Here is a 57,671-nt window from a genome sequence, read left to right as displayed (position 1 = left end):
CATAGCGGCCACCGGGTGTGCAGATATCCACATCAGCCAGCTTGCCAAGGGCGCTGCCGGGTTTTCCGGTCAGGGTGATAACCTTCATGCCCAGGGCCTTGGCGGCTTCGGCTGCTTTAATGACGTTGGGACTTTTTCCGCTGGTGCTGATGCCCAAAAGAACATCACCGGGGCGGCCCTGCGCTTCGATGAAACGCGAAAACACATAATCGAAGCCAAAATCGTTGCCGGCGCAGGTGATATGCGCGCCATCACCCATAGCCATCGCACCCAAGGCCGGGCGATCCTGACGAAAACGTCCGGACAGTTCCTCGGCGAAATGCATGGCATCACACATCGAGCCGCCATTTCCACAGGAATACGCATGACCCCGGGCTTTGAAGGCAGCGATCAGAATCGTGGCGGCATCGGCGATCCGACGCTGAGCGTCTTCATTTTTCAGAAGGTCTTCAAGTGCCGTGCGGGCTTCTTCCAAGCTGGCACGAATATGTTCAAGCATCGGCTATGCTTCCTTTACAGATTCATCTTAGACATGTTGCCCAATACCCCGGAGTTTGCCACAAGAGCGATCCACGAAGCAAAGCAAATTGCATGCCCTGACGAAGGATGAAATACTGAGGGGCAAGGTCGTTCGCTTCCCTGAGTTGTGAGGACAAAACATTGAGTGCATTACTCCGTCCCCTCCATTTGGCTGTCATAGATCCAGCTGTGCGCGTTCCCGAGCTGGATAACTTCAACCGCATGGTCCTTGCGGCCCCGGAACTCAGCCTCAGCTTTCATTTGCCGGCACTCTTTGGCATGACTTCGCTCTCTCTGGTTCCGCAAAAGCCGGACGCGATAGTCATTTTTGGCAGCGGTGCTTCCGTGTACGAAGGTCTGCCCTGGCAGGATTCCCTCAATGCCTGGCTTCTGGAGCGCATTCGCGAGGGTCTGCCGATTTTAGGAATTTGCTATGGCCATCAACTTTTGGCGCATCTTCTGGGGGGAACCGTCGAGTTCATCCAGCCCGATCACTACAAGTTCAAAGGCCTGCGCACGGTGCAGTTCAGCAAGCGTGGATTTTGGGGTGAAGCCGGAACCGCGGGACGCTTCATTGTTTCGCATGCAGAAGCCGTCACCGCACTGCCTCAGGATACCGAAATAGTCGCCAGCAGTGATGTGTGCAAGGTGGAAGCTTTCGCGCACAAGCATCTGCCGATCTGGGGTATTCAGGCCCATCCCGAAGCCGGTCCCGACTTTGTACAAAATCAAAATATAGATGTTTCCCAGGAAGAACGCCCTTATGCGTTCGGCCAGGAATTTATCCGGAAGTTCATTCAGCATCTGCAGCAGCATCGCATTCAATGAAAGAAAAAACCCCTGCCTTTGCAGGGGGTCAATCCCCACCCAATGTTTCCTTCCCGTCAAGAACCGGGCAAAAAACTCCTTGACCGTAAAATTCTTTTCCAATCATTTCATGGCCTTAATTCGGAACAGGGCATTTTTTACTAAACTGTTCAGGTTGCCTGTCGAAAGGATGGGTACAGGAATTCACACGATGTGATTCCTTATCCATGACAGGAGGTCAGAATATGGGTTTACGGATTAGGACCAATATCGCTTCGATCAACGCCCAGCGTCGTCTGGAAACCTCAACCAACAAGTTGACGGATTCCGCTTCGAAGCTGGCTTCGGGGAAAAGGATCAACAAGGCAGCTGATGATGCAGCGGGCCTGGCCATCTCCTCCAACTTGACAGCCGACATCCGTTCGATGAATCAGGCTCGCCGCAACGCACTGGACGGTGTCTCTCTCGTTCAGACCGCAGAAGGCAGCTTGGAAGAAACCACGAACATGCTCACCCGTCTGCGCGAACTTGCTGTTCAAGCGGCGAGTGACACGGTTGGTCAAACCGAGCGCGCATTCATCAACAAAGAATTCGTGGCTCTGAAAGATGAAATCGACCGTATCGCCAACGCTACGGAATTCAACGGCACACGTTTGATCACCGGTCAGGCCGATATCCCCGGTGAGATCGCCAACGCCGAAGGTACTTTCCCCCTGGAAATCCAGGTTGGTAAAGACTACCACGCTTCCAGCGAAGTCGACGGTATTGATAACCGCAACCAGGTCAACATCATCAAGATCGACCTTCAGAACATCAACGCTTTCACAGAAGGCGATGGTTCACTGGATATCGGTCGCGCTGATCAGGGTACCAACACGCTGACCAAGCAGGATGCTCAGATGAGTATCTCGAAACTGGACGACGCCATCGTGAAAGTGAGTGACTATCGCTCCTATCTCGGCTCAATCCAGAACCGCCTGGGCAGCACGATCGACAACCTTGCCGTGTCGGTTGAGAACTTGTCCGCCGCGAACAGCCGGATTCAGGATACAGACTTTGCTGCTGAGACTGCGACCTACACGTCGAACAAGATTCTTCAGCAGGGTGGTGCCTCGATTCTTGCTCAAGCTAACCAGCAGCCTCAAGTTGCTCTCAGTCTGATGCAGTCTCTCTAAGCCATGAAGCGATAGCTTAGGGAAATTGAAAGATTAAGAGTCCCGGTTCTGGCTCCGTCATAAAAGCGGGAGGTTTTTCCTCCCGCCCGACGTGGACCAGACAAGTTGGTAGGATTGACCAAATGCAGGCTGTGCGCCATGATAGTTTTTTTACTGTTTGAGGCCACACATGCATCGTCCAAGAACGATTGAAATCATAGGCGTCCCTTCTGACCTCGGAGCCAATATCCGAGGAGCCAACATGGGACCAGCTTCTCTTCGCATCGCCAACCTTAAGGTCAAGGTTGAGCAACAGGGTTACGGGGTTGTGGATCTGGGTGACCTTCATGTGCCGATTCGTGAGTCTTTGCCCCTTAAAATCCAGCAAGAGAAGTTTCTGACGCCGATCAAGGAAATCTGTGAGAATCTGGCAACGATGACCGAAGCCATTCTCGATCGCCAGCACATCCCACTTGTGATTGGTGGGGATCATTCGGTCGCCATAGGCACCGTAAGCGGAATTCTGCGGCACTTCGGCAAGAAAGATCAGCATGTCGGCATGGTTTGGATCGATGCCCACGCTGATGTCAACACGCCTTCCACCTCCCCTTCGGGTAATATTCACGGCATGCCACTCGCCGTTCTGATCGGCAAGGGTCACCCGGAATTGACATCCATCAGCTCCAGCAAGATACGCCCCCAGAATTGCGTCCTGATTGGTATCAGGAACATTGATGACGAGGAAAAAAGAATCCTTCGGGAAAGCGGCATTCGCTATTTCACCATGCGCGACATTGATGAAAAAGGGATGTTCGCCGTGATGCGCGAAGCCATCAAATACGCATCCGATGGAACCGCGGGCATTCATGTGTCCTTTGATATCGATGGCATTGATCCCCGGTATACACCTGGCGTCAGTACACCGGTAAGCGGTGGTTTGACTCTTCGTGAAGCGCATCTCGCGATGGAAATGCTTTCGGAAACGCAAAAAATCGTGTCGCTGGAATTCGTGGAGCTGAATCCTTTCATGGATGTCGGCGCGCAATCGGCGAATGTCACGGTGGATCTTCTCCTCTCCGCCCTTGGTAAATCCATCGTTTGAAACCCTCTACGTAATCTGCCCTCCATGGCCTGACGGATTGGAGGAGGAGCAGAAAGAACCTATGATCGCCTGCGAAGATATTTTTATTCTTTGCAGGAAGGGTTCTTATGAAGAAGACTTTGAAACACATCTGTTCTCTCCTCCTCGTCGTTCTCAGCACGAGCGCATCCTCCGCTGTCCTTTACATCGGGAAGGATCGTCCCGCATCCGTGAAATTTCCGGCCAACTATGTTGCCAATCGCAGCTATCCCCTGGTCCTCTTCCTTCATGGCTATGGCAGCAGCGGCGATGAAACCGTCATGTATCTGGAAGCGGATCTGCAGCAGGCGGCATCATCCTTTATCTCCATCGTTCCTGAAGGCACGCGGGATGCCGAAGGGCGGCAGCATTGGAATACGGTCCTGCCGCAGCAAAAGGGAAGCGTTGATGATTCCGCTTATTTGCAGGGTCTGGTTTCCGAAGTCAAAGGTCGCTGGAACATCGATAGCAAGCGCGTCTACGTCGTCGGAATCTCCAACGGCGGATTCATGGCCTATCGCCTCGCGTGTGATACGGATGGAGTCTTCGCAGGTATCGTTTCGATAGCCGGCAGCATGTTTGCAAACACCTCCCTGTGCCAGACCAAAACACCGATCTCGGTCCTGCAGATTCATGGTACAAAAGACGAGATCGTGCCTTTCGTCAGCCAGACCTCTGGCAATCTCGGGGCTTTTGAATCGGCGCAAACCTGGGCGCAAAGAAACGGCTGTCAGACTCCCGAAGAAAAACTGCTGGCCCGCGACCTCATGCTGCAGCCCTTCATTCCCGGGATTGTTCTGGCCAATGGTGCCTACACGGCCCCATCAGGACCCTTCATTATCAATGATGAAGGTCAGCGTGAGACCGATGAAATTCTTTGGAGCTCATGCGCAGCCGGGACCAGAGTTGGACTGTGGCGTGTGAACGGGGCCTCGCATGTCCCCGATTACTCGGGCAAGAATCTTCTGGGCCAGGCTCTGGAGTTTCTGCAAGGCTCGCGCTGATGGCTCTGTAATCATTTGTAATCATTAAATAATATTTCCTGTTGCCGTCCCCGCCCGACCCCTGATATGCAAGTCTGCCTACGCTTAGGATTTTATAAGCCATTTTTGCGGGGATAGCGCATGTTTGAACTTCATCAGCAAGACGGAAAAGCCCGCCTGGGCACCCTGCATTTGGCCCATGGCGTCGTGCAGACGCCGATATTCATGCCGGTCGGGACCGTGGGCTCCGTCAAGACCATGGTTCCCGAAGACCTTCATAAAATGAAGGCCGAGATCATTCTCGGCAATACCTATCACCTTTATCTGCGCCCCGGCATGGAAGTGATCCGTGAATTCGGTGGCCTGCATCGCTTTGTCCGTTGGGATAAACCGATCCTGACCGATAGCGGCGGTTTTCAGATTTTCAGTTTGAACAATCAGCGCCGCATCGATGAAACAGGCGCGCATTTCCAAAGCCATATAGATGGCCGGAAAATTTCTCTGACGCCAGAACTCGCTGTGGAAATCCAGGAGACGCTCGGCGCGGATATTCACATGGTCCTGGATGAATGCACACCGTTTCCTGCGACGCATGAACAGGCCCGCGAATCCATGCAGCGCTCGATGCGCTGGGCCAAGCGCTCGCGTGACGCGCGCAATCGTCCTGAACTTTGGCAGTTTGGTATCGTTCAGGGCAGCATGTACGAAGACCTGCGGAAAGAATCCATCGAGAAGCTGACCGATATCGGTTTTGAAGGCTATTCGATCGGCGGACTTTCCGTCGGTGAACCCAAACCTGATATGCGTCGTATCGCGGAATTCTGCTGCGAGTATCTGCCGACCGATAAACCCCGCTATATGATGGGTGTCGGTACGCCTTTGGATATCATAGAATCCGTCGCCGTGGGCGTGGATATGTTCGACTGCGTGATGCCGACCCGTAACGGACGGAATGGAACGCTGTTCACATCCTATGGCCGCGTGAACATCAAAAATTCCAAGTTCCGTCTGTCACAGGATCCTTTGGACCCTGAATGCAGCTGCTACACCTGTCAGACTTTTTCACTGTCCTATCTGCGGCACCTGTTCATGTCCCAGGAATACACGGCCATGCGTCTTCTGAGTCTTCACAACCTGACCTATTACCTGAAACTGATTCACGATATCCGCGCGGCCATCCGTGAAGGTCGTTTCCAGGAGCTTCTGGCTCATCACCGCGGTCTTTGGGAAACCTGAATCCCGGTTCCGCCCCGCACTTCAAATGACGCAGCATCCAGGCGCCGCCCCTCGCGATTTTGAATCTCGAGGCGGTGCGTGCCGTTGGCCAGTTCACTCAAACGCACACGATCCTGGCTCTGTTTTTCTCCATCCAGGACCCAGTAGGCTCCGGGAGGAAGCCGGGCACTGGCTTCGAAAAATAGCGCCTGCTGCGTCTCGGGAATATCAGGATCGAAGGCGATCAGCGTTCCATCCAAGGGATGCTGTATTTTAAGGCTCCAGCGCCGATCCGCGAGTTTTTGCTGGTCGGGGGCGGTTCCTTCCAGAAACCAATCCTCGCGTAATTTTCCGTTCGCATCCCAAAACTTCGCAAGCACAAGGCCTGCAGGCGCAGCAGGTTCGACGCTCGCCTCCTCGGCATGCAGGGCATTCATCACATCCCGCCACACCGGAGCCGCACCGCTGATGCCGGTGACATTCCACATGGGGCTGCCGTCCGCGTTGCCGACCCAGACCACCACGGTATAGCGCGAGGAATAACCCGCGCACCAGTTGTCGCGCATATCCTTGCTTGTTCCGGTTTTCACGGCCGTCCAAAAGGGAGTGGCGAGAGGATTCTCAAGACCAAAGGTCAAAGACCTTGCACTGCGATCAGAGAGAATATGACTGATCACAAACGCCGCCCCGGGCCGGAGCCATGAATTCTGTGAAGCTGTGGGTTCGTCCAGAAACAGTTTTAAAGGCCGATAAACGCCCCCATGAGCGAGGCTCACATAGGCGCCGGCGAGTTCCCAGGGGGAAATATCCGCGGCGCCCAGAGCCAGCGAATGGCCGTAATTTTCGGTATCCGCCAGTTTATCAAAACCCAGGCCGCGAAGTTTTGCCACAAAGGCCGGAACACCGAGCATATCAATCACCCGCACCGCGGGTATGTTAAGGGAACTGGCCAGGGCTTCGCGCACTGTGACTGTGCCGTGATACTGCTCATCATAATTCCGCGGCACATAAAGGCCACTGCTGGTCGGTAAACTGATCGGAGTGTCTTCCAATAGGCTCGCAGCGGTGATCAGCTTTTGATTCAGGGCCTCGGCATAAAGGAGAGGCTTCAGACTCGAACCGGCCTGCCTCGCCCCGCGCGCCATATCCACAAACAAATTGCGGGTGGTCACTTCCGAACTGCCCACATAGGCCAGGACTTCCGCTGTGGCATTGTCCACGACGAGAACGGCACCATCGTGAACATTCTGGGCTTGAATGGCTGCCAGATGTGTATGCAAAGCCTGGGTGGCCACTTCCTGAATCCTGCGATCCAAAGTGGAACGCACATCCTGCGAAGAGGCTGCGACCAGCGCCGCCAGATGGGGAGCAAGGCGCACGGAGGAGCGAAGTTCAGGCGCCCGGTTCAAACTTTTTCGTGCCAGCCTTTCGATGCCAGCACAATCGGTTTGAACAGCCACGATCGAGCGCAGACGACAGGCGCGGCGTGCTATGACAGGCCAAGGCGCGTTCGGCAAACCCAGCGAGGCTGTCAGAAGCAGGGCTTCCTCGGCGTTGAGTCCGTGGGCGGCTTTCTGCATCAGGGCCTGGGATGCGGCTTCCAGTCCCTGCAATTCACCGCGAAAGCTGACGAGGTTCACATACGCCTCCAGAATCTCCTCTTTGCTCCAGCTCTGTTCGATCAGTCTCGCCATCCGCATCTGCTGCAATTTTTGCCAGGGCCTGCGGAACTTCCCTTGAGCTTTCAGCTTCGGATTCAAATGCGCGGCAAGCTGCATGGTTAAGCTGCTGCCGCCTCGCCTTTGCCCGAGCATGGCCAGGAAACCACGCGCATCAATGCCTCCGTGCTGGTAAAAACGCTGGTCCTCGATGCGAATGAGCGTGCGCATGAACACCGGAGCCACGGCATCCAAAGGCAGCCAATCCAGGCGACGCCTTTGTTTATCCACACGCGTGGTGAGCAGCAGCTTTCCATGCCGATCCAAAATTTTCTGATCCGACATCTGCCAGGAATTTTTCACAGGGGTAAAGCCCGGCACGGAACCGGGCGCGAATATATAAATCAGGGGCAAAAGCCCCAGAATCAAAGACCCGATCAGCAGACTTTTAATCCACCTGGACAGGGGCATTCGGCAACTCCGCATACTGATCCGGGGCATACATGGCTTCCAAGCGCGTCGTGGTCAACTGAAACAGTCCAGGGTTATTCACCTGCATCACATAGGACAGGGTATGTCGACCGACGGGCATGAATTCAAAATACGCAAAATACCCTTCGTGACGACGCTCCACATAACTCGGCGCCAGGAAATTCCCAGCCTTCTGTCCGGAATCATCCCTAAGGCTGGCGTTCAGAATACGCGCACCCGCTGGAATCGGATCAGCCAGCACCACCCAGGTTTGATCACTGCCGGCTTCCATCGTAAAGGAAACCTTGATCATATCCCCGCGCGACCACTTGCCTTTGACCTTTTGTTCCACGGGCTGCATGGTCTTTTCCAGTTGATAACCGGCCTGGAAGGGCTGGCTCAAAGGAACTGCGGCGCGGGAAATTACGGTCGTCCACACTTCGCCTTGGCCTTCGCGGCTCAAAGTCAAAGTCTCACGCTTTTGAGGCCATGCAAGATGCAAGGGGGCTTTTTCTTTCAAGCCGACCGTTTGCGTTTTATCCTGCCAATTCACGGTTGCCTTGGTATCCGAACCAGCCGGAGGATGCTGCTTCAGATAGTTCCGCATAGCCAAAGTACCCCAGGCATTGGCTGTCGTGGTGGACCAGGCGCCCTGCTTTTGCCGTCTCAAAAGACCTTCCAGCATACGCGCATGTTCGCTGCTCCAAACCTTCTGATCGAGTCCGAGCAGCAGCAGTCGGGCCGCGTTGGAATCGGGACTGCTCAGAAGGCTGCTGATCTGATTGTATTCCTCGCCTGCCAATCCATACTGGGTTCCACTCAAACGGAGGCGAGCCTGGAGCTGCTGTATGGATTTATCTTTCAGTTCGTTCATCACGGCATCACCGCTCGCCCGCGAAAGAGCCTGCACCAGATCAATCAGGGTCGCATGCGGCAGGAGTTCCGGTTTGACATCGAGGTTCTTCACAAGGCTTACGGGCTCGGCATCATAGCGGCTCAAAGCTTCGAGCGCCATGATCTTCCGATAGGCCAGCTGATCGCCCGGCATGCGGTATTCATGATCGGTGATCTCGCCATCCACGGCCCGCTTCAGGGCATAGCGCAAGGCCTCTTCCTTGGCCTTAGGCAGGGCAAATCCAGCTTCATGGCTCAGGCTCAAAACATAGGCCGTCAGGGTCATGGATCCATGCCGCATCAGGGGGAAATATTTCAAAAGTCCATCCTGATCCATATAGGAATCCAGAGTTTTCACGATCTGCTCCCAGCCCTTGCGATTATCGAGGCCGACGACACTGGACACACGCTGTTCCAGACAGCTGTAAGGATACTCCTGAAAGAAAATACGAGTGCCCTGCAGCATATCAAGGCCGGGTCCGGCTGAAAAACTCAGATCCAATCCCCCACGAGAAGGATCGGCTTTTTCCGGCAAAGCCACAGGCAGGGTCTGGGGTTCATTCAAAACCATAAGCGAAGCCTGAAGCACCCGCAGTGGAATCGCGGGCTTCACCTGCTGTGTAAAGCGGAGGCTGTCCGCTCCACCCTGCGCTGCCACGGCATCGAAGGTATATTTCAATTCACTCACGCCCCGCGGCACTTCCATATCCCATACGGCAAGCTGCGATTCATCCGCTTTTAGATTGACCGTTTTGTCCGGCAATGCCGTCTCGCCCATACGGGCTTTCAAAGTCACCTGCTGCGGAGTCTGACTGCGATTCCTAACGGTCACCAGCGCCTGCCATTTATCACCTTCCCGCACAAAAGGCGGAAGACCCGCAATCAAACTGATATCCTGCTGCGTTTGGATTGCAGTGCTGCCTGTTCCAAACATATCCGTGCCGGCCTGAGCCACGGCCACAATACGGAAGCTGGAAAGATTGTCTTTGAGCGGAATGTCGAGCGTCGCGACTCCATCCTGCAACGCTAACTCTCCCTTCCACAGTATCAAAGCATCCAGCACTTCGCGGGTGGGATTGCTGCCCCCGCCACCGCCGTGCGGCAGAGCCTTGAGCCCAAAGTGCCTTTTCCCGATGACCTGCATCGCACACGTCGCATGCTCGATTCCATAGGCGCGTTCCAACATCATTGCGGAAAGAAGATCCCAGCTTTGATTTCCCATCAGCTCAAGCAGGGCTTCATCGACAACGGCCACCGTAACGATGGAGCCTGCCGGCAAAGGCTGACCGTTCGGTGCTTTGACTTCAATGCGGGCCTGGGCTTTTTCCCGAATTTTATAGACAGGTTTATCGGTCGCCACTTTCACATCCAAAGTATGCTGACGCCAGCCGACTTTAAGTTCGGTAATACCGAGCTTATGCGCGGGCTTGCCCAGATCTATCTTCAAAAATGGTTCCGTCCCCTTCACCCGCCCACGCACAGCCCAGGCTGATACGAAAACGTTCGGTGCATAGGAACGCGGGATGGGAATATCGAGGAAAGGTTGCTTGGAATCGAGCTTAATCACCCTGCTCTCCAAAATCGCCCCGTCCCGTTCGGTGGCGACGAGGACAGTCGCCTGCGCGAAAGGCATTTTCACCTGAATCCGGGCTTTTTCCCCGGCTTCGTAATGCCTTTTCTCGGGAATGAGGTCCATGCGATCATGATCCTCGCTCATATACCAAAGGCGTTCACCCGCGACCCAGATCGAACGGTTGGCATACGCGACGCGGCCCTCGCGATCCTTGGCCTCGGCCTGAAGGAGGATGTTGCCGCTGCTTGTCAGGGGCTTTTCACAAGTCCAAAGCCCCTTGTCATCACTTTTCGTTTCACAGAAAACGCCGATCTCTTTGATCTCGGTCTTATGTTCATAAACATAAGTCCCACCGACTCCGCGCCGTCTGTGACTCAGAATCTCCTCCTTGAAAGCGCGAACCGTGAGTTCCTGCTGTGGGACCACCTGCCCTTTGGGATCGAGCGTCACCCCCGCGAGTTTCAGAGTCTCCCCTTTCTGCAGCCACCAGGGACCTTTCATACCGATCACGACAGCGGACGGCCAAATCCTATGTTCCGTGGCCACGGTGCGCGCCTCGCCGTTCGCATCGGGAAATTCCATTTCCGTCAGCACGCGCGTTGGCCGATCAATCGCAGGAGCTTTCCAAGCGAGCGTTCCTGTTCCAGCCTTATCCAGCGCCACATCCTTGGTTTCCACCTTGCTATCAGGCTGCGCATCCGGTTTATCGGGAGTCAGATCCACAGGTCCGGCCTGAAAATCAAATTCATCATAGCCGGAAAAATGCGGCTGATAGGCTCCCTGAAAGGAACGACGCAGACGCACCGGCAGATTCGAGGCCGGTCCCCCACTCAAATAACTCACATCAAAGTCATAGATAATTTCCTTGGGTGCGATCAGGCTGCTATCCTTGGCCTGCAGTCGTCCGCGCATGGTGGCAAGGCGGAATTCATCGACCCGGAAACGTCCGCTCTCCTGATCCCCGATCATGATGGAATACCAGCCCAAAGGCGCATCCGCAGGAATTTTCCAGGAGTTCTCGGCCCGGCCCTGCCCATCATTCCAAACAAGGGGCACGATGTAATTCCGGTCACTGCCGATATGCTGAAGGCGCACGGTATTTTTCAGATCACCCGCGCGTGGAAAGGCCAGCCCGTCTTTCACGCGACGCCGCGCGACATGCAGCATGGAAACTGTTTCCCCGGTGCGTAACAGCGTGCGATCCAAAATGGAATGAAGCTGCAGATCCGAGGACGCGCTGTCCCAGGGCAACTGAAATCGCCAGCTCTCAATTCCATTGTTCCAATGCGTCAGGGTAAAGCTGAAATCATTGTCCTTGCTTGCGCTGACAAAGTAATCACTTGATTCGCCTTCATAATCATAGGAGCCATAGCAGCTGCCGCGGCTGGGGGGCAAAGCGGATGGATGCAGGTAAAGTCCGGATGCATCCGTTTTTCCGCTGACGAGGACCTTGCCTTGACAATCCGCAATGGCGACATCCGCTCCTGGGACCGGCTCGCCCTTGTCAAAGTTTGTGACCCACACCAAGGCCCCCTGCCGGCCTTTTTTCACATGAACAGCGAGATTGGTCACGAGCACCGCAGCCCGCGCGAACATGGGTTTTTTCTTATCCAAAAGCGCCGCCCCTAAACGCTCGCTTCCGACTTCCATCACATAAAAACCAGGGCCGCTTAACGGCACGCCGATCACTTCGAAAGCATCCGGGCCATTCGGCTTTTTCAAAGGAACGTTTTTGAAATCAGAGGCCGGCATGCCAGCGAAGATCGAAACATCGCGCTGATCACGGCGATCGGCGCTTTGTATGGTCTTATACCAACGCAAGGCCGTGTCCGGTCGTGAGGCCGCTTTATAAAGACGTCCGTTCAGCTGCCCTTCGACTTTACGCATATTCAAAGGCCAGATCGGATACGCAGCCTCAAGCACACCGAAATCACCTGGAAACTTCAGCAGCGGTCCATAGTCTCCGACCTTCACGGTCAAAGGAAATTCCTTGCCGTTGGCCAATGGCCGCCCACGCTCGTCTTTCAGATCGGCTGGAATTTCTATGCGATAGCTGCTATTCGCAGAGTGGGGCCCGGGAATGGTGTAATAGGATCCTTCCCGCTTGATATCGACTTCCTGATTTTTCGCATCCAGCACACGAATGCGCGCCTGATCCTTTTCCGCAACCCGATCATTGAAGGAAATGGAAAAATCACCATAGGGTGCGCAGGGACCACCGGACTTTTCCTTTTCGCAGTAGAAGCTGGCACGGAAAGGCGGCCTTGTCTTGAAACGCAGCGTATGCGCATACTGTGTCGCAACCCCGCTCGGGCTCGCGATGCCCTTGTCCAGGACCAGGGTTATATCGGTATCACCCGGCAAACGTTCCTTGGGTTTGATAAGGATATAAAACTTGGGATCAAGTTTCAGTTCCTCGCCCAGGTAAGGCCACTGCTCAGCGATATATTTTTCCGCCTCGGGAACCATTTCAAAACCAATGGCATCCGCTCTTTGCGGCACCTGATAGTAAATCTTTCCGTTCAAACTCTGCGCTTGGATCGGCGAATCAAAAACGAGCAGCATCGGGTCTTCTTCATTGACATAGCTGCTCTCGGCCGATGGAATACTGCGGATCAAAGCTGGCCCGCCGGTATCAAAAGCAAAGCTGGTTTGACCGCTGAGCGCCTCGCCTTTTAGATTTTTAAGCTGGGTGAGGGTAAACGTGCAGCGAATGCCACCCGGCAGCTCACTGACGAAGTCATGCACAAAAGTCCGCGCGTCCAGCCAACGTCCTTCACCGCGAGCCGGGCAGTCGACCTTGAAAGGGGAGGGTGCCCGACCGTTGCCAAAGTCCACCATATCAGTGTCAAAACGGGCTTGAACCTGGGACGCTTTTTTGATCGAGCCCTGTGGCGTGAAGCTCACAAGGCTTGCGGCTGTTGCCATTCCGGAAACGATCCACCCAAGGACGAAAAAAGGCAGCGCATGGCGCATAAAAAAGAAACTCCTCTTCCAAACGGTGGCCGATCCATGACCATCCGTGAATGAGAAGTTACTCAGGAGTTTGAGCGGCGTAAAGAGACTTTATACGGGTGGACTCAAGCGATGTTCCTCGCGAGCGGGTGCTTGCGATTCAGATAGGCGTGCAGTCTTTTATAAACCCGCTCCCAGGTGTCATGATGCACTCCGCTGGTCAGGCCGGACAGGCCCTGCTTGATGCCCAGGCTGACAAAGCAACGGTCAGCAGGCCCAGGACTGGGCGTTTTAAGCGTGGTAAATCCCATGCGATGAAAAATATTCTCGGTCTGCTGTGTACATTCGAACACAAGGAAACTGAAATCCGCCTGAATCGAGGCTCGCAGGCATTGCTGAATGATCGGCACCAGAATGGACGGCAGCGGATATTCGGGATGATGTTTGAAATCAAGGATCTCGACCACCGACTTGCGATAGAACTGATGATTATAGACGCCTGACCCATAAAAGGCCGAGCTCTGCCGCACATCGGGGACGAAATTGAGCTTCATCGTCGCAATCAAGGTATTCTGCCGATAAAACGACAGCACCCGCGCGCTCTTCAGATCCTGCTCCGCAAGGTAGGGCCCCGGCGCGAAGAAGCTGCTCTTCAGCATCGCAACCTGGGGATCATCCTTGTCACGCGCAGCAAACTGGACCCGCAGCAAAAAATCCAGATAGGGAATCGGAAACCCGGCCTTCATGATCTCCTGCACATGCAGCTGCGGTTTTTGAATCATGGCCATCTTCGCGATCTTTGCCAGAGTCTTTTCCGACTTCTGCGCGAAGTTCAGCATCAGAACATCCGACGCCCACCAGTCGCGATCGGGCACGGAGCGATCGACGATCAGGTCCTCCACGAACGAGGTGGAACCGGGGATGTTGAATCGCGCTTCCACGGGTTGACCAGGCAAAAGAAAGTGTCGATTTTCCAAAGGGGCGACGAGGATGAATTCAGGATGCACCGCACGGATGCTGAAGTAATCATGCTCATCAAAGAACATGGGATTTTCAATTTCAAGGAAACCGCAGGTATCCATGCCAAGGTTGATGGATGCTTCCACCTTCTTCACAAGATCCTCGGCATCGCTCACCGATTCACCGGCCGCAGCCGACACACCGACCCGCAGATACTGCGAGCCCTGTGAGCTGAAAACGCTCTTATTCCGAATTTCCACGGAGGTCGTAAAATAACGGCGGGCATCATAATAGAGTTTCAGCTGCACGACGCGGCCGATCGGCAGCTCGGCATCGACCTGAGGTTCGCACACAAAAGCGAGGCCTGATTCCGAAAGGCTGATCACCTCGCCACCCACCGTTCGCGAACCGCCCAGGATCAAAAACGCACGAACATTCTCACCCAGATAAAGTTCCCGCCTTTGCGCGCGTTTCTTCAGCAGCTGACGGTTCTGATTGGCCATGGCTTTCCTCGTACTTGGGGCGCTTTTGCGCTACGATTCAGCTTCGGCCAAGGCTTGGAATTCCTTAAGATATTTCGAATTTGTCCCAAGGATTCCAGAGGGTTAAAGAGCATCAATCCCGGCTTAAACGTAAGCCGCTTCACCACCCTGAGCAATGATAATCTTGCCTTCCTCTTCCAGCTTCCGCGCCACCTGAACGATTTCATACTGCACCGATTCCACGTCGGAAAGCTTCACAGCGGCCATCGCCTCCATATCCTCTTTCAGCATCTTCGCGGCACGCTCGGACATATTGCGGAATACCAGCTCGGACACGGCTTCGGACGCTGTTTTCAGGGCCGTCATCCACTGCTCGGGCTTCACATTCTTGATGATTTCCTGGATGCCGCGATCATCAATCTTGGCAAGGTCATCAAAGACGAACATGAGCTGACGAATCTGCTCGGCAAGATCCGGATCACGTTCTTCCAGGTTGTCGAGGATCTGCTCTTCCGTGGCCTTATCAATAAGGTTGAGCATCTCGGCGATGGGCTCCACGCCACCGATCTTCTGGCTCGAAATCGAACCCATGGCCTGAATTTCGTTGCGCAGAACATCATCAATCTCGTCGATGATCTCGGGAGCCACGGCATCCAGGTTCGAGATGCGCAGGATGATTTCCGTGTGCAAGGCTTCCGGCAAAAGCTTCAGGACCTCGCCGCACTTCTGCGGATCAAGGTGGGCCAGGATCAGAGCGATCGTCTGCGGATGCTCGTTCCGAATGAAGTTGGTCAGGGTCCTCGGATCAATCAGCTCCAGGGCATCCAGGTTCGCCGATGAACCGAGCGCCAACTGCTCAATGAGTTCATCCGCCTCGCCGCCTTTGAAGGCGCTGCCGATGACCTTCATCGTGAAGTCGTTGCCGCCATAGAAGAACTTTTTGTTCTGCTGCAGGATTCCGTAGAATTCCATCATCACTTCGTCGATGATTTCCTGCTCCAGGCGCCCGAGGCGACTCATGGCGCTACCGATGCGTTTGATCTCAAACTCGGTCATGCTCTTGAAGATTTCGGCGGAAATCTCTTCACCGAAAGAGAGAAGAAGAATCGCTGCTTTTTGCGCGCCACTGTACTTATTGGTTGCCACCGGGAACTCCTGCCATGTAAACCTTGACAGTTCTATTGTATGCCACAAAGGCGTCAAAAGGCAGAGTCTGTCAAGGCTTTGACACAGGACCTCTGCTCTTTTATGCTCACCTACAGCTTTGCCGCCAGACCCTGGGCCGCAACGCCGGAGCTTTTGTCATTCCCCTGGGGACGGAGAATAATATGGAACCATTACGCGCCAGTATTCTCACCATCGGCACCGAAGTCAGCACCGGGCAGATCGTGAACAGCAATGCCGCCTGGATCGCCGATCAGCTCGTCAATCTGAAGATGAACCCCGTCTGGCATTTGGCAGTCCCCGATGATGAACGGGAAATGACCGACGCCTTGAATTTGGCAGCCGCCCGCACGCGGCTGCTTTTTATCACCGGCGGACTGGGTCCGACGACCGATGATATCACCCGGCAGGTGGTCAGCCGCTGGTGGGGGGATACTCTGGAATTCCAATCCGGCAGCTGGGAAAAAATTATCCAGCGCTTTCAGATGCTCGGCATTACACCGCCCGAATCCAATAAGCAGCAGTGCTATTTTCCCAGCCAGTCGCGTGTCCTTGATAATCCCGCGGGCACAGCCGACGCTTTTTATCTGCAAAGAAAGGACCTCCAGGTCTGGATCCTTCCCGGTCCGCCCGAGGAAATCAAAGCCATCTGGAAGAGCAGCATTGAAAGACAGCTCCTGGAGCTCGGTCGCGACAGCGATGCTTTCCGTCTGTTCCGCTGGCATCTGATCGGCAAAAGCGAATCGGCCGTGGGCGAAATCGTCGAGGCCGCCATCGCAGGATCGACGATGGTATCAGGGTACAGGCCGCACGCGCCTTATATCGAAGTGAAAATCTGGTGCCGGGAAAGCGAACTCGTTAAGAATCAGCCCTGGCTCGATAAACTGAATGCAGCCCTGAGCCCCTGGCTCATCGGCCGTGATGATGAAGACAGCATAGATCGTCTCCTGGCGCGCTTTCATGCGTTCTCGCACATCATTGTGAAGGACTCCGGTTCCTCGGGAGCCTTCGCCGATCGTCTGGGCCAGGCCTGGAGGAAAATCGGGAACAGCAGCATTCGTCTGGAAAGCCACGAACAATTTCCCTGTGCTCAGCCTGAACCGGAAAACGCGCCGCTGCGTCCAGGACCGGGTGAGTTGATCCTTGAAATCCTGCCCGTTCAGGACGATGGAACCTGGACCATCATCTGGCGCTCGGAACAGGTCAACCGTCAGAAAACCCTGAAATTACCGTTCCGCCGCGATAAAAAACGTTTTGATCGGGAGCGGCGCTTCGTCAGTGAAATGAGCATTGCCGCCTGGAGCCAATCCGAGGACCAGGAGCTGCTCGCGTGAGTGTACTCCTTGCTCCTCTCGGCTGTCTTTATGGTGGCGTCATGCGGCTGCGGCGCTTTCTTTATCAAAAGAACGTGCTGCGCTCGCATCAGCTGCCCGGCTTTGTGATTTCCGTGGGGAATCTTGAGGCCGGTGGCACGGGGAAAAGTCCGGTGGTCATGGCCGTGGCCACACATCTTCTCAAGACAGGAGCGCGACCGGCGATTCTTACCCGTGGTTACCGCAGCGGTCTTGATGCCGAAGAATCGGCTGTGCTTCAGGGTGCGGACATTCTTATGCCGCCCGCATCCGGAAAAGCCTTTCACGCCGATGAAGCCACCATGCAGGCCAGACGACTCGGCCAGGTCCCGGTGATTATCGGAGCCCGGCGTTGGGCTGCGGCCCAGCGTTATTTGGCCAAACACCCTGCGCCCACGCATTGGATTTTGGATGATGGCTTTCAGCATCTCAAGCTCAAGCGTCAGCTCGATATCGTGCTCCTCGATGCGGAAAAGCCCTTGCACAACGGCCGCTGTCTGCCGGCCGGACGCCTGCGTGAATTCCCGCGGACTTTGAAGTTTGCCCAGCTGATATTTCTGACCCGCGCCCGGGCGCAGAAAGCGCCTTTCATTCTTCACAACATGACAGCACCTGTTATTCCGATCGCCTTTGGCAACGGGACACCTCGGCAAATGCTTGGTCCTGAAAGCCCCTGGACATCGCACAGCGCGGTAATCCTTGCACTCGGCATCGCCCATCCTGATCGCGTTATGGAACACTGCCGCCAGCAGCGCTATCCGATTATCGAGCAGCTGACTGTGGGTGATCATGAACGATTCCCGCAGGAAAAGCTGGAAAGCCTCATCAAAAAAGCCGGAGCCATCCTGACAACAGAGAAGGATTTTTGGCGTCAGTCCGAGCTTTTGAACACGCTCAAAATCCCCGTGTATGTCCTGCCACTCGACCTCGCATTTCCGGAGTCCTTCTCTTTATCGGACTTTCTTCCTTAATTTACCGTTTCTTTACAAATTTTCATAAATGATTTCCGCAAATTAAACTCATTGCAGCAACTCTTTGCTTTTCTGCAGAATTTGCCTTATACAGGGGTCGCAGATCATTGAGAGAAGAAGCCATAAGGAAGATCCATGAAGAACATTCTTGTCATCGAGGACGATCCGGATATTCGAGAACTTCTGAATTACAATCTGTCCCGCGAAGGCTTTGATGTCACCACCTGCTCCGATGGTCAGGATGGACTCGAAAAGGCTCTTAGCAAGAAAACCGACATTATCGTTCTTGATCTCATGCTGCCTCATCTGAACGGCATCGAGGTTTGCAAAAAAATTCGTGAAATCCCTGAAAAGCGCAGCGTGCCCATCATCATGCTGACGGCCAAAGGCGAGGAAACGGATATCGTCTTCGGCCTTGGCGTCGGTGCCGATGATTACATGATCAAGCCCTTCGGCGTGAAGGAACTGATCGCCCGCATCTATACCCGGCTTCGGACCCAGAAATCTCCGGACGCCGAGCGCAGTCCCGGCGAAGTCGTGCGTCAGGGCGAAGTCGAGGTGGACAAGGCCCGCTTTCAGGTCAAGGTCGCAGGTCATCATGTGCCCATGACCCTCGCGGAATTCCGTCTTTTCGAAGCGCTCGTCGCCCGTCCGGGAATCGTCCTGTCGCGCGATCGTCTGCTGGATGCCGTGACAGGTGGCGAAGGCGTTCTCATCGATCGCAACATCGATGTGCACGTACGCGCGATCCGGAAAAAGCTCGGCGAATCCCGTGACCTGATTCAGACCGTGCGTGGCCTTGGATATAAATTCCGGGAATTGCAATGATCCGCTCCAAGTTTTTTTGGAAGAACTTTTTGTCCTTCTGTCTGATCATCGGCTTCACCACGTTCGTGGTGAGCTATCTCCTCGTTCTTAAAACCCAGTCTTTCATCGAAGAGAACGCGATCGAAGGGCTCCAGGAGAAACTGGTGCTCTTCGAATCCTATTTTGCCGATGGCACCACCTGGCGTGAACCGGAGAGCATAAAACTTCTGGTGAACATGGCCCAGGAAACCAAGACCCGGCTCACTGTTTTGGATGAAGCGGGCGAAATCCTGCTGGAATCGGAAGTCAGCGAAGTGAAGGCCAACGAGATTCATCGGAATCGTCCGGAAGTGAAGGAAGCCGCGCGGAACGAAGTGGGCCTTGCGAAGCGCTACAGCGTAACGAAAGCTTCGCAGACTCTTTACACAGCGAAAAAAGTTCATACCCCCAAGGGCACGCTTTTCATTCGCCTGGGAGTTCCCATCAGGAACCTCGAAGATCGCGTCGCTGATATCTTTTCAGCCATCGGCATCGGCGCCTCCATGGGCATGGTGCTCTCACTCCTCGTGGCTCTTGTGATCGTGCGTCGGATCACGGATCCCGTTTCCGAAATGACCAAGGTCGCGGGCGCCATCAGTCTTGGCAACTATGCGGCCCGGATTCGGCGCCTGCCCAATAATGAACTCGGCACCCTGGGCGAAGCGATCAATCGCCTGGCCGCCGCGGTCCAGGCCAACATCAGCCGGCGGGAAAAAATGGAGCAGATCCGCCGCGAATTTTCGTCCAATATTTCCCACGAACTCAAAACACCTCTGACCTCGATCAAGGGTTATGTCGATACGCTTTTGGAAGGCGCGCTGGAGGACAAAGCCAACAACATGCGCTTTCTTCGCATCATCAATAACAATGCCGAACGCATGATCAGCCTTGTGAGCGATCTATTGAGCCTTGCGACCATCGAGGCCAATGAAGGCGCGGTGGAACTCGAAAACGTCGACTGGCGCCCTATCGTCCAGGAAGCGATCGCCCGGCAGCAGATCAAGGTCAACAGCAAGGAAATCGTTCTGGAAACGCTGATTGACGACCAGGACCTGATCGTCAAAGGCAGTCGCAAGCCGATGTCGCATATCCTTGAGAACCTTCTGCAAAACGCCATCAACTACACGCCTTCGAAAGGGCATATTCAGATCGTTCTCCGTCGCGAGAAAGGCTTCATAGATCTATCTGTAAGGGATAACGGGGTCGGCATAGCCCGACAGGACCAGCCTCGGATCTTTGAACGGTTTTATCGTGTCGATACGGCGCGATCACGGAATGAAGGCGGAACAGGCTTGGGCCTCGCTATCGTCAAACATCTCGTGATTCAGATCCAAGGCATGATAACTGTCGATAGTGACATTGGACGCGGCTCCACGTTCACTGTCCGTTTGCCAGCAATTTAGCGGGTTTCCACGTGAATTCCACGGAAGCCTGCTCACAGCTGTAGGCTTTCCTCCCCCAGCGTCTGGCTGTCAGTGCTTTCACCATTTTTCTCTTTATGATTTCACTCTTTGTAGGTATAAAACCGCCAACCGCTAAACATCATCTGTCATGCTGCCACAGCTACAGATAAGGGGGGAATTAAACTGACCGGATTGCCTGAGATGACAATCAAGACAGTTTTTCTGTGCCTTTATCTTAATTTTACAAATCTCTTGTATGTAGTCGCTGCACGTTAAAGATTTTCACCAATCTGGGAGTAAAGCATGAAAGCACGCAACCTCATGTTAAGTTTGGCTGTTTTCGCCATGGGTTGTCACGGATTTGCCGCGGATAAAGGCGACAAGAACCTGAAAGGCGAAGTCAAGCTGGACGGTTCGAGCACGGTGTTTCCCATTGCGGAGGCTGCTGCAGAAGAATTCCAAAAACTCTATCCCAACGTTCGCGTGACTGTGGGTCTTTCCGGAACAGGCGGCGGCTTTAAAAAATTCAGCACGGGCGAAATTGATATCGCCAATGCCTCCCGCAAAATGAAGCCTGAAGAAGCCAAGAAAGCTCAGGACAACAAGGTCGAGTACATGGAACTGCCGCTCGCATCGGACGGTATTTCCGTGGTTGTGAACCCAGCCAACAAATGGGCCACCCAGCTGACTCTGGCTCAATTGAAAGAAATCTGGCAGCCCGGCAGCAAGGTGCAAACCTGGAAGGATATCAATCCCGCCTGGCCAGCCGAGAAGATCAAGCTCTACGGCCCTGGCGCCGATTCGGGGACCTTCGATTTCTTCACTGAGCACGTCATGGGTACCGCACGTCTCTCGCGCAATGATTATGTGGCGAGCGAAGACGACAACGTTCTCGTCACCGGCGTAACCAAAGACAAGTATGCCATGGCCTATTTCGGCTTTGCTTACTACGAAGAAAACCAGAAGGCGATGAATGTCCTGGCTCTGGCCAAAGACAAAACCGCTGTCGTGCCCAGCCCCAAGACCATCGAAGACGGCAGCTATCCCCTGTCCCGTCCTCTTGTGGTCTATGTGAATAACAAGGCCGCTCAGCAGCGCCCTGAAGTGAAGGCCTTCGTCAGCTTCCTTCTGAAAAACGCGGCGACCCTTTCCAAGGAAGTGGGTTATGTGCCTTTGAAAGAAGCTGTCTATACCGACACTTTGAAGAAGTTCGAAGCCGCGACTGGCGGTCCCGCAAAGCAGACCCACTAATTCCATCGCGAGGAGAGCAGCGTGACGAGTCGCCCATGGGCCAAGGTTAGTAACTTTCAGAAATTTCGTGAAAAACTCGTCGTCAAAGCGCTGCTCGTCTGCGCATCGATATCGATTCTGACGACTCTTGGCATCATTTTCATTCTGATGGAAGAGTCGGTCCAGTTCTTCAGTCACATTTCCCTGTTTGAATTCTTCGGCTCGACCGAGTGGGCCCCACTCTTCGAGCCGCGGAGTTTCGGGGTTTTGCCCCTGATCAGCGGCACCATGCTGATCGCTTTCGGGGCCTTGATTTTTGCGCTGCCCATCGGCCTTGGCATTGCGATCTACACCTCGCAGTATGCTCAGGGTTGGTGGCAGAAGATTCTGAAGCCGGTGCTGGAAATCCTCGCCGGCATCCCCTCTGTGGTCTACGGTTATTTCGCGATCACTCAGATCACTCCGCTGCTGCAGGCCCTTTTCGACGACGTCGAAGTCTTCAACGCGGCCAGCGCCTCGATCGTGATTGCCATCATGGTCCTTCCGACCATTGCCTCGATTTGTGATGACTCCCTTCGCGCTGTCCCAAAGACGGTTAAAGACGGAGCCTACGCTCTGGGCGCACGTAAATCCGAAGTGATCATCAGCATCGTTGTTCCCTCAGCCTTGAGCGGTATCCTTGCCTCCTTTATTCTGGCCTTCTCCCGCGCCATTGGCGAAACCATGGCCGTAACGCTGGCTGCCGGCGGTACACCTAATATGACCTTGAACCCCTTTGAAGGCGTGCAGGCCATGACGGCCTATATCGCGCAGGTGAGTCTTGGCGATGTGGCCCATGGTTCCCTTGAATATCAGTCCATCTTTGCTGTCGGTCTTGTCCTCTTTTTGATGACACTGGCCATGAATCTTTTGTCGCAATTCATTGTCAAACGCTACGCAAGGAAGTATGAATGACCGAGATGCCAAGCGCTATGGGCGGCGTCAAAAATAAAGTTATTCCTGGACAGGAAGGCCTCATGCCCGATCGGGAGAATCGCAGCGTCTTTAAGGTTAATACCGAACGACGACGCCTGAAGGAACGTATTTTCACAACAACGATCCTTGTGGCCACCATCATGGCTTTGCTCGTCCTGGTTTATCTGATTGCCAGTGTGACGAGAGATGGAGCCGGGAGTTTGAGCTGGGATTTTCTTACCAGCTTTCCTTCGCGTTTTGCGTCCAAAGCCGGGATAAAATCCGCGATCGCCGGCAGCATGTGGCTTGGCGCTCTCACCCTCTTCTTCTCGGTTCTCTTTGGAGTCGGTGCTGCGGTTTATCTGCAGGAGCTGGCCAACAAGAATCGCATGAGCCAGGTCATTGAACTTTCCATTGCAACACTGGCCGGCGTTCCGTCGATTATCTACGGCATGCTGGGTCTGGGCGTCTTTGTTCGCTTCATGGCCCTCGGTCGCTCGGTATTGGCCGGCGCCTTGACCATGAGCCTTTTGGTGATGCCGGTCATTATCATCGCTTCGCGCGAGGCTTTGAAAAGCGTGCCGGATTCCATTCGCATGGCGGCCTTTGCCCTGGGTGCGACCCGCTGGCAAACCGTTCGTGATCATGTTCTTCCTGCGGCCGTTCCGGGAATCGCGACCGGCGTGATTCTGGCGATGGCGCGGGCCATGGGTGAAGCCGCTCCTTTGATTCTTCTGGGAGCTTTGACATATGTGGCTTTCGTTCCCTCAGGACTGTTTGATGGTTTCACTGCGCTGCCCATTCAGATCTACAACTGGACCTCGCGTCCGCAGCAGGCGTTCCATGAACTGGCCGCTGCTGGCATCATCGTTCTTTTGATCTTCCTGCTGATTTGCAACTCAGCAGCCATCTTCATTCGTTCCAAGTGGGGAGCCAAGAAATGAGCTTCGGCAGTCCGATTCTGGAAACCAGGAATTTGAACGTTTATTACGGCCAGAAAAAGGTCGTTCGCAACGTCAGCGTCAAAGTTCCAAAAAGAACAGTCACGGCCTTGATCGGTCCGTCGGGTTGCGGCAAGAGCACGCTGCTCCGGACGTTCAACCGCATGAATGACTTTATTGATATCTTCCGTCATGAAGGCGAAGTCCTTTTCGAGGGCACGGACATCTATAAATCCCAGATGGAAGTCACCGAATTCCGTCGTCGTGTGGGCATGGTCTTTCAAAAGCCCAACCCCTTCACCAGCTCGATCGCCAAAAACATCACCTGGGGTCCGCAAATCAACGGCTACCAGGGGAATCTGGATGAACTCGTCGAATCCTGTCTGCGCAAGGCGGCGCTTTGGGATGAAGTCAAAGACAAGCTGAATGACAGTGGCCTCGCCCTTTCCGGCGGCCAGCAGCAGCGCCTTTGCATCGCCCGCGCCATCGCCATGGATCCCGAAGTCATCCTGATGGACGAACCCTGCTCCGCCCTCGACCCCGCGTCCACGCTCGCGATCGAGGACCTGATCCACGAACTCAAAAAGAATTACACCATCGTCATCGTAACCCATAACATGCAGCAGGCCGCCCGCGTCTCCGAATACACGGCCTTCATGTACAACGGTGACCTCATCGAATTTGACGGGACCTCGAAGATCTTCTCGAACCCCGAAGAAAAGCTGACTCGCGATTACATCGTCGGCCGTTTTGGCTGATAAAGCGCCGGGACCCGTTCCCGGCCAGTTGCCGACCCAACCAACTTGTTTTCTTTCCCATACCCAGACTCAAACTCTGAGGACACGGACCCCTTCAACTTTTCTTTATCTTATGGTGGACCGCGGCAGCCGATGCTACATTAGCACTTTATTTGGCTTTGGAAGTCTTCGCCGCCATGGGCTGTGAAGGTCTTCGGGCGCCTCACCCACCGCAAGCCGAATTGACTCCCCCTAAAGCATTGAGAGTGGACCATGAGCACACAATTGGACGGTTGGCATCGCAGCCATAATCTCGGTGAATTAACAGCGCAGCACCATGGACAAACAGTGACCCTGATGGGCTGGGTGCAGACCCGCCGCGATCACGGTAATCTTATCTTCATCGATTTGCGCGATCGCTTCGGCATCACCCAGGTTGTGCTTGATCCCGCCCGTACCAGCAAAATATTGGACGTCGGCGAAAAGCTGCGCAATGAATTCGTGCTCGCCGTCAAAGGCGTGGTGAACAAGCGCCCCGAAGGCATGATCAATCAAAAAGTCGCCACCGGTGCGATCGAAGTTCTGGTCGACGAAGCCAAGCTTCTGAACCCGAGCGAACCTCTGCCCTTCCAGATCCAGGACCTGACGGAAGCCAGTGAAACGCTGCGCCTCAAGCACCGCTATCTGGATTTGCGCCGTCCGACTCTGAAGCACAACATCCTGACCCGCATTCAATTCGTGCGTGAAATGCGCCGCGCGCTCGAGGATGAAAACTTCCTCGATATCGAAACCCCATACCTCTACAAATCCACGCCGGAGGGCGCACGCGAGTTCCTTGTACCGTCGCGCGTTCATGCCGGAAAATTTTATGCCTTGCCGCAAAGTCCTCAGCTCTTCAAGCAGGTGCTGATGATCTCGGGCTTCGACCGCTACTACCAGGTCGTCAAATGCTTCCGCGATGAAGACTTGCGTGCGGACCGTCAGCCTGAGTTCTCCCAGGTCGACCTTGAGATGTCCTTCGTCGATCGTGAGCAGGTCCTGAATACGATGGAACGCGTCATCAGCCGCGCCTGGGAAAAAGCGTCCGGCGTGAAAGTGCCGACTCCCCTGCCGCGCATGGCCTATGACGACGCCATGGAATTCTATGGTAACGACAAACCCGACACGCGTTTTGAATTGAAACTCCAAAACCTGACCCCTCTGGTTCAGAAAACGGAATTCAAAGTCTTCATCAATGCGGTCAGCACGGGCGGCATCGTCAACGCCTTGCATCTCAAAGGCCAGGCGGAAACATTCAGCCGTAAAGACCTCGATGAACTCCAGGAACTCGTCAAACAATACGGCTCGGGTGGATTGGCCTGGGCCAAGGTGAAGGACGGCAAGGGTCAGGAAAGCTGGCAGTCGCCGATCGCCAAATTCCTGGGTGATGATGTCGTCGACAGCATCAATAAGCAGCTCGGCGCAACCGCACAGGACTTGATTCTGATCGCAGCCGGTGACTACCGGACGACCAAGGCCGCGCTCTCGGCTTTGCGCCTTGAGCTGGGCAAGCGTTTGAAACTGTATAACCCGAAGCAGTTCAACTTCCTGTGGGTGCTCGACTTCCCATCCTTCGAACGCGATCCTGAGAGCGGTCGACTGATCGCCTGTCACCATCCCTTTACCTCGCCGCGCGACGAAGACCTCCATCTTCTGGAAACCGCGCCCGAGAAGGTGAAGGCCAAAGCCTATGACCTTGTGCTGAACGGCAACGAAGTCGCAGGTGGCTCCATCCGGATTCACAATCAAGAGCTGCAGGCGAAGATTTTCGCTCTGCTGGGCTTGACGCCGGAAGAAGCTCAGGCCAAATTCGGCTTCCTCCTGGAAGCTCTGCGGTACGGCGCTCCACCCCATGGTGGTATGGCTTTCGGCCTGGATCGACTGGTCATGCTCTTGACCGGCTCGGATTCCATTCGCGACGTCATTCCGTTCCCAAAAACCAACAAAGCCACGGACCTGATGACCGAAGCACCAAGCGAAGTCACAGCCGATGAATTGCGCAATCTGCACATTCGCGTGCAAAAGCTAACTTTGGAGTAAAGCGATGAGCGACGCTCGTCTTGAACTTTGGAATCATTATCCTATGGGCCCTCAACTGCGCTCCTACCTGGGCGTCAGTGATGAGGAATACACGGGCGATCGCTCACCACGGCCAGATGAAAGAACCATGGCGGCTTTTCAGGATTTTCTCATGCAGGTCGTGCGCGAGAAACCTGTCGCCAATCAGGACCTCTTTGTCGATCTTATGGAAGAGCTGACCTCCATGGGTTTGCCCCAGGTCGTTGTTGCCTTGACCGAACACGCGCCCGGGTTCGCGATCGACACCGATTTCCGCGCGTGCCTCGCCCTGGGTTCTTCGCTCATGATGATCGGTGAACTCGATGAAGGCGCGGTCGTGATGAACCAGGCCAAGGCCCTTGTGCCTCAGGAACTGGCTCCCTACGTGAACCTGGCGAGCATCGCCTTTTCGCAAGAACGCGACAGTGAAGCTCTCGAATTGATCGATAGCGGCCTGGGTATTGATCCCAACAATTTCCGGCTTTGGGAATTGGCCGCATCGATCTATCTTCATGAGGATAGAGCAAGCGCTGGTGAGCGGCTTCGCTCGAAAGCGATGGAGACGAACTCCTTTGCTGGTCTGTCTTTGGCGGCCGAGATCATCGATCCCACGGATCGTCTGCTCAAGGCGGAGCTTTTGGAAGAGGCTTTCAACGCCGGCGCTCGCGATGACGATTTCTTAATTGAGTACACCGCAGCGCTTGGGTTAGCACAGCAATTCGAAAAGATCCCGCAACTGGTCTACCGCATTGAGCACATCGAGAAGAAGAAAGTTCACTGGAAGCTCTATGCGCATGCGGCCCAGGCGTTTCTGGCCATGAACAAGGAAGCTGAGGCGGCAACGCTGATCAGCAAGGCGTCTCGATCGCCCGACATACCGGCGAATGTTCTGCAGGACCTGCAGAGCGTTTACGACGAACACATGCAAGCGCACCACTGACAAGGGGATGGCGTGATGACTCTCAAGAATGTTGAAACCAAGGACGCCCCAGCGGCGATAGGACCATATTCACAGGCCGTCATACACGGCGGGCTTGTGTACTGCTCGGGACAGATTCCGCTCAATCCAAGCACGGGTGAAATCCTGGACGGATCCATCGAAGAGCAAACCCACCAGGTGATGAAAAATCTCCAGGCGGTTCTGCAGGCGGCGGGAAGTGGTTGGTCGGGAGTTATCCGCACGACAATTTATTTGCAGAATTTGGAAAATTTCGCCAAAGTAAACGAGGTATACGCAAGTTACCTAAGCAAGCCCTATCCGGCACGAGCAACAGTCCAGGTCGCCAAACTCCCCCGCGGAGTCGGTGTCGAGATTGATGCGATTGCCTGTCAGATATAGCGATTGCCTTGGAAAATCCTGTTCGCGGGCTTTGGTTTTACCTTAAGCGCAGTTTTGGATTTTATTTCCAAAAAAATGCGTCACATGGGAGGTAAAACCCAGGTTGCTATGCTATGCTGTTAGTGAATCCATCAATTCAGATCTTATGGTACTGGGAGTCCAATGGACCGCAGGGCAACACTGCTGAAACGAGCAGCCGTAGGTATGAGCGCGTTGAGTCTTTTTGTCTTGCTGGGAGTGAATTCCATCAAGGCAGCCCTCAAGCCGCCCGTGCTCACGACTTATGTTGAAATCGACGGGGTGGATTACGGCCCCTTTGATAATATTGAAGGTATTGATAAGTTTGCGCAGGACGGCTTTCCTTTGGCCGCCAAAGCCAGCTTTGAAACTGTTCGTCTGAGCCGGGAATTCGTCACCAGCCCCTCGCTCTACCTTTGGGCGAAAAATCAGACCAGTCGAAAATTTGGTCCAAAGGATATTCACCTGATCACCGAGAATGAAGAAGGTTACGTGGTATCCCGCAAGGTTTTGCAGCTGTGTCAGCCTCTGTCATGGTCTGTGGAATCCTCGAATCCTTCTCTCGGCGGGTTCAATGAAGCTGTGGATCTGGCTGTACAGAAAGTTTCCACATTCTAATTGCGACCTTGAAATCAGATATGGAGTCGTATGAGCCGTCGCTCTCGATCACGGATGCGCTTTACCGCTGGACTCGGTGGCCTCTTCGCCCTTCTCTGGGGCTGCCAGTACCTTTTGGATCCGCAACCCAATGCCAATGGAAATGCTTCGCCTGAGCAGAAGACCAACTTCAGCTCAAGCGTGAAGATCTATTTGAAATCCTCGACGAATGCCAACGTCTATATCGGTGAATACGACCGTGAAAGTTGCGAGAATGGTTTCCCGCAGCAGTGGTCCATTTTCATGACGTCGGTCCTCGGTCAGCACCGCTTTGATATCGACTACACGAAGCTTGTGAACAAGAAGGGCAATGAGCTTGATATCAAGGTTCATCCGCAGCGCTATACCCTGAAATACGATCATCTGCCGAATGAACTCGCTTCGGCGCTCCTCTGTGAGCATCACGAGGAATCCTCGATCACCTTCGGTCGGGAATCCCCGGGCGCGCGCGAAATCCTGCAGCCTCTGAAGCTTCTGGCCCCGGACTGCAACTTCGAATGGACCGAGGAAAAAGGCCTCGTTTGCCAACTCCCACGGCCTTCGGATGCGGAAATTTTCGCTTCGCTCGAAACAATCAAACGCAACATGACGACGAAGTGGAATCATCAGCCTTATCTTCTGATCCGTCGTCTGACTTTGACCACGCAGCTGCTCGAGGCTTTCGAACGCCCGGAAAAACGCACGGAACTCGACAAGGTTTGCCGGATCATGCGTTTCTCCCTGCCCAATGAACTGCCTCTCAGCTTCCGTTCCAAACTCTGGCAGGACAAAGTCTGCCAGGGCAAGAATCGGGATCGCGATGCGGCTCTGGTCGCCATTCAGGAAGCCGCTCAGGAAATCCAGGCTCTCTCGCACCGTATCGAAGATGCGAGCCTCGTGGGTCTCTTCACCCTCAGCATTCCTCGCGATCAAAGCATGGCCAAGGGTTACCTCGTCACGCTGCAGCCGATCGAAACTCCTTACATCTCCTCTGCCGACCAGCCCAACTCGTCCTTGCCTTGCGTCTGGCATCCGCTCTTCTCGGAACAGACGGAAAGCCAGCTGATCGCGATGGAACTGGAAATGGTGCAGAGCAAGGGCAGCTCAACCTGCGCCGCGTCTCCCGGACTTGTGAATGCCTACCGGGATGCAAACATTTACGTGCGCTCCAGCGTGGCCAGCGAGATGGAATTTCAAATCTCCAATGGCCAGTCCAAGAAACTCCGTCTGCCAACTGGTGACTACCAATACAGCGTGATCCAGTATAACGGTCCTTTCCCCGAGGAACTCGTTTCCCCCGAGGAAGTGGCTCCCGTCTCTTCGGGTCAAATCAGCTGGAAAAGCGCCCGCCCCCATTTGATCATAAAGAGTTGGTAATCCCCCCGGAAGAGGGTTTATAGTCGGCGCAAAACCGACTTTACCCCCCAGGAGGACCAACCCTTGAAAATTACCATCCTCAACGGCAGTTCCCGCAAGCAATCCCAAAGTGGAAAGATCGCGCGTTTTATTGATGCGAACCTGCGAGCCAAGGCGGGAGTGTCGACCTATTATCTGAGCCTGGAAAATAATCCCTTGCCGCTGTGGGATGAAAGCATCTGGGAGGATGCCCCCACTTGGAAAATCTGGAATCCCATCAAAGCCGAACTGCAGAGCAGCGATGCCTTTGTCTTCGTCGTTCCCGAATGGAGCGGCATGGTTCCCCCGGCCGTGAAAAACTTCTTTTTGCTCTGCTCGCATCAGGAGCTCGGTCACAAACCGGCCCTGATCGTCGCGGTCAGCAGCTCGCGCGGCGGCGCCTATCCCGTGAATGAACTCCGCATTTCATCCTATAAAAACACGCGCCTGCTTTATCTGCCGGAGCATTTCATCATTCGTGATGTCGAGAAGATGTTCAATGGCGAAACGCCCGCGAGCGAGGATGATAAATATCTGCGCCTGCGCCTCGATTATTGCCTGAATCTCCTTCAGGCTTACGGCAAGTGCATGAAGGAGATTCGATCGAGCGGAGTCATTGATCACAAAACTTTTCCGAACGGCATGTGAACAGGCTCACGCGATCCTGAGAGCCCGGCAAAGGTCATGGATGGCCAAAGGCTTCGGCAGGAAGGAATCAAAGCCTGCAGATAGAGCGGTTTTGAGCACGTTGCGGTGGTTGTTCGCGGAAAAGGCGATGGCATAGAAATCATACTTCGCCACGCTGCGCAGGCGCTTCATCAGCTCAAAACCGTTGGAATCCGGCAGCCCAAGATCGGCGATCACGACATCGGGCCGGAAGCTGCAGAAGGATTCATAGGCTTCCTGCGCATTGCCGTGCGACCTGACCTCGATGCCGGTATTTTTCAATATCGACTGCAGGAGTTCCTGGGTCATCTTATCATCTTCAACCAAAAGCAGGCGACGCGGCGGCAGACGTCCGTCGATCGCCACCAGCTGCGGCTTGGGCAGTTCCTCTTCGACTTCCACCTCGTCCGGCACCGGCGCTGGGGCAGGAGCCGCGGCCTCGACCATCACGTCCTCTTCCTGTGCGGCCGGCAGCTGAATGGCAAAGGTCAGATGATGCTGGGCGGCTTTTTCAAAAATGGACAGCTGACCGCCCATGCTCTCGAGAAGGCGGCAGGCCGTATAAAGACCGACATCAAAGTTCACCGCCAAAGCCAGAGCTTCCTTCGACATCAAATTCCCATCCACCAATCCAGCAAGGACCCCCTGGCGGTTGGTGTAATTGGAATGACGGAACTGCAGATGAACTTTTTGCGGCTGTGCGTAAACCCGAATCAGGATCTGGGATTCAGGGTCACCAAAAAGAATCAGATGCCGCAGAAGATGCTCCATGGATTCCTGCAGCGCGAAAGGCCAGCTCTGCACCGCGACCTGGGACGCGATATTGCCGAGTGTCACCGTTACAGAACGGGCTGCAGCCACCTCGGAAATATTCGGTAGCAGCTGATTGAAAAGATTTTCCAGAACGACTCTTTCGGCCGGCCCCTGCATGCCCTGACCCGGCATCTGAATCGCATCCTGAAGGCTTTGCAGCACCTGCATCTGCTTGTCCGCCGAGCTTTGCAGAATGCGCACGATGCCTTCCGTCTCGGCGTTCTCCTGCTGGCTGAGGAGCTTGGATGAAAGCACGACCGGCGTAAGGTGCGCGTGCAGCTCCTGAATCGAACGCAGCACCAATCTTTGACTCGAATCCACGCGCGCTTTCAGCATCTGATGCTGCCGCTCTTCGGCGAAAAGTTTTTCCTGCAGATTCTTGCGCTGATTTTCGAGCTGGGTGTTCTCGTTTTTGATCCTTATCTTTTCCCGCAGCGAGAGCTGCGCGAAGCCTGTCGTCAGAGCCGCAAGGCCCATGAGTTGCCAGACCCGGTTGTAAAGGTCCTGGGCATCGCGGAATTCCACGAAGTTCATGATGTAAGCGCCATAGATTGCGGTCACCACACCGCGCATGCCCGCCCAACTCGCCAAAAGGAGCCCGACGATCCACAGCCAGGGTGAAGAAAATGGAATTGGCTGGTGAGCCAGCTTAAGGCCCCAAAAAACCAGGACCATGCCGCCGAGAGCAGCGCCTTTCCAGGAAAAGACTGCGCGCACAGGGCCATCCGCGACTTTTTCCTGATCAGCATGAAACGGCACGAGCAGAAGGGGAATCAGACACATGATATAAAACGGGATCGTGGCCAAGAGATCCGTGGCGTGCAATACCACAGCTGGCAGTCCGTTCCACAAGAGATGAGATACATCCGAAGTCACGAGCGGATATTCGAGCAGAAGGATCTGATTCAAACCCACGCGCAAAACGCTCAGGAGCAGGGTCAGGCCCAGGGCCTTCATAATGCTGCGGGTATTGAGCTTCCAATCGCGACCATGCCAGCGGCTGAAGAGCAGGAAGAGTCCCCCCAGCACTGTGGCCTGGATCAAAGCGCTGCTGATGGATGTTGGAAACCACACCAGGAACGAAACAATAGGCAACCCAAGCCAACGAAGGACGGATGTGGAACGGGTGGTCAGGAACAGCCAGGCCAGGAAGAAGGTAAAGGATCCCTTCCAAAGGGGCATGGTCGGTCCACTTTGCTGCTGTCCGAATTCCAAAAGCAACCATACGAGCACAAGAATCATGGACTCGGCGTGCTTGCGCTCCTCGGCCACTTCCTGGCTAACCGCATGATCGGCTGACGTTTTCACAGTCTTTCACTCCCCTGCTTGATGAAGTTGTCCAGGAGAATGATGTGTTCCCGAGCTGGCGGGCTGCAGACTCGGCCGCGCCTCGCGGCTGCGACGGACGTTTGCATCCTATCTCTCTGTCCAATCCTCAAAGAAAACACTGTTTTAATTGACCATACGACGCAATTCGCGCAATCGGTTTTCCGAATTCGAGCGACATAGATTCGTGGCCACATTGAGGATATGGCTATAGCCTTTCGATTTTTGCAGAACCGCTTTCACACACGTCGGGGCATCCGCACACTCCTGGCTTCGATCTTTCGCGCTTACGATCACAATCGGCATGTGATGCAAGAGCGCATCCGTGCAGCGTGCAATTTCGATGCCTGTGGTGTAGCCCAGATCATAGTCGAGTATGGCGACATCGTAATTCGAGAAGAGTCCGATGAAGCCCATCTCGTCGAGGCTCACATAAGACTCCAGCTGAACTTTTTCCATCATGGCCCAACGCTTCATGACGGCGATGAAAACGGGATCATCGTCGATCAGGAGGATCTTGGGATTATGTTGGGTTCCATCAGCAAGAGGTGCATGCGTTTTTGGTTCGTGAACCATTCCTTGGCTTTTGTTATTTGTTACCATACGCTCTTCCTTTCCTGGAAATCTGCTGATAACTCTTTACGCAAGGGCCGCTGCCTTGGATGGAGCTTGGTCGCTTAGATCTTCGTTTCATTTGTTTGATCGTTGAAGATCCACCGGAGAAGCGGCTGAGTCACTCAGGTTCACAGGAACCGTCTCAGCCAGGGTTTGATCATCATGAACAAAGCAATGCTGCCGCGATGATTTATCACTTCCGGTGCTGAAGCAATGTTGATTGCCAAATCTTACTTAAAAATAAGGGTTTTAGAGGAAAAAACCAAACTGAGGATAAAGATTTTCGCAGAATTCTTTTTAATTGTCCTTAAAATTCTTTTCAACTGCTGAAGTATCATTCAGCGAAAAATATCGGGAATCACTGCGTGAAAAATCGGGATGCGCCCGACGCACGCGTGATCCTGCGAAGGCTCTTGCTATGCACCGGCAAGCCATGGCGGACAAGGCTTCGGGGCTTACCGCAGCAGCGATGCACGGAAAATCGAACTGGACACCTGCCGATTAATCGAAAAGGGTGTTCTGCGAAGTCTCGCATTGTCATATTGACATACAAAAGATTTTTCGCCGAAATTTCGTAAAAATGGGGCTCCGAAACCCGGTCAAAACCCGCTAAGACGCCGGCCTCAGCCTATTTCTATTTTGACGAGCTTATGGAAAATAGGCTATACGGGAAGCTTGCTTAGGGCTCCGCTTTCCCCATCCTCTTGCTGTCGAGGTGATCCAAATATGCTTGATGTTCTCAGCGAAGGCTTTAAAGAAGCCAAACTGAAGCTTAAAGGCAAAGCCGTTCTGAACGAATCGAATGTGAAAGAAGCGATCGACGCGATTCGGAAGAGTTTGCTCGAAGCCGACGTTGAATATTCGGTGACCAAAAACTTCCTGCAACGCGTCCAGGAAAAAGCCTTGGGCCAGGAAGTAGCGCTGCGTGCGGGCAAAGGCGACAGCCGCATGGCCGTCTCACCAGCCGATCACTTCGTGATGATCTGTAAAGAGGAGCTGGAGCAGCTCATGGGCCCGGTGAACGCCGAGCTGACGATGGCTGTGAACCGCCCGACTATCATCATGATGGTGGGTCTGCAGGGTTCTGGTAAAACGACCAGCACGGGCAAGCTCGCCAAGTATCTTGTGACCAAACAGAAAAAGAAACCGCTTCTGGTCGCGGCCGACATCTATCGTCCCGCCGCCGTCCAGCAGCTTAAAGTCCTGGGTGAACGCATCGGCGTCCCCGTGTTCCATAAGGAAGGTGCCGATCCCGTCACCATCTGTAAGGAAGCGATGCAGAAAGCCTTCGACCTTGGCTGCGATGTCGTCCTTTTCGATACCGCCGGTCGTTTGACGATTGACTCCGCTTTGATGCAGGAGCTGGCGGATATTCAGAGCGCCACGAAGCCTGACAACGTCCTGCTCGTCTGCGATGCGATGATGGGCCAGGACGCTGTGACGACCGCCAAGTCCTTTGATGAACGCCTGAGTTTGAGCGGCGTGATCATGACCAAGCTTGATGGCGATGCCCGCGGTGGTGCGGCGCTCAGCATCAAGGAAGTGACTGGCAAGCCCATTAAATTCCTGGGTATGGGCGAAGATCTGGACCGGCTCGAAGAGTTCCGTCCCGAAGGCCTCGCGAGCCGCATCCTGGGCCTCGGTGATATCGTCGGCCTGATGCAGGATTTCCAGAAAGTGGCGGAAGACGACCAGGAAGCGCAGGCCATGAAGCTGCTCCAGGGTCAGTTCAGCTATATCGACTTTTATAAGCAGATCGAGATGATCCAAAAGATGGGATCGCTCAAGGATCTGATCGCCAAGATGCCGATGCAGGACATGATACCCAAGGGCGCGAACATCGACGATCGCGAGCTGACCAAGGTCAAGGCGATGATCGATTCGATGACCAAGCGCGAACGCATTGGTCAGGACAACCTCGACCGTCCGCGCATGTCCCGTATCGCCAAAGGTTCCGGCCGTCCTGTGAAGGAAGTCGAGGAGCTGCACAAGCGCTTCACCGCCATGCGGAAGATGATGGGCATGCTCGGCAAGAACATGGGCGGCCTGCTGGGAAAGATCCCCGGTATGGGCACGCTCAACCAGATGAACAGCATGCGCAAGGCCGCTTCGCAGATGGGCCAGATGCCCGGCGGCCTGGGTGGGCTTGGGGATATGGGCGGCATGTTCGGCGACGCCGGCAGCAAGCCCAAACCTGCATTTGATCGCGATAAACAAAAGAAGATGCGGAAGGCCGCGAAAGACGCGCGCAAGAAAAACCGCAAATAAGCTGGATATGAAGGACAGGTTATGAGCAAGAAAAAGGTTTTTGTAGAAACCTGGGGCTGTCAGATGAATGTCGCGGATAGCGAGACCATGCTGAGCATGCTGCAGTCGCAAAACTATGAGACGACGGATCAGGTCGAGCAAGCCGACCTTGTTTTGCTCAATACCTGTCATATTCGGGAAAAAGCCACGCACAAAGTTTTGAGCCGCCTGGGCGCTTTGCGTCAGGTCGCGGAACATAACCCTCAGATGAAGATCGCTGTGGCGGGTTGCGTGGCGCAGGCCGAAGGCGAAAAGCTCTTGGAGAAAGCCACCAATATCGACATTCTCCTGGGCCCGGGGAAGATCGATCAGTTGCCGGAGCTCCTCACAAGGCACGAGGAAACGTCCAAAACTGTGTCGGCTTTGGGCTTTAAAAAAGGCCGCGGTGAAGACCATCCGCATGCTCCCGTGGAAGCGTCGACCACGGTCAAACCCACGGTCACCGGCAAAGCGGAAATCACCCGCTTTGTGAACATCGCTCAGGGCTGCGATAACTTCTGCACCTTCTGCGTTGTACCCTTCACCCGCGGTCGCGAGATTTCGCGTCCCGCAGCCGAGATCGTTGCCGAGGTGAAAACTCTATTAGCCGATGGCGCGCGTGAAATTACCCTTCTGGGGCAGAACGTGAATAGCTACGGCCATGATCTGGTCCGCGACGGAAAACTCGCTGAGACCGAAAATGGACCCTTTGTGAACCTCCTGGAAGAGGTGGTTCAGTTGCCCGGTCTTGACCGTCTCCGTTTTACGACGAGTAATCCGCACGACTTCACCAAACCCCTGGCTGAGCTTTTCCGGACCTACCCGAAGATGGGCCGCTACATTCACCTGCCGGTGCAGTCGGGCAATGATGAAGTCCTGGAGCGCATGAAGCGCAAGGTGACTGTGGCTGAATACTGGGAACGCGTGCGCTGGCTGCGCGCTGTGGATCCCGAGATGGCTCTTTCCACTGATTTGATCGTGGGTTTCCCTGGGGAAACAGACGAGCAGTTCGAGGACACCTTGAAGCTCGTGGAGGCCGTGCGCTTTTCGTTCATCTTCGCCTTCAAATATTCGCCGCGTAAAGGCACAGCAGCCGCTCGCTTCCGTGAGCAGGTTCCCGAGGACGTGATGTCACGGCGTCTGGCGGCTTTGAACGAACTTCAGGATCGCATCACGCTTGAGATGAACCTTGCAGAAATCGGCCGTACGCGTGAAGTCCTCTGCCACTACAAGAGCCGCAAGGAAGACAATGTCTACTACGCGCGCACCGAGCAGTTCCGTCTGGTAAAGATTCCAGCGGAACGCGACCTGGTTGGCAAAATCTTCAACGTTGAAATCATTGATGCCAATAAAACAGCATTAGTGGGTCGTCTTGTTTAGCATCGTTTCCTTTCGGACACGCTTCATACTGCAAGGCAGAATTCTCTGAAAACATCAAGAAGGTCTGAATAGGAGTTGGAAATCAGCTTCCTGCAGGCCTTCTGTCCAGTCTTCCGACAGCCACTTCACCGCTGGTCCAACGCTTGCTCTATCCTTCGTAGCGCAACATAAGTCGCGCCTTATAAGGAGGATTCCATGTCAAACGTCTCGAAGAAGCTCGCTCGCACCGCAGCCGTAGGTATCTGGTCGATCGCCTCGATGGCTCTGGCCGGTCAGGCCAAGACCAGCGCTCCAGGTTGCTACGAAGGCGACAAGGCCGTTCCCACTGCGAAAACTCAGGAAGAGTGCCAGAAGCTCGGTGAAAAGCACATGTGGATGGAACACGGCAAGGGCCATGAGCACGGAAAAACTCAGGCGAAAGCCAAAGGCAAGGTGAAGGCAAAAGCCGAAGCCAAAGCGGAAACCAAAGCAGCGGAAACCACCACTCCAGCTGCTCCCGAAGCCCAGCCTGAAATCCAGGCCGCTCCCGCAACCGAAGCTCCAAAAAAGTAATGTGACCCACCCTCATCCCGCTGGGGATGGGGGCTTTCCGCAACCGCCCTACGCTCCACGCAACGCGAGCCTGCGCTCCACATTCCGTCATCTCGAATGCAACACGAGCCTGCGCTCCACATTCCGTCATCTCGAATGCAACGCGAGCCGTCTTTAAAGTTTAACGTTATTTCTTCTTCGCATCCGTCTCAGGCCGCACCACGATGCGACCTGCGCGAATATCGCGGGAAAGTTCTGTGCAGAACCAGGCATAAGCGGCAACACTGATCACGAAAAGCAAACCGGTCACAACATAAAGCGAAGAATACATCAGCTTGTCCTTAGCGCGGTGCTGAGAGACTCAGGCGCGAAGTCTTGCCGCGCGCGCCCACCACCGGTATCTTGACCGTTCGGACGGGTCCATCCATCAGCAGTTCGATCGTCTCGTTCATATTAGCAGGCACCGTCTCACCTTTCCAGCGCACTACCAGCTCCCATGCCTCTTGGACAGGGTAAGCCTGAACCTCCAGAGTATCCTCGTTGTAGACCACTTTCTCAATATGCAATGTTTGCTTGGAAGCGCTCTTCACCCGGACTTTCACCGCCCGGTCCTCGATCTGAACCACCGGCGGCATGAGGGTAATCAGCCGTTCAATCGTCGCCCGCATGCGAAAAACATGCGGCCGCTCCCGATCCTCGTTGGTCAAAATCACAACTTCCTTATCAAAGTCCCCGATAAAATGAGTGGTATCCACCCTGACGACGAGCTCACCGCTGGCGCCTTTGGCAAGCTCCTGTCCTGCCTTAAGCGACTGGGAAAGACAGCCACATTCCTGATGCACGCCCAGCACCCGCACGGCCGCTCCCTTTTCCTCGCGATAGGGAAAACGGAATTCCAAGCGATCACCCTGTTTGATAGGCCCTTTGTCCTGGTTATAGGCATCAAAGCGCAGCGAACCCACCTCGCCTCGAATGGCTGCTGTCAGGTCGACTTCATTTTCATAGCCGAAAACGCCGGTGGAAAACATGAGCCCCAGAACAAGGCCCACCCAGCGAAAACCACCGATTTTTGTGAAAATGGCCATAAAAATCCCCCCTTCGCTGCGAAACAAAGTTTGCAGCAGGATTTCCTATCGACAGTTTTTTGGGGAACTCGAGCCTGGTCAGGGCCCGGCACTTTCTGCCTTCAAGCCCCGGGGGATTTAAGCCGATCAAATGCCTGGAGGTCAGAGTCCATGAGGGATTGGCTTGAGTTCATACAGAAGGATGTCCTTGCGATCTTCGCCGAACTTTCGATGAAGGATCTGCAGTATCCGTTTGCCCTGATCCTTTGGATTTTCCTCGTCTCCATGCCCTTGCATGGCGTCGATCGGCGCGATCACATTGCGGGCATGAGCTATACGCTCTACTGCACAACCACAGCCATCGTCCTCTTCCTCGCTTTGCCGGGAAGCTTCCTGGACCTTGCTGATATCGGGTTTCATATAGCCTTCGTGTCGTTTTTCGTCGGCGTGACCTCGTATCGCTGGTTCCATTCCAACGACACTCTCATCATCGTCAGTGACGGCAAACCCACCAAACAGAAAAAGCAGGAGATGGATCATGAGAAAGTCTGATTTCGATAGCCGACTTTTGATCTATCGTTCGCGGCAGATGTCGCTGATGATGCTCATGGGGATGGCCACCACGGGCTTTACGATCATGATCGTGCAGGGAACAGAGAGCAACATAGGCTGGTGGGCGATCGGCGTTCCGCTTTGTCTTATCGGTGGACTCTTCATCCTATTTCCACCGACTGAGGAATGGGAATACAAAGCATGGCAGGGAAAACCGCGTAAAGTGGAGCAGCACTTCGATCGCTGATCTCAGGGTGCTGTTTTCAGGGAAAGCTCTTCGATCCAAAGTCCGGATCGGTCCGCTGGAGAGAGATCCATAGTGTTCAGCGGCTTTTCCGTGACCAGCAGCATCAGATGGCTTTCCTGCGGCGCGACAGGCGTGAACTTCAAAGGCTGGCTGCCCTTCATCACTACATTTTCCTGGGCGGAAACCGAAAGATTGCTCATCTCAAGGTGCAAAGTCTCGCCCTGAACATATCCCAGGTGAACATAAACGGGCTGACCGCAATAAAGCTTCAAATAATGATCGCTGGTCTTATTCACCTTGTTTTCAACTTCAAACACCGAAGAATCGCAGGCCACCGCCGCCACCGGCTCCGTGCCTTTGGTGACCATGGACTGAACGTCGGTAACATTTTGATTTCTTTGCATGAAAAGCATAACCGCCGCAGCGGCAAGGAAAGCCATGGTGCCTGTTTTCAAAGGCTGGCGAAAGCGCAGGACGGATGGGGCAGGCTGAGCCTGACTTTGTTTTTGCAGAAGCCTTTGCAGGCTTTGTGACGTCTGAGCTTCAGCGGCATCCAATTCGTCATCGCTCAACCGATCAATGTCTGCTTCATGGATCTTTAATAATTCCCGGAGCCTGGTTTCATCCTCCGGCGTGATCTGTATTTTCCGTACTTCCATGGCACAATCCCCTTGTCATTCTCGTCGTGGAGCGATGGCCCCTACCTCCAAGAACACTGGGGGTGTCATGATATTGCAACCCGGTTAAAATTTCTGTAATTAGTTGATTTCCAAACCCTTTTCTTCGGCCAATTGAATCATGGCCTGGCTTACGATCAAGCGAAAACGGCGAAGATGGGACAGCACGGTGTTTTGATTCATCTGCAGGCTATCGCAGATTTCCTTGACCGACATTTGGTCCAGATAGAAGTAGCGGGCGACCGTGGCTCGGGGCTCACCTTCATGCATCTGAATCAGCTGACGCAAAAGGGTGATGGATTGTTCAAAATGCAGCGACGCGAACTCATCATCCGCGACCAGGATAATCTCGGCGCCTGAAGCACCGTCTTCTTCCGAGATCGCATCCGTACCGGAGACCGATACGGTCCGCTTGGTTTTGCGCAGTTCATTCAAACAGCGATTGCGCGCAATCGTCATCAGCCAGCCGCTAAAAGCAGCCTGTTCCTTAAGACTGGCAAGGTTTTGCCAGGCCTGGACGAAAATATCCTGAATCAAATCGTCCGCTGTCGCGTCTTGAAATTTGAAGCGTGAAACGACCGCACGCACGGCCGAATAGTGTTTTTTGTAGAGAGTTTGAAAATCCAATTGGGGGCTTTCTTTCGTCACCTGGCTTTTATTCACTCTCGAGCCCCCACCGTAATCGTGTCCTGCCATAGGATTTGGTCTTGAGGCACCACTGCGTCCTTGCTTAGTTCCTTACCCGTAAGAACTAAACTAATGGACCAGGGTTGTCCTGATTGCAACGGAAATCGAGCAATTTGCCCTTCGCGTAAGATTCTCTGACGTTCACCGTTAGTCACAGCGGTGTTGAGAGTCAAGGACTCAGACCCCTTGGCCTCGACCCGCATGAATCCTGAGCTGCTGCAACGCACGCTGATTTCAACGTCAGCACCGACATTTCCTACAAAACCAAGACCGTTGGCCGTTGGCACAACCGACGATCCATCCAGAGCAGCGACGTCCAATTCACAGTCTGCCGCCGCAGTCTGTCCAGCCGTGCCTTTGATCTGAACGTTCTGCTCATTCATGGTCAGGGCATCATCCGACGATTGCGGACGAACCATGATGAACACCAGAGCAGCCGCGGCCGCGAGGCCCAGGAACGGCAGCATTTTATTTTTGTTGGGACGTTTGAGGGGCAGGACATCGGCAGGCTTCGGCGTGTCCTGCACGACTGGCGCCGCTTTGGAGATCTTGTCCTGCAGCGCCGACCAATTACGATTCATTTCATCCGTGTGCGTTGGCAGAGACCCTGGCGTCTTCTGCGCCAGCTTGCGTACGGAATCCTCCAGCCGGTCTTCCCACTCGTTCAGCTCGGTGTCTGAAGGATTGGCGGCGTCAAGCTTTGCTTCTTCCTGACGCATGAGCTCCCGGAGTCTTTCCATATCGCTTGGTTTGATCGTAATCTTTTTATCTGCCACGGCTTGTCACGTCCTTTATTGGGGCTTCGGACACGCGGTTTACCAGAAAGTTCCGACGTAAACCGCAGCTGTAGGAGCCATCAAAACGTTGGTCTTTTCGACCGTAAAGTTCCGAACCAGGTCCAATCGAACCTCGGCGCCGGCCCGAATCAAATGGTAAACCCACATCGTATCGAGTCCTGTTCCGAGACTCAAGCCCCCGGTCGCAACCAGCTTTTCCTGCTGATCGAAGGCACCGCTGTCCCTGTCATCAATGACGCGATTGAGCAGGATGGAGTTGATTCCGGCCAGCCAGCGCGCCTCGGTACGAACCGAACGATCCGTGCTCGACAGCGAGCTCAGGGTCAAACGGCGCTGCGCACCGACCATAGCCGCCATCATACTGCGTTTTTGTTCAAAGCGCTGGTTGGGATAACCATCGACTTCAATTTTTTCGTCCTGCTCGGGGAAATAACTGAATTCGGTCACCAGATCGTAGAGCCAGAAGGCTTCTTCGCGAACATAACGGAGGTTCATCCCCTGGGAAGGATTCGGGGTGTAACCCTGGTTGACGCCGCGGTTCAGGAATTGATAATTGCGAACGCCCACGCTGAGGCTGTTCGGCAGACGGGGCAGCAGGTAGTTGGCCACTGAATATTCCCGACCAGCTTGAAAGTTCACGACGCGATCGGCCAAAACTTTTTGGCTGTCCGGATCCTTCAGAGTCAGACGAACATCACCCTCCGGCACAGTCAGGCCTTTGGATATCGAACCGTAATCCTTGCCGTCGATGCTGACAACCAGCTTCGAAAAGCGATCCATCAGCGAGAAAAGGCTCGCCCCTTTATCTTTCTTGCGCAGACTGCCCGATACGATCACCGGATCCGAACCGAGGAGTTCCATGATCGCCGAAGGTCTCTGCCGGCCTTTGGTGTATTCATAGGTGGCCTGGGATGCGAAGGCATGAGCTTCCGTGATCGATACCGCACCATCACCGTTGCGATCGCGACCGAAGCCTTCCAGGAGGAAGTGCGTGTAGACATCATTCTGCAGGCGTTCATCTTCCAGAGCCGGCTCGCGCCAGCCGCTGGCGGTCAGAACGATGGAACCTTCGGAACGTTCCTGGATGGGCTCTTCAAAATAAGGCGCTTTCAGCTGGGCCAGCGCGCGCTTCATTTCCGGAGTCAGAATGGATTTACCGACGCCTGAGTGACAGAAGGCAAGAATCAAAACCTTCTTGCGCGATTTCAGCTGCTGGAACATTTCCATCAGATAATCGTAATCAAGGGCTGTTTTCTTGGTGTTCTGAGGATCCGTGTCGCTGGTGATGATATAGCGCCCGACTTTCCCGTCTTCCTTATACGCGACGGTTCCGTGCGTGGAGACGTAGACGACCACCGTGTCTTCTTCGTTGCGGTTGTCCTGCTTCAAGCGCTCAAAGGCCTTGATGATACTCGCAGCGCTGACAGGCTGCTCGTTATCCGTGACGAGAACGCCGCCATCGAAGTTTTGTCCTGGGGCCTTGATGAAGTAGTTGTAGATATCCGAGGCGTCTTTCCGCGCATAACGCAGAGGATGCCAAAGATTGCTTTGAAACTGACCTACACCTACGGACAGGATGAACTTCTTCGGACGCAGGCTTTCAGCAGCGGAATTTTCATCAGCTGCAAGGCGCAGAGCAAAACCAAAGGTCAGAGAAAGGGCAAAAGCGATCAGTCTTTGTATTTTCACGATAACTCCCGGTCTTAAGCCGCGCCAACTTATCCTACAATTTCCTGTTATGTCAATCCATTTTCCGCACGAAGTCCTTTCCTGGACCGTGATTGCACCGTCATGTGGAAATTTTCGCGGGAGCCAAAACCGGAGTCAAATAAACCTCTTCAGGAAACTGGCCTATCGTGAAATGACCAAGGCTCCGCCGCAGCTCGCCGTAAACGTCGGATACGATCCAGTGTTCCAGGTCCCAGCGCAGGCGCAAAGGCGCCCTCATCTTCTCAAGTCCCTGCAGCGCAAGGCTATGGTCCTGAATAAGTGTCGTGGTGAGGCGGGCCAGGAAACGACTGATAATACCCTGGGCCTCTTCATCGTCAAAACGTCGCGACTGCTGCGCAAGCTCGTACCAGGCCTTTCTTTGCGCTGGGCTCAGGCTGCGGAGCCAGCGCCCCACCTTGCCCTGGGCCGGGGTTTCGGCGCCGCGCATCATACGGGGAATGATGCTTTCAATCTGGTGATGCAGAAGGCTGAGCTGCCAGTCCCATGCGGTAATGCCAAGCCTTTGAGCCAGCGCAACAAAGAGCAGCGACCATTTGGAATCCAAAAGACTCGAAAAGAAGGGCGGCTTCGGCTGCCAGAGTCCACTGGGGTTCGGCGAATAGATCCTCTTCGGCTTCGGCATCCAGGTGATTTTTTCCAAGGCGGCCTGGATTTCATCTTCGACTTCGCTCAGGACCTTCGGTTTTTTCACCGGCGTCAGCTGCGGATGAAGTGACGCCAGAAGTTCAGGAATCAAAGGCCCCACGGTGAGTATGCCTTCGACCAGTTTCCGCTCATGGCCGTCGAAGCTGTGGACGACTTTTTTCACGTGGGTTTCGGTCAGATCGAGCATGGAAAAATCGCGACGCTTCTCGCCGCAGATTTGCCAGTGACGCTCCAACTGTTCATTGAGAACCGTGCGATGCTTCAAGACAGTGGCCACGCGCCAGCACAGATCGTAGCGCTTCAGCGCAGCTCCGAGCTGCCAAACTCTCGCCAGATCCTGGTTTACATAATGAAGACCAAGCGCTTTACGATCGAGGATAAAGAGTTCAAGACCCCACTGATCCCGCTCCCGCGCAAGGTTTTCCAGCGCACGAATCACTTCACGACTGGGCTGGGCCACTTGCACCAGGAAATTGCAGACATCCTGCTCGTCGATGTCCTTGCCTTCACCCACGAGCCTGACCATCAGCAGGAGCTTGACGCGTGCCGGTTCCTGCAGGCGCTCGGTTTTGCCAACCCACTGCAGAAGATGACGATGCAGCTGCATCCAGGTCAATGGCAAGGCCTTGCCGCTGTGATCCGCCGCTTCCCTATAGGATTTGCGCGCATCCCAGAGCAGGTTTTCCTGCTGGCCCTGGCTCCACGCGAATTCATGGAGCATGGCCACTGCATGCCAGAACCAGGTTTTGATGGGATCGGGAAAATGATAGGCCCGAACCGGCGCCCAAAGCGCGTGATCAAAAGCCGGCTTATGAAACTGCGTGGCCTTTTGAATGAAAACTGTGTTGATCTGCGGCAGAAGATAATCGAGCTGATGATACTGAAGGAGGATTTCCGAGACGGCCTGCCAGGCTTCCGGCTGCTCCGGAACCCAGCGCAATGGATCTTTCAGAAGTTCGTTCAAAGCCGCGCGATCTTTGGGTGATGCGGATTCGAACCTTTGCATGCGCAGAAGAAAGGAATCCAATAGCGCAATGCGCGCCCGCCAGTCGAGTTCTCTTTGCAGCTTTTGTCCATAGGGGCAAAGACCGGATTCATCGCGTTCGACGCGAATGTCCAAAAGAAGGTCGAGGGCTTTCTGAAATTCCGGAGTCTGCCGCGATATGGATTCCAAAAGACGGATGGCGAGCGCTTCATCACCATCAGCCAGGGCCTGACGCCCAAGGGCCAAGGCCAATTCACTCTCACTTCGTTTCAAAAGCGCGCCGAATTCCTTTTGCGCCGCCCAGATTTCGCGATCAAAACGTCGGAACCATTTGAACGCTTTTTCCGTTTCGCCTGCGCGCAGGAAGGACCAGCAGGCATAAAGACGTTCGATCGGCAGAAGGCGCAGCTGCAAATCTTTGCGAAACATAAGACCATCAAGGACGGCCCAACGTTCCGCCTGCCAGAGTTTCACAACAAGGTGCGAACGCAGGTCACCATCGATCAGCGTATAGAACGTCACGTCTTCTTTCAGAAAACTGCCGAGCACTTCTTCCAGATCGCTGACCGAACCGTAAAGGAGAGCGAGGTCCACCAAACGCGCGGCCATCTCGGGGCGCGGAAAGGCTTCATAGAGCTGCCAGGCTTCGTGACGAAAGGCGGCCCAGTTTTGTTCAGCTTCCACTTTATGACGAAGTTTCAATTCCGCTTCGAGTGCATGATCCAGGCGGGTGGTGGCAGCCCTGGCATTTTCCATGGTCGGCAGAGCTTGATTGGGATTCGTGTGCTCCGCAAGCACAGCGCCACGCGTGGGCCTTGGTTCCGGCTGGGCGGCTATGGGAACAGTAATCGAGCCTGTGACTTCATCGCCACCAAACTGGGGCACGGCTTGCGCCTGCGCTCCAGGCCGCAAATCCCGGCCATGGGTATCATCAACCAGTATCGAACGACGCAGAACCTCAACCGTGTCAGGTTTAAGGCCTAACTTTTCGATCATTCGCAGGAGTCGCAGGCTCTGCGGCACGGAAACCTCGTCTGAACCCAAGATTGGGGGCGTAACAGACTGGTTTTTATCTTTCTCCATGCTGGCCTCCTGAGTGGCTGCTCACAATTAGGACTGTCAATAGGGCATTATATCATTTTAACACAGTTTTAGGGCCATTACTCACGGCGGTTTACTCGATTGCTCAGAGGGACTTTGGAAAACCAAAGTGCAAAATCCCGCCGCTCTGGCAAGCGCGCCCTTGACCTTTCCCCGGTCTTTTTATATGTCTGCGGCAGTCGGGATCAAAAATTTCAAGAGTTTACCAGGACACGATGACATATGATCCATCTCCTCGCCCTAGACTTGGATGGCAGCATAGTCGATCTCATCGAACGCGAATCGCGTGATGAGCTCGAGTGCTCCGTGCATACGGCGAGTTACCATTATGAGCTCGTGGTCAAGTGTCAGGAAAATCGCTACGACGCTGTCTTGATCGACCTCGACCACCCGCGCTCCGGGAGTTTGGAAGAGATCGACCAGCTGAAAGCCTTGCAGCCCTCCATTCGCTGCTATGTGCTGACCTCTCTGCCTCAGTGGGAGCAGGCGCTCCAGGCCATGAAAAGCGGGGCCGACGATTATCTGGCCAAGCCGGTGCATCCCGACAAGATCCGCACGATCCTTCAGACTTTGAACAAACGCCCCGTGCATCGTCTAACCGGCGATCTGAAACTGGAATTCAATAAGTCCAAGCGCATCATCGGCCGCTCGACCGCCATTAAAAAAGTTTATGATCTGATCCAGAAGCTGGCTCGGGTTGATACTTCCGTTTTGATTCGCGGGGAAAGTGGAACGGGCAAGGAGCTTGTGGCCCAGGCGCTTCATTATAACTCCTCGCGGAAGCAGGGTCCGTTCGTGGCGGTGAACTGCGGGGCTATCCCCGAGACTCTGATTGAGTCCGAGCTTTTCGGTTACGAGAAGGGCACGTTCACGGGCGCGGATAAAAAGAAGCTCGGCAAGTTCCAGTTTGCCAATGGCGGTTCGATCTTTCTGGATGAGATCGGTGACGTGTCCCCGCAGATGCAGGTGAAGCTTCTGCGCGTTCTGCAGGAGAAGAAGATCACGCCGGTGGGTTCCAACCAGGAAATCCCGGTCGATGTGCGTATTATTTCTGCAACCAACAAGCCTCTTGAAAAGATGATGCAGGAAGGTAAATTCCGCTCGGACCTTTACTATCGTCTGAATGTGATGCCGATCAACCTGCAGCCTTTGCGGGAGCGACTTGAGGATATCGAGGACCTCTCGGTCTTCATGATAGAGAAGTTCAATCGTCTGCACGAACGTCATATACGCTGCCTGACTCCGGAAGCCGTCCAGGCCCTTCAGGTTTACGATTGGCCAGGCAACATACGCGAGCTGGAAAACGTCATCGAGCATGCTTTCATCATCGAAGGCACCGACGAAATCCATCTCGATTCCCTGCCGCCGCACATTCAGCAGAAAGCGCCTGAACTTGACGAACCGCACTCCGAAGGTGAGGGTGAAACCACGCGTCTTCAGGAAGAACTCCGCACCATCGAGCAGCTGATGACGGAGGCCAACTCCCTCAAATATCCCGAACTCAAAGAGCAGTTCGAAAAAGAATTCATCAAACGCGCCCTCAAGGCCTTCAACGGCCGCATCAACCAGACGGCAGAGCAAACCCAGATGACCAAGGTCACGCTGCTTCGCAAGCTCGAAAAATACAACATCAACCCCAAAGAATATCAGCACTGAGCCCACGCAAAGCGCGCTTTGCCTGCGCGCGACGCCGTGTCATCATCCCAAGCACACCCACGCGTCGTCATCCCAAGCACCACCCACGCGTCATCATCCCAAGCACACCCACGCGTCGTCATCCCAAGCGCCACCCGCACGTCGTCATCCCAAGCACACCCACGCGTCGTCATCCCAGGCACCATCGTCACCCCGCGCGGAGCGCGGGGCTACACACTTCGCGCCGAAACCCTTATGAATTCCGTACAGCTTTGCTATGATGTCGAGAACCAAAGGAGACAGCCGTGACGAACCCTGACGTATTTCGCATTATCGGCATCGACCCGGGTTCCCGAATCACAGGTTTCGGCGTGCTCGAGCTGCCCCGTGGCGCGATCAATTTAAAGCGCGTGCAGCTGGTGGCGGTGGGTGTGATCCGATCGAAGCCCACTCTCCCCCACAGCGAAAGAACCGGCTATCTCCACGAAGCCATTCATCAGCTCACCGGGCAATACAAGCCTGAAATCGCCGTCATCGAACGCGCCTTCACGGGCGTCAACCCTCATTCCGCTCTGCGTTTGGGTGAAACACGCGGCGCGGTGATTGCCGCGGTCAGACGCCACGGGATTCAGGTGGCCGAGATCACGCCGACTGAAGTCAAAAAAACCATCACAGGCCAGGGCCACGCAACGAAAGAACAGATTGCCGCGGCGTTGAAATATCTTTTGCAATTCGAGCTCGGCGATTTACCACACGACGCCAGTGATGCCGTTGCCATCGGGTTGTCCTATGGCTTATCTTTAGGAATCCGAAGCCCATCGCCGCGACCTCGTCACGATGCCTTAGGTTAAACCTTCAAGGGAGTGCCTGCCCATGTTCCCGACTCGTCAGTTCCCAGCCACCCGGTTGCGCCGTCTCCGTTCCAATGACTTCAGCCGCCGCCTGGTTCGCGAACATAGCCTTAGCCCGAATGACTTCATCTATCCCGTCTTCATCACCGAAGGCAAAAACATCAAAATGGAAATCCCTTCGATGCCGGGCCAATTCCGCCTGAGCGTCGATAATCTTTTGCAGACAGCTGAAAAATGCATGGAGCTTGGCATCCCGGCTGTGACGCTCTTTCCGGCGATTGAAGCCGAGAAAAAAAGCAAGATGGCCCAGGAAGCCCACAATCCCGATGGCCTTGTCCCGCGCGCCGTCAGCGCCCTCAAGGAACGTTTTCCCGAACTCGGCGTCATCACCGACATCGCGCTCGATCCCTACACCATCCACGGACAGGATGGCATCATTGATGAAACAGGTTACGTCATCAATGACAAGACCATCGAAATTCTCTGCAAGCAGGCCGTCTGTCATGCTCAGGCCGGTGCGGATGTCGTCGCTCCCTCGGATATGATGGATGGTCGTATCGGCCACATTCGAAATGCCCTGGACCACGCGGCCTTTCCACTCGTGCAGATTCTGGCTTATTCCGCCAAATACGCCTCAAGCTTCTATGGCCCCTTCCGTGATGCTGTCGGCTCCGCGGGCAATCTGGGCAAGAGTTCCAAAGAGACCTATCAGATGGATCCTGCCAATAGCAACGAGGCCCTGCATGAGGTCGCCCTCGACATCCGTGAAGGCGCGGATATGGTCATGGTCAAACCTGGCCTTCCTTATCTGGATATCATCTACCGTGTGAAAGAATCGTTCAAAATGCCGACTCTGGTCTATCAGGTGTCGGGCGAGTATGCGATGCTGAAGGCTGCGGGACAGAACGGTTGGATCAACTACCAAGCCTGCGTTCTTGAGTCCCTGATGGCTTTCAAACGCGCCGGTGCGGATGCTGTCCTGACCTATTTTGCAATTGAAGCCTCGGAATGGTTGCGGAGCTGATATGTCGTTTGCCTCTTGGACTGCGTTTCGCTACCTGAAATCGAGTCGGGAAAATCGCTTTTTTTCCTGGATCACCTTTCTATCTCTCTTCGGCCTTGCGATTGGGGTTGCGGCCCTGATCGTGGTGCTGTCCGTGATCAATGGCTTTGAATATGAACTGCGGAACCGCTTTTTGCAGGCGAACGCGCATATCATGGCCTATCGCTATCCGGCCGGCATGTCGAATCCCGAGAAATGGTCCAAAATCATCGAACGCGATTTTCCGGATGAAGTCCGCGGGACCTCGCCCTTCATCCATTACGAGACCATGGCGAAAAGCGGTTCCATCATGCAGGGCGTTCTGGTGCGGGGTATCGCTCCGAAGCAGCGTGAAGCGGTGCAGAGCATGCAGAATCTGATCGACCCTCCCACGGCCCTGGCCGTGCTGCAGCAGGAAATCGACGACGAAGCCGCAGGCAAACCGGAGCCGGAAACCCCTGCCGTCATCCTGGGTTCCGGGCTGCTCGGCATCCTGAATGTGAAGGTGGGTGAAACAATCCACCTCATTGCACCGACAGAAAATCGCTTCTCGGACATGAAGCGTTTCAAGGTGGTGGGGACGTATAACTCGGGTCTGAAGCACTATGACAATCGCCTTGTGGCCATGAGCCTCAGCTCGGCCAGGTCTTTTTTTCATATGGGTGATACCGTCACTGGTCTTGAAATCGGCCTGAACGATGCCGATCGCAGTCCCCAGGTGGCCCGGCTCATGGAGGAGAAGTACAATCTGTCCTTCCGTGAGTGGCAGTCTTATAACCGCCCCCTCTTTGAAGCGATGGAAAGAGAGCGCACCGTGATCGCACTCATCGTGGCCATGGTGGTGATTGTTGCCGGCTTCAATATTCTGACAACGGTCTTCGTCTCGGTTTCGCAGAAACAGCGGGACATCTCGATTCTCAAGGCTTTGGGGGCTCGCAACCGCCAAATCATGGGACTTTTTCTGGTGCAGAGTCTCTGCATCGGCATTGGTGGAAGTATTGTAGGTGCAATTCTGGCTGGCGGAATCTCCTATGTTTTGGAGCATTACCCGTTCATTGATTTGCCGGAACCTTATTTCTTGAAAAGTTTGCCGGTTCATTACAGCGCTGAGGTATATCTTGGAGTGGCCGGAGCGGCCAGCCTTGTCTGCCTTCTGGCCGGGCTGTATCCTGCCTACGTCGCTTCTCGCGTGGTCCCCACCGAAGGCATCGCGGGCACGGGCCAGGCATTGTAAGCGTCCAGGGTCAGGACTAAGCCGTTATCCGGACCCGGAAAACCTGTTGTAAAAAGACACCTGCCATGGCTAAGATAGGCGGTGTTTAGCGCTAAAAGCACACATGGGGTCAATGTTGAGCACCGACGAGGCTACAGCAAAGAAAAAGAAAATCCCTGCAGGGTCCATCCCGATGCAAATGGCAGGAGATCTGCTGATGGCTCGATCGACAAATCGAGAGTACAGCCAGATCTTCCGTCGCTACGAGGCGATCCTGGAGGTTTTTGCCAATATGGAACGTGAAGAGCGTTTGATGAACTATAAGTTCCTCATTGCTCTGATTTTAACCAGTCACGCCAAGAAAATTCAGAATGTGGCGGAGCGTAAAAAGCTCTTCGACCTGAAGAACCAGCTCTACTTCAGCATTGCGAACAACAAACCCAATCGTCGCAAGCTGGCCTTCAAGTACCTCGTGTCCAAGAACTTCCGCGTGATCGAGTTCTGCCAGAACTGTACGAAGAAGAACACCGAGGAAGGTCTGGAACGCCATAAATGGAAGTTCTGCCGCGACTGCCAGGTGGATAGAAAATTCTATAACGTTCTGCAGATGTCTCATCACTTCGAAAACGGCACGATGTCGCTTTATATTAGCAACGATCTCGTACCTCAGGTGGATAACCTGAAAGTGGCTCAGAAGGGCAAGCTGGAGAACGGCAAGGAAGAAGGCCGTTACGACAAGTTTCATTACAACGTGAAGAATCTGGATATCTTCAACCTGGAATCGGTGAAGAAGATTCAGGCGCGGCTGTTGCAGATTTCGCCTTAAGGGCATTTCAGGCGCCGGCCATCATTTCTTGATGCCGCGTTCCACTTCCGTCGTCAGCCCGCTTTCTGTCGTCAGCCCGCTTTCTGTCGTCAGCCCGCTTCCTGTCGTCAGCCCGCTTTCCGTCGTCAGCCCCGGAGGGGCCGCCCCGCGGGGCAGCCTCAAACGCGGAGATCACTCCCCAAAAAGTTTCGAAAAGAACCCGTTACCACTCGTAACCTTCTCCCCCGAAACCTCAGCAAACTTCATCAAAATCTCCCGCTGCTCTTTACTCAGCTTCGTCGGAATCTCAACCGCCAGCTCCACAATCAAATCCCCGCGGCCTACACCACGCAGTCTCGGAATCCCTTCGCCCGTCACCGTCAAACGCTGACCATGCTGCGTTCCCGGCTGCACATCCACTTCAATTTTATTATCACCAAGCGTCGGCACGTTCAGCTTGCAGCCAAGCGCCGCCTGCACCATCGAGATATGCGCCCCGTAAATCAGATCCGAACCATCCCGCTCAAAATGAGGACTATCCTTGACCTGCAGGAACACATAAAGATCACCAGCCGGCCCACCGTAGGCCCCGCCCTGACCTTCCGCGCCCACGCGTAAGCGCACGCCCTGATCCACACCAGGAGGAATCTTCACGCTGACTTTCTTGCTTTCCTTCACGCGACCGCGACCTTTACAGGCCTTGCACGGCGTCGTCACCATTTCGCCTTCGCCCTGACAGGTCGGGCACGCGCTGGCCACTGCGAAAAATCCTTGATTGCGACGGATCTGACCGCTGCCGCCGCAGCTCGTACAGGTGCGCTTTCCGCCCGGCTCCGCGCGTTCCCCCTTACAGGTTCCGCAGCTGATTTCACGGTCGTATTCCACCTGCTTTTCCACACCGAATGCGGCCTCTTCAAATTCGAGCACAAGGTCATAGCGAAGATCAGCGCCCTTGCGTGGACGTTTTTTCCCGCCCTGCCCACCAGGGGAAGAGAAGCCAAAGAAATCTTCGAAGATCGAACCGAAGGACGAGAAGATATCGTTCACATCCGAGAAGCCCGAGAACCCTTGCCCTGAAAGCCCGGCATGTCCATAGGCATCATAGACCTTGCGTTTTTCCGCATCAGCCAGGACTTCATAGGCTTCGGCGCATTCCTTGAACTTGTCTTCGGCTTCTTTATTGCCCGGGTTTCTATCGGGGTGATATTGCATGGCCATCTGCCGATAGGCGCGTTTGATATCAGCATCGGATGCCCCGCGCGATAAGCCTAAAACTTCGTAGTAATCACGTTTTTCCATGTATTCTTAATCCGTCCTTAAAAGCTGTGTTCGGGGCCCGGAAATTGGCTGCCTTTCACATCCTTGTCATACTGATTCAAGGCCTGTGAAATCACCTCTCCTAAATTAGCATATTTCTTCAAAAATTTTGGGCTAAAATCACTGTTAAATCCAAGCAAATCATGGAGAACAAGCACCTGCCCGTCGCAGCCCGCACCGGCTCCAATCCCGATCGTGGGAATAGGGATTTGCTTCGTGATCTCTTCAGCGAGAGCCGCGGGAACGAGTTCCAGTACCACCGCACAGGCGCCGGCCTCTGCGAGTTTGATGGCGTCTTCTATAATGATCTTCGCCTGATCACCCTTGCCCTGCACGCGATAGCCACCCAGCTGATGCACGCTTTGCGGCGTCAAACCCAGGTGACCCACGACGGGGATACCGGCCTGCACGATGGCTCTTACTTGAGGCAGGATGGCAGCACCACCTTCCACCTTGACCGCCGCCGCGCCGCCTTCCTGGATAAGGCGTCCGGCATTGCGCAGAGCCTGCTCGACCGAGAGGTTATACGAAAGAAAAGGCATGTCGGCGACCAGCATGGCTCGTTTTACGACGCGGCCCACACATGCGGTGTGATGCACCATATGATCCATCGTGACGGGAATCGTATCCTTGAAGCCCAGGACCACGTTGCCGGCGCTGTCACCAACCAGGATCATGTCGATGCCGGTGCGATCAATCAAAGCCCCAAAGGCTGCATCATAGCAGGTCACCATGGAAATCTTTTCCTTCCCCTGCTTTCTTTTCTGCAGGGTTTTGACGGTGACCTGGGCGGGGGCTTCACTGCTGTGCTTGCTCACTGGAACCTCATGAATAAAGAAAGGGTGCCGTCCGCGATTCGGGCACATCCTTCAGCCCTACCGGTGGCCCTTGATAAACAATATTTCCACCGGCCCCGGCGGCCTCGGGACCAATCTCAATCAGCCAATCGGCGGACTGCAGAAAGCCCATGTGATGTTCCACGACAACGATGGTGTGACCCAGATCGCGCAGGCGTATCATCTGCATGAGCAGCTGATGAACATCCGAATCACTTAACCCGGTTGAGGGCTCGTCGAAAATCAAAAATCCAGGTTTGCGATCCGAGGCATCCAGCATCATGCGCAAAAGTTTCAGGCGCTGCGCCTCACCACCGGAAAACGAGCTAGTATTCTGACCGAGCGTCACATAGCCCAGCCCCATGCCAATGACCTGATCCAACGCGTTCTTCAGCTTGGTCTGATCATAAAAGACTTCCCTAGCTTGTGTAATCGTCAATCGCAGAATGTCAAGGAGGGAGCGTTCACGGAAAGTAATGCTCAGGGCCTCATCCGTAAATTGGCGCCCCTGGCATACGGCGCAGGTGACCGGCATCTCCCCTAAAAACGACAGATCCTCTATGACGTAGCCCAGACCCTTGCAGTGTTCACAGCGCCCTCCGGGAACGTTGAAGCTGAAAAATCCGGGCTTGAGTCCTTTGGCCTTGGCCTCGGGCGTATCCGCGAGGAGTTTACGAATCTCATCGTAAAGGCCGAGGTAGGTGGCAATGGTCGAACGACTCGAACGGCCGATGCCTTCCTGCGAGACGAAGTGAACAGCCGACAGGGTTTTGATGGCGGCAACAGGGCCAAGGCCATCGGCCAAAACCGGAGTGGGCTCCTTCTCATCCATATCATTATCGTTGCCCAGGACCGCAGCCAGCATGGGATAAAGGGTATGCCGCACAAGACTGGTCTTGCCGCTGCCGCTGACACCGCACACGACATTCAGGCCGCGCAGAAGAAAGCGGGCATTCACGCCCTTCAGATTATGCGTGCGCGCATTCGTGAGTTCGATGTACTGATCCTTCGACTCCACAACGCGGCCCTTGGGCCAGCTGATCGGTTTTTTATGATAGGCCTGAGGCTCGCCGTGAAAGACGAGCTGCCCACCCTGATGACCAGCGCCTGGCCCGATTTCGACAAGGTATTCTGCACCCTGAACCAGAGTCCTTTCGTGCTCCACGACTACGATCGTATTCCCTTGATCGCGGAGTTCATGAATCACGCTCAAAAGATTCTGACTGTCCCGTGCGTGAAGTCCGACGCTCGGTTCATCCAAACAAAAAAGTGTTCCCGTCAACGCGCTGCCCAAACTCCGGGACATATTGATCCGCTGAACTTCCCCACCGGAAAGCGTGCGGGCACTGCGGGCCATATTCAGATAACCCAGGCCCATCTTCAAAAGATAGGACAGCCGCTGCTGGCCTTCCTGAATCGCTTCCTGGGCCGCCGCACGGCGTTGACCTTCCAGCGCATCCTGAAGGGAAACAAGTTGGGTAAACCACTCTTCCAGCTCCAGCATCGTCATGCGGCTGAGATCCGCAAAATTTTTCCCTTGAAGGGAGCAGGCCAAAGCCTTTTTATTCAGACGAAAACCACCGCACGCATCGCAGCCTATATAGGTATGAAAACGCGCCGAGTGTATCCGATAATGAGCCTTATATTTTTTGGTATCAAGCCACGCAAAGTAACCATTGATCCCATCAAAACGTCCCTTCGCATCCCCTTCGTAAAGCCACTGCCAGTCGGCGGCAGTATATTTTTTGAAGGGTTTTCCAGGATCCATGCCCCGATCATTGGCGCTCTTCCGGGCGAGCTTATACATCGCATCGTGATCACCGAAGTTCCACGGCGCAACGCCACTTTCCAGAATGGAGCTCTCCATGTCGGGAATCATCTTGCTGCGATCCTTCACAGCCACGCGACCAAAGCCCTGGCACACTTCACAGGCGCCCAGGGGATGGTTGTAGTTGAAAAGAGTGGGCGAAGGCTCCTGATATTCCGTCAGACAATGCCGGCATTTCAAAGTCTTATAGTAGGTGCGGCTCTCCCCCTTTTCAGGAACAAGAGTCGCCTCACCACGACCGAGGCGCAGAGTAAGTTCCGCAGCTTCCCGGCACCGCGCGCGGTTATCATCATCGAGAGTCACGCGATCAACCACGATCATGCTGCGTTTCAAATCCGTCGCCTTGGTTTCATCAATGCGCTGAACCTTGCCATCGACATAGCAGCGGGTAAAACCCTGCGTTTCCAGCTGCTGTTTCAAATCCGCGGCCTTGAGCTTGCTCCAGGTCTCCATGGAGGCCAGCATCAGGACCCTTTGCCCGGGCCAACGTTCAAAAGCATCCCGTGTAATCGTGCGGCCATCGGCTTTTTCAACCACCTCGCCATGACAGATGATTTTGGAAAGATGCCCGAAGAGGATGCGCAGGATATCGTTCAGCTCTGTCATCGTTCCCACGGTGGAACGTTGATTCAGGCCTGATTTTGCCTGTTTCACGGCAATCGCCGGCGGCAGATTCTGGACGTCATCGATTTCAGGTTTCGGCAGCTGCTTCAGATACTGCCGCGCATAACTCGAAAGACTTTCCACATAGCGTCGGTAGGATTCGCCGTAAAGCGTGTCGAACACCAGGGAGCTTTTGCCGGAGCCGGAGACGCCGGTTACGACTGTGAGTTTGCCCAAGGGCAGGTTGAGATTGATATTCTGCAAATTGTGAGTCCGGACACCCCGCAATTCGATAGCCTCGTCCTGGCTGTTCATGAGCCCCTCCGTGGTTGAATGAGAAAAACAATGGCAAAGATCAACTGCGAGCACAAGCCCGCGTTGAATGCTTCCGCTCCTGCGACAATCATGCCGTGGGCGCAGGATCACGCTGTCCCATTCACCATGTCAAAGGGTATATAAGAGGGATTCAAGGAGTCACGGCTTCCGACTTCTTAATAGCCGCAAAAAACCGTTCTGCGGCTTATGCTCCGCCTGATCCAGGACGACACCTGACAGCCAGAAGGAGCCTTTGACAACGCATCCTGGTTTGGGATCGCTGCGCAGAAGCAAGGGATCCACGACGACATCATAGATGGCCGCATAGGACTGCACCTGCAGCCACCAAAAACTTTTTCCTGTCATCTGGTTGGTGCGCTTCTGAGCATCCAGAACATGGCCCGAAATCAGGGCATGAGCGGTGGGAATCGCTTCGCTTTCCTGGCGACCATCAGCAGGGAAAAGTCCGGCCGGAATAAAGGACTCGGCGGCGATCGGCGATTTATCACCATTTTTTTGCTTCCACGCTTCATCCGAAGCAAAAACTTCGAGCTCATGCGCAAAAGCGGCAATTTGAACCGGAAGAGTCGCCGGAAATTTTTCCTGATGATAACGCCGATAATCAGGGGCATCGAAGAGCAGAGGATAGGCGCCTTCCTGATGATCGTGTTCCTCTTCCGGAGCGACCCAGCCGAAGTACGCGCCATCAAAAGCATGATCCTTGTCCCTGTGCACGGAACGCACAATCTTCAGGGTCATGATCGAGGGTCCGACGAAGTGCGGATTCATGCCCGCAATCTGCCGGTCCTTATCCGCATGAAGCCAGATCGCGGCGCCCGAGGGATCCTGATAGGAAAGATAAAAGCCCTGATCCACCTCATGCGGCGTGGCTTTCTGCGCAATTTTTTCAGCAAGGGCGTAGAGATCCTGCTCCGTTTGCACAGGAAAACCGATGCTCGACAGGTGGCTGGCCATTAAGACTCCTCAGTTCCGCACTTCATCCACAGTTCCGTCCCGGTTCCAATCATAAGCACGCCGCACGACCTGGCCGTTGGCGTCGAGGACTTCAAGCATGTCGATCACGCCGTCTTTGTTAAAATCCCAGCCTTTATAGCCAAGATGACGCTCAAGAAGCTGTTCACCGGCAAAGGAATTTACAAAGATGGGAATATAATCGGGGAGGGGGTCAGCTTTTTTCTCCACGACACCCGACTCTAAAGTAAAATGGGTGGGCAATGGCTTACCATCA

The 57,671-nt window shown here is 54.5% G+C and carries 48 protein-coding genes (1 of these 48 running past the window's edge); 29 read left to right on the top strand and 19 right to left on the bottom strand.

Translation table 11 applies throughout. The features are described 5' to 3' along the window. Positions 1 to 499: the 5' portion of an SIS domain-containing protein gene (locus VFO10_RS25135; RefSeq protein ID WP_325144757.1), read on the bottom strand. The gene continues 92 nt to the left of window position 1, outside the view; only the first 499 of its 591 coding nucleotides appear in the window; it begins with the start codon at positions 497 to 499; its stop codon lies beyond the left edge, outside the window. 161 nt (positions 500 to 660) lie between these two features. Between VFO10_RS25135 and VFO10_RS25130 the strand changes: the two genes are divergently transcribed. The 5 genes from VFO10_RS25130 to tgt all read left to right on the top strand — a co-directional run bounded on the left by VFO10_RS25130 (position 661) and on the right by tgt (position 5,819). Then, positions 661 to 1,347 (top strand): type 1 glutamine amidotransferase, encoded by a 687-nt coding sequence (locus VFO10_RS25130; RefSeq protein ID WP_325144756.1) that lies wholly within the window; start codon positions 661 to 663, stop codon positions 1,345 to 1,347. Positions 1,348 to 1,571: 224 nt separating this feature from the next. Next, complete coding sequence (locus tag VFO10_RS25125) at positions 1,572 to 2,501, top strand: flagellin (RefSeq protein WP_325144755.1); 930 nt, start codon at positions 1,572 to 1,574, stop codon at positions 2,499 to 2,501. Between the two features lie 169 nt (positions 2,502 to 2,670). After that, on the top strand, positions 2,671 to 3,582 hold the full coding sequence (rocF, locus tag VFO10_RS25120) for an arginase (protein WP_325144754.1): 912 nt from the start codon (positions 2,671 to 2,673) through the stop codon (positions 3,580 to 3,582). Between the two features lie 107 nt (positions 3,583 to 3,689). Next, positions 3,690 to 4,604: an alpha/beta hydrolase family esterase gene (locus VFO10_RS25115; RefSeq protein WP_325144753.1), complete on the top strand. Its 915-nt coding sequence runs from the start codon at positions 3,690 to 3,692 to the stop codon at positions 4,602 to 4,604. A 120-nt stretch (positions 4,605 to 4,724) separates the two neighbouring features. Then, complete coding sequence (gene tgt, locus VFO10_RS25110; protein WP_325144752.1) at positions 4,725 to 5,819, top strand: tRNA guanosine(34) transglycosylase Tgt; 1,095 nt, start codon at positions 4,725 to 4,727, stop codon at positions 5,817 to 5,819. On the opposite strand, the gene pbpC is transcribed toward tgt, so the two are convergent. The 4 genes from pbpC to fliG all read right to left on the bottom strand — a co-directional run bounded on the left by pbpC (position 5,795) and on the right by fliG (position 15,937). Next, a complete protein-coding gene (pbpC, locus tag VFO10_RS25105) occupies positions 5,795 to 7,927 on the bottom strand; it encodes a penicillin-binding protein 1C (RefSeq protein WP_325144751.1) in 2,133 nt (710 codons plus the stop codon). The genes tgt and pbpC overlap by 25 nt on opposite strands. Then, positions 7,905 to 13,370 carry an alpha-2-macroglobulin family protein gene (locus tag VFO10_RS25100; protein WP_325144750.1) on the bottom strand — a complete coding sequence of 1,822 codons (5,466 nt, stop codon included), beginning with the start codon at positions 13,368 to 13,370 and terminating at the stop codon, positions 7,905 to 7,907. Before VFO10_RS25100 ends, pbpC begins: the two co-directional genes overlap by 23 nt. A 104-nt stretch (positions 13,371 to 13,474) precedes the next feature. After that, positions 13,475 to 14,812, bottom strand: coding sequence for a PilZ domain-containing protein (locus VFO10_RS25095; RefSeq protein ID WP_325144749.1), 1,338 nt, complete (start codon positions 14,810 to 14,812; stop codon positions 13,475 to 13,477). A gap of 123 nt (positions 14,813 to 14,935) precedes the next feature. Further along, positions 14,936 to 15,937, bottom strand: a complete 1,002-nt coding sequence (gene fliG, locus VFO10_RS25090; RefSeq protein WP_325144748.1) for a flagellar motor switch protein FliG — start codon at positions 15,935 to 15,937, stop codon at positions 14,936 to 14,938. Positions 15,938 to 16,119: 182 nt separating this feature from the next. Between fliG and VFO10_RS25085 the strand changes: the two genes are divergently transcribed. The 14 genes from VFO10_RS25085 (at position 16,120) to VFO10_RS25020 (ending at position 30,522) form a co-directional block, all read left to right on the top strand. Continuing rightward, on the top strand, positions 16,120 to 17,289 hold the full coding sequence (locus VFO10_RS25085; RefSeq protein WP_325144747.1) for a competence/damage-inducible protein A: 1,170 nt from the start codon (positions 16,120 to 16,122) through the stop codon (positions 17,287 to 17,289). Next, a complete protein-coding gene (lpxK, locus tag VFO10_RS25080; RefSeq protein WP_325144746.1) occupies positions 17,286 to 18,278 on the top strand; it encodes a tetraacyldisaccharide 4'-kinase in 993 nt (330 codons plus the stop codon). The genes VFO10_RS25085 and lpxK overlap by 4 nt, the downstream gene beginning before the upstream one ends. Before the next feature lie 135 nt (positions 18,279 to 18,413). Then, entirely contained in the window at positions 18,414 to 19,106 is a 693-nt protein-coding gene (locus VFO10_RS25075; RefSeq protein ID WP_325144745.1) for a response regulator transcription factor, read from the top strand. Then, positions 19,103 to 20,527 (top strand): sensor histidine kinase, encoded by a 1,425-nt coding sequence (locus tag VFO10_RS25070; RefSeq protein ID WP_325144744.1) that lies wholly within the window; start codon positions 19,103 to 19,105, stop codon positions 20,525 to 20,527. The genes VFO10_RS25075 and VFO10_RS25070 overlap by 4 nt, the downstream gene beginning before the upstream one ends. A 303-nt stretch (positions 20,528 to 20,830) precedes the next feature. After that, the gene (locus VFO10_RS25065) at positions 20,831 to 21,778 is read left to right on the top strand and encodes a PstS family phosphate ABC transporter substrate-binding protein (RefSeq protein WP_325144743.1); all 948 of its coding nucleotides are present in this window, start codon (positions 20,831 to 20,833) and stop codon (positions 21,776 to 21,778) included. Between the two features lie 21 nt (positions 21,779 to 21,799). Next, positions 21,800 to 22,711, top strand: coding sequence for a phosphate ABC transporter permease subunit PstC (gene pstC, locus VFO10_RS25060; protein WP_325144742.1), 912 nt, complete (start codon positions 21,800 to 21,802; stop codon positions 22,709 to 22,711). A 62-nt stretch (positions 22,712 to 22,773) separates the two neighbouring features. Continuing rightward, on the top strand, positions 22,774 to 23,655 hold the full coding sequence (gene pstA, locus VFO10_RS25055) for a phosphate ABC transporter permease PstA (RefSeq protein ID WP_414697045.1): 882 nt from the start codon (positions 22,774 to 22,776) through the stop codon (positions 23,653 to 23,655). After that, on the top strand, positions 23,652 to 24,410 hold the full coding sequence (gene pstB / locus VFO10_RS25050; RefSeq protein WP_325144740.1) for a phosphate ABC transporter ATP-binding protein PstB: 759 nt from the start codon (positions 23,652 to 23,654) through the stop codon (positions 24,408 to 24,410). The genes pstA and pstB overlap by 4 nt, the downstream gene beginning before the upstream one ends. Before the next feature lie 252 nt (positions 24,411 to 24,662). After that, entirely contained in the window at positions 24,663 to 26,468 is a 1,806-nt protein-coding gene (gene aspS, locus VFO10_RS25045) for an aspartate--tRNA ligase (RefSeq protein WP_325144739.1), read from the top strand. A gap of 4 nt (positions 26,469 to 26,472) precedes the next feature. Continuing rightward, complete coding sequence (locus VFO10_RS25040; protein WP_325144738.1) at positions 26,473 to 27,426, top strand: hypothetical protein; 954 nt, start codon at positions 26,473 to 26,475, stop codon at positions 27,424 to 27,426. Between the two features lie 15 nt (positions 27,427 to 27,441). Further along, positions 27,442 to 27,825 carry a RidA family protein gene (locus VFO10_RS25035; protein WP_325144737.1) on the top strand — a complete coding sequence of 128 codons (384 nt, stop codon included), beginning with the start codon at positions 27,442 to 27,444 and terminating at the stop codon, positions 27,823 to 27,825. A 204-nt stretch (positions 27,826 to 28,029) separates the two neighbouring features. Continuing rightward, positions 28,030 to 28,461, top strand: a complete 432-nt coding sequence (locus tag VFO10_RS25030; RefSeq protein ID WP_325144736.1) for a hypothetical protein — start codon at positions 28,030 to 28,032, stop codon at positions 28,459 to 28,461. A 30-nt stretch (positions 28,462 to 28,491) separates the two neighbouring features. After that, positions 28,492 to 29,856, top strand: a complete 1,365-nt coding sequence (locus tag VFO10_RS25025; protein ID WP_325144735.1) for a hypothetical protein — start codon at positions 28,492 to 28,494, stop codon at positions 29,854 to 29,856. A 63-nt stretch (positions 29,857 to 29,919) separates the two neighbouring features. Continuing rightward, the gene (locus VFO10_RS25020) at positions 29,920 to 30,522 is read left to right on the top strand and encodes an NAD(P)H-dependent oxidoreductase (protein WP_325144734.1); all 603 of its coding nucleotides are present in this window, start codon (positions 29,920 to 29,922) and stop codon (positions 30,520 to 30,522) included. A gap of 6 nt (positions 30,523 to 30,528) precedes the next feature. Here the strand turns inward: VFO10_RS25020 and VFO10_RS25015 are convergent, their stop codons facing one another. Together VFO10_RS25015 and VFO10_RS25010 are read right to left on the bottom strand one after the other, a co-directional pair. Then, on the bottom strand, positions 30,529 to 32,661 hold the full coding sequence (locus tag VFO10_RS25015) for an ATP-binding response regulator (protein WP_325144733.1): 2,133 nt from the start codon (positions 32,659 to 32,661) through the stop codon (positions 30,529 to 30,531). Positions 32,662 to 32,805: 144 nt separating this feature from the next. Continuing rightward, entirely contained in the window at positions 32,806 to 33,282 is a 477-nt protein-coding gene (locus VFO10_RS25010) for a response regulator (protein WP_325144732.1), read from the bottom strand. A 738-nt stretch (positions 33,283 to 34,020) separates the two neighbouring features. Between VFO10_RS25010 and ffh the strand changes: the two genes are divergently transcribed. From ffh to VFO10_RS24995, 3 genes are all read left to right on the top strand, one after another. Next, entirely contained in the window at positions 34,021 to 35,562 is a 1,542-nt protein-coding gene (ffh, locus tag VFO10_RS25005) for a signal recognition particle protein (protein ID WP_325144731.1), read from the top strand. A 21-nt stretch (positions 35,563 to 35,583) separates the two neighbouring features. Continuing rightward, positions 35,584 to 36,960, top strand: coding sequence for a tRNA (N6-isopentenyl adenosine(37)-C2)-methylthiotransferase MiaB (gene miaB / locus VFO10_RS25000; protein WP_325144730.1), 1,377 nt, complete (start codon positions 35,584 to 35,586; stop codon positions 36,958 to 36,960). Between the two features lie 195 nt (positions 36,961 to 37,155). Then, complete coding sequence (locus VFO10_RS24995; protein WP_325144729.1) at positions 37,156 to 37,512, top strand: hypothetical protein; 357 nt, start codon at positions 37,156 to 37,158, stop codon at positions 37,510 to 37,512. A gap of 166 nt (positions 37,513 to 37,678) precedes the next feature. Here VFO10_RS24995 and VFO10_RS24990 read toward each other — a convergent pair whose 3' ends face one another. Both VFO10_RS24990 and VFO10_RS24985 read right to left on the bottom strand, forming a co-directional pair. Next, positions 37,679 to 37,822: a hypothetical protein gene (locus VFO10_RS24990; RefSeq protein WP_325144728.1), complete on the bottom strand. Its 144-nt coding sequence runs from the start codon at positions 37,820 to 37,822 to the stop codon at positions 37,679 to 37,681. Positions 37,823 to 37,832: 10 nt separating this feature from the next. Further along, positions 37,833 to 38,576: a DUF1573 domain-containing protein gene (locus VFO10_RS24985; RefSeq protein WP_325144727.1), complete on the bottom strand. Its 744-nt coding sequence runs from the start codon at positions 38,574 to 38,576 to the stop codon at positions 37,833 to 37,835. A gap of 150 nt (positions 38,577 to 38,726) precedes the next feature. Here VFO10_RS24985 and VFO10_RS24980 point away from each other — a divergent pair, with 150 nt between their 5' ends. Next, entirely contained in the window at positions 38,727 to 39,107 is a 381-nt protein-coding gene (locus VFO10_RS24980; RefSeq protein WP_325144726.1) for a hypothetical protein, read from the top strand. Further along, the gene (locus tag VFO10_RS24975; protein ID WP_325144725.1) at positions 39,094 to 39,354 is read left to right on the top strand and encodes a hypothetical protein; all 261 of its coding nucleotides are present in this window, start codon (positions 39,094 to 39,096) and stop codon (positions 39,352 to 39,354) included. Before VFO10_RS24980 ends, VFO10_RS24975 begins: the two co-directional genes overlap by 14 nt. A 2-nt stretch (positions 39,355 to 39,356) precedes the next feature. Here VFO10_RS24975 and VFO10_RS24970 read toward each other — a convergent pair whose 3' ends face one another. The 5 genes from VFO10_RS24970 to VFO10_RS24950 form a co-directional block, all read right to left on the bottom strand. Beyond that, positions 39,357 to 40,013 carry a hypothetical protein gene (locus tag VFO10_RS24970; protein WP_325144724.1) on the bottom strand — a complete coding sequence of 219 codons (657 nt, stop codon included), beginning with the start codon at positions 40,011 to 40,013 and terminating at the stop codon, positions 39,357 to 39,359. A gap of 99 nt (positions 40,014 to 40,112) precedes the next feature. After that, complete coding sequence (locus VFO10_RS24965) at positions 40,113 to 40,694, bottom strand: sigma-70 family RNA polymerase sigma factor (protein ID WP_325144723.1); 582 nt, start codon at positions 40,692 to 40,694, stop codon at positions 40,113 to 40,115. Next, positions 40,691 to 41,494 carry a hypothetical protein gene (locus VFO10_RS24960; protein WP_325144722.1) on the bottom strand — a complete coding sequence of 268 codons (804 nt, stop codon included), beginning with the start codon at positions 41,492 to 41,494 and terminating at the stop codon, positions 40,691 to 40,693. The genes VFO10_RS24965 and VFO10_RS24960 overlap by 4 nt, the downstream gene beginning before the upstream one ends. Positions 41,495 to 41,533: 39 nt before the next feature. Continuing rightward, on the bottom strand, positions 41,534 to 43,204 hold the full coding sequence (locus VFO10_RS24955) for a caspase family protein (RefSeq protein ID WP_325144721.1): 1,671 nt from the start codon (positions 43,202 to 43,204) through the stop codon (positions 41,534 to 41,536). A gap of 100 nt (positions 43,205 to 43,304) precedes the next feature. After that, a complete protein-coding gene (locus VFO10_RS24950; RefSeq protein ID WP_325144720.1) occupies positions 43,305 to 45,959 on the bottom strand; it encodes a hypothetical protein in 2,655 nt (884 codons plus the stop codon). A 240-nt stretch (positions 45,960 to 46,199) separates the two neighbouring features. Here VFO10_RS24950 and VFO10_RS24945 point away from each other — a divergent pair, with 240 nt between their 5' ends. The 5 genes from VFO10_RS24945 to VFO10_RS24925 all read left to right on the top strand — a co-directional run bounded on the left by VFO10_RS24945 (position 46,200) and on the right by VFO10_RS24925 (position 51,544). Next, positions 46,200 to 47,633, top strand: coding sequence for a sigma-54 dependent transcriptional regulator (locus VFO10_RS24945; RefSeq protein ID WP_325144719.1), 1,434 nt, complete (start codon positions 46,200 to 46,202; stop codon positions 47,631 to 47,633). A gap of 284 nt (positions 47,634 to 47,917) precedes the next feature. Next, positions 47,918 to 48,463 (top strand): crossover junction endodeoxyribonuclease RuvC, encoded by a 546-nt coding sequence (gene ruvC / locus VFO10_RS24940; RefSeq protein WP_325144718.1) that lies wholly within the window; start codon positions 47,918 to 47,920, stop codon positions 48,461 to 48,463. 22 nt (positions 48,464 to 48,485) lie between these two features. Further along, entirely contained in the window at positions 48,486 to 49,487 is a 1,002-nt protein-coding gene (hemB, locus tag VFO10_RS24935) for a porphobilinogen synthase (protein WP_325144717.1), read from the top strand. 1 nt (position 49,488) lies between these two features. Further along, entirely contained in the window at positions 49,489 to 50,739 is a 1,251-nt protein-coding gene (locus VFO10_RS24930) for an ABC transporter permease (protein ID WP_325144716.1), read from the top strand. 196 nt (positions 50,740 to 50,935) lie between these two features. Further along, positions 50,936 to 51,544, top strand: coding sequence for a hypothetical protein (locus tag VFO10_RS24925; RefSeq protein ID WP_325144715.1), 609 nt, complete (start codon positions 50,936 to 50,938; stop codon positions 51,542 to 51,544). A gap of 171 nt (positions 51,545 to 51,715) precedes the next feature. Here the strand turns inward: VFO10_RS24925 and dnaJ are convergent, their stop codons facing one another. The 5 genes from dnaJ to VFO10_RS24900 form a co-directional block, all read right to left on the bottom strand. Further along, positions 51,716 to 52,822: a molecular chaperone DnaJ gene (gene dnaJ, locus VFO10_RS24920; RefSeq protein ID WP_325144714.1), complete on the bottom strand. Its 1,107-nt coding sequence runs from the start codon at positions 52,820 to 52,822 to the stop codon at positions 51,716 to 51,718. A 17-nt stretch (positions 52,823 to 52,839) separates the two neighbouring features. Then, on the bottom strand, positions 52,840 to 53,658 hold the full coding sequence (gene panB / locus VFO10_RS24915) for a 3-methyl-2-oxobutanoate hydroxymethyltransferase (RefSeq protein ID WP_325144713.1): 819 nt from the start codon (positions 53,656 to 53,658) through the stop codon (positions 52,840 to 52,842). Positions 53,659 to 53,665: 7 nt separating this feature from the next. Next, a complete protein-coding gene (gene uvrA, locus VFO10_RS24910) occupies positions 53,666 to 56,422 on the bottom strand; it encodes an excinuclease ABC subunit UvrA (RefSeq protein ID WP_325144712.1) in 2,757 nt (918 codons plus the stop codon). A gap of 159 nt (positions 56,423 to 56,581) precedes the next feature. Then, the gene (locus VFO10_RS24905; protein WP_325144711.1) at positions 56,582 to 57,397 is read right to left on the bottom strand and encodes a hypothetical protein; all 816 of its coding nucleotides are present in this window, start codon (positions 57,395 to 57,397) and stop codon (positions 56,582 to 56,584) included. 9 nt (positions 57,398 to 57,406) lie between these two features. Then, positions 57,407 to 57,671: hypothetical protein (locus tag VFO10_RS24900; RefSeq protein WP_325144710.1), on the bottom strand; the 265-nt coding region annotated here is incomplete at its 5' end.

It is taken from the genome of Oligoflexus sp. (assembly GCF_035712445.1).
Taxonomy (GTDB): Bacteria; Bdellovibrionota_B; Oligoflexia; order Oligoflexales; family Oligoflexaceae; genus Oligoflexus.
This window is presented reverse-complemented; position numbering and strand designations above follow the sequence as displayed.

Excerpts from the sequence above, each read along its gene's own strand:
- VFO10_RS24985 (WP_325144727.1), bottom strand. The coding sequence starts at position 38,576 with ATGGCCATTTTCACAAAAATCGGTGGTTTTCGCTGGGTGGGCCTTGTT.
- VFO10_RS25040 (WP_325144738.1), top strand. The coding sequence starts at position 26,473 with ATGAGCGACGCTCGTCTTGAACTTTGGAATCATTATCCTATGGGCCCT.
- VFO10_RS24990 (WP_325144728.1), bottom strand. The coding sequence starts at position 37,822 with ATGTATTCTTCGCTTTATGTTGTGACCGGTTTGCTTTTCGTGATCAGT.
- tgt (WP_325144752.1), top strand. The coding sequence starts at position 4,725 with ATGTTTGAACTTCATCAGCAAGACGGAAAAGCCCGCCTGGGCACCCTG.
- VFO10_RS24995 (WP_325144729.1), top strand. The coding sequence starts at position 37,156 with ATGTCAAACGTCTCGAAGAAGCTCGCTCGCACCGCAGCCGTAGGTATC.
- hemB (WP_325144717.1), top strand. The coding sequence starts at position 48,486 with ATGTTCCCGACTCGTCAGTTCCCAGCCACCCGGTTGCGCCGTCTCCGT.
- dnaJ (WP_325144714.1), bottom strand. The coding sequence starts at position 52,822 with ATGGAAAAACGTGATTACTACGAAGTTTTAGGCTTATCGCGCGGGGCA.
- VFO10_RS24970 (WP_325144724.1), bottom strand. The coding sequence starts at position 40,013 with ATGGAAGTACGGAAAATACAGATCACGCCGGAGGATGAAACCAGGCTC.
- VFO10_RS25025 (WP_325144735.1), top strand. The coding sequence starts at position 28,492 with ATGAGCCGTCGCTCTCGATCACGGATGCGCTTTACCGCTGGACTCGGT.
- VFO10_RS25095 (WP_325144749.1), bottom strand. The coding sequence starts at position 14,812 with ATGGCCAATCAGAACCGTCAGCTGCTGAAGAAACGCGCGCAAAGGCGG.
- VFO10_RS25085 (WP_325144747.1), top strand. The coding sequence starts at position 16,120 with ATGGAACCATTACGCGCCAGTATTCTCACCATCGGCACCGAAGTCAGC.
- rocF (WP_325144754.1), top strand. The coding sequence starts at position 2,671 with ATGCATCGTCCAAGAACGATTGAAATCATAGGCGTCCCTTCTGACCTC.
- VFO10_RS25065 (WP_325144743.1), top strand. The coding sequence starts at position 20,831 with ATGAAAGCACGCAACCTCATGTTAAGTTTGGCTGTTTTCGCCATGGGT.
- VFO10_RS25100 (WP_325144750.1), bottom strand. The coding sequence starts at position 13,370 with ATGCGCCATGCGCTGCCTTTTTTCGTCCTTGGGTGGATCGTTTCCGGA.
- pbpC (WP_325144751.1), bottom strand. The coding sequence starts at position 7,927 with ATGCCCCTGTCCAGGTGGATTAAAAGTCTGCTGATCGGGTCTTTGATT.
- pstA (WP_414697045.1), top strand. The coding sequence starts at position 22,774 with ATGCCCGATCGGGAGAATCGCAGCGTCTTTAAGGTTAATACCGAACGA.
- VFO10_RS24950 (WP_325144720.1), bottom strand. The coding sequence starts at position 45,959 with ATGGAGAAAGATAAAAACCAGTCTGTTACGCCCCCAATCTTGGGTTCA.
- aspS (WP_325144739.1), top strand. The coding sequence starts at position 24,663 with ATGAGCACACAATTGGACGGTTGGCATCGCAGCCATAATCTCGGTGAA.
- VFO10_RS24945 (WP_325144719.1), top strand. The coding sequence starts at position 46,200 with ATGATCCATCTCCTCGCCCTAGACTTGGATGGCAGCATAGTCGATCTC.
- VFO10_RS25125 (WP_325144755.1), top strand. The coding sequence starts at position 1,572 with ATGGGTTTACGGATTAGGACCAATATCGCTTCGATCAACGCCCAGCGT.
- VFO10_RS24975 (WP_325144725.1), top strand. The coding sequence starts at position 39,094 with ATGAGAAAGTCTGATTTCGATAGCCGACTTTTGATCTATCGTTCGCGG.
- VFO10_RS24905 (WP_325144711.1), bottom strand. The coding sequence starts at position 57,397 with ATGGCCAGCCACCTGTCGAGCATCGGTTTTCCTGTGCAAACGGAGCAG.
- VFO10_RS25070 (WP_325144744.1), top strand. The coding sequence starts at position 19,103 with ATGATCCGCTCCAAGTTTTTTTGGAAGAACTTTTTGTCCTTCTGTCTG.
- VFO10_RS25075 (WP_325144745.1), top strand. The coding sequence starts at position 18,414 with ATGAAGAACATTCTTGTCATCGAGGACGATCCGGATATTCGAGAACTT.
- uvrA (WP_325144712.1), bottom strand. The coding sequence starts at position 56,422 with ATGAACAGCCAGGACGAGGCTATCGAATTGCGGGGTGTCCGGACTCAC.
- VFO10_RS25115 (WP_325144753.1), top strand. The coding sequence starts at position 3,690 with ATGAAGAAGACTTTGAAACACATCTGTTCTCTCCTCCTCGTCGTTCTC.
- VFO10_RS25010 (WP_325144732.1), bottom strand. The coding sequence starts at position 33,282 with ATGGTAACAAATAACAAAAGCCAAGGAATGGTTCACGAACCAAAAACG.
- VFO10_RS25030 (WP_325144736.1), top strand. The coding sequence starts at position 28,030 with ATGAGCGCGTTGAGTCTTTTTGTCTTGCTGGGAGTGAATTCCATCAAG.
- miaB (WP_325144730.1), top strand. The coding sequence starts at position 35,584 with ATGAGCAAGAAAAAGGTTTTTGTAGAAACCTGGGGCTGTCAGATGAAT.
- pstB (WP_325144740.1), top strand. The coding sequence starts at position 23,652 with ATGAGCTTCGGCAGTCCGATTCTGGAAACCAGGAATTTGAACGTTTAT.
- VFO10_RS24930 (WP_325144716.1), top strand. The coding sequence starts at position 49,489 with ATGTCGTTTGCCTCTTGGACTGCGTTTCGCTACCTGAAATCGAGTCGG.
- VFO10_RS24980 (WP_325144726.1), top strand. The coding sequence starts at position 38,727 with ATGAGGGATTGGCTTGAGTTCATACAGAAGGATGTCCTTGCGATCTTC.
- ffh (WP_325144731.1), top strand. The coding sequence starts at position 34,021 with ATGCTTGATGTTCTCAGCGAAGGCTTTAAAGAAGCCAAACTGAAGCTT.
- VFO10_RS25035 (WP_325144737.1), top strand. The coding sequence starts at position 27,442 with ATGACTCTCAAGAATGTTGAAACCAAGGACGCCCCAGCGGCGATAGGA.
- VFO10_RS24925 (WP_325144715.1), top strand. The coding sequence starts at position 50,936 with ATGGCTCGATCGACAAATCGAGAGTACAGCCAGATCTTCCGTCGCTAC.